The following is a 56,590-nucleotide window of genomic DNA, read 5'->3' as shown; positions in this document are numbered from 1 at the left end:
CTGCGGCGCCCCGCGCGTTTTGTCGACCGCCTGGTAAAGCACCGATTGAACATCCTGGTGGATGGCCCCGGCAGCTGGCCCATCGCGCTGGTCTGTCTGGTATTGGCGGTGACCCTGCCTCTGCTCGAGCCCGTGCCCTTCGCCGCGAGCAGCGCCGGGCTGGCATTGACCTGTTTCGGCCTGGCGATGACCGCCCATGACGGGGTACTGGCGCTGCTGGCTTACAGCATCACTCTCGGCGTCGGTTGGCTGATTGCCAATAGCTTCATGTAATGGGAACTGATACAGGGCTTGGCTACCTAAACCTTAGTATCGAAAACCGCAACGGTTTGCCGCTATATCGATTAAGGGAGACTGCAGGATGACGATAGGTTTGAAGCGCCTGATGTGTTCTATCTGGCTGGTGATACCGTTGACTGCCGGAGCGGAGGAATTTCAGTTCCAGACGGTAATCGACAAGGCCGAGTCATTGGCAGACAGCGCCTGGAAGGCGCCCCCGCAAGTGCCGCGCTTTCTCCAGGAACTGAGTTATCACGATTACCAGAGTATCCGCTTCATGCCCGAGAGCAGCCTGTGGCGAGAAGAAAAGCTCCCCTTCAATCTGATGCTGATTCCGCCGGGGTTGTTCTACCACCATGCGGTGCGCATCAACCTGATCGAGGGCGGCGAGGCGCAGCCGCTGGCCTTCGACAAGACGCAATTCAGCTATCCCAACAGCGAAGTGGAGAAGCTCATGCCAGCCGATCTCGGCTTTGCCGGCTTCAAGCTGACCTTTCCCTTCGATGCGCCGGATATCCAGAATCAGTTCCTGGTGTTTGCCGGTGCCAGTTATTACCGGGCGGTGGGTCGACACAACAACTTTGGCCTGTCGGGCCGGGGTATCGCCGTCAATACCGGCTTGCCCAGCGGCGAGGAGTTTCCTTCCTTTATCGAATTCTGGCTGGAGAAGCCCGCCGCAGACGCCGAGACGCTGACCTTTTACGGGCTGCTGGATGGCAGGAGTCTGACCGGGGCCTATCGCTTCACCGTGACTCCCGGTGACGAAACGGCGCTGCAGGTCGAGTCGGTACTGTTTCCACGCCAGGCCATCGAGCTGGCGGGTGTGGCGCCGCTGACCAGCATGTTCTACTACGGCCAGAACACGCTGCGCCCGGACGGTGAATGGCGGCCAGAGGTGCATGACAGCGATGGGCTGCTGATCCATGACGGCGCCAGTGATGAATGGTTGTGGCGTCCGCTGAACAACCCGGCCACCCTGACCATGGATTACTTCGGCACTCACAACGTGCGCGGTTTCGGACTGTTCCAGCGTGACGCCGATTTCGGCAGCTACATGGACCCGGAAGCGGGCTACGACACGCGGCCCAGTGCCTGGATCGAGCCGCAGGGCGACTGGGGCAAGGGGCATGTGGTGCTGACCCAGCTACCGACGCCGGATGAGACCAATGACAATATAGTGGCGTTCTGGACTCCCGACGGTGGGCTCTCGGCAGAAGGTCCGCACCGGTTCGACTATATCGCCCGCTTCGGCATGGCCGACCTGGTGGACAGCCCCATGGCTCAGGCGGTGGACAGCTTTCTGGGCGACGGCACTCGCATCGGTGGGGGAGATGTCGAGGGCGCGGTGCGGGTGGTTGTCGACTTTGCCGGCGGCCCGTTGTCGGACTATCCCGCCGAGGCTCCGGTAGCCGCTGACGCCACCGCCCTGGAGGATGGTGAGCTGATTGAACAGTTCGTCGAATATGTTCCCGCCCTTGAGCGTTGGCGGTTGTCGATGCTGGTGAAGCCGGCACCGGATCGTCCGCTATCGGTACGCGCCTTCCTGCGCGAAGGTGACCAGACCCTGAGCGAAACATGGACCTATCAGCTCGCACCCGGCAGTGATGTATTGAATGTCATCAAATAACCTGTGGAGACGGCATGCACACAACGGTTGCTGAATTCACCCTGCGCCGGGTACTCGCCTGGCTGCATTGGGCGGGCCGGGAGCCGACGCCGGAGGTGCAGGCGGCAGTCCTGCGGACCATGGCGGATAATCTGACGGTCCCTGCGGACGAATTGTTCGACCTCTGCCTGCAGCCCATGCGGAGCGGGATCGAGCCGCAGCCGATAGCGCCAGCGACTCCACCTCTGCGGCGTGGCAGTATCGGTTACGGGGATTACTGATGATGCCGGCTGCGGTGGAAACCGGCACGGCGGATGCCGTCGCGAGCCGTCGCCGCTGGCGTACAGCGGCCTGGTTGCGGCGCAGCTGTTTATTGGTACTGGTAATCGGGCAAACGCTGCTGGCCAGCTGGTTCATGCTGTCGATCCTGCCCTACAACGGCGGCAACGCCGTGGAAATCGGCATGCTGGGGTTGTTTGCTCTGCTGTTCGCCTGGATTTCCTTTGGCTTCTGGATCGCCGTTGCCGGCTTCGTCCTGCGGCGTCTGGGTGGTGATCGGCAGTCGCTGCTGCAACAACAGGACGCCGCTACCCTGGCCGCCACGCCGCTGGCGCGCACGGCAATTCTGATGCCGATCTATCATGAGCCGATCGAGCGCAGTCTGGGCGGGCTGAGCGCGGTCTACCGCAGTCTCGAACGCACCGGCCAGTTGGAACACTTCGATTTCTTCATCCTGTCCGATAGCCGGGAGCCGGACACCTGGCTGCGAGAGCAGGCGGCCTGGGCGCAGTTGGTGGACAAGCTGGGTGCGGCAGGGCGGCTGTTCTACCGCCGGCGTAAGCTCAACCTGAACTACAAGAGCGGCAACGTCGGCGACTTCCTGCGCCGCTGGGGGCGGGATTACGATTATATGGTGGTGCTGGACGCCGACAGCCTGATGGGCGGTGACGCGCTGGTAACCATGGTGCAGTTGATGCAGCGCCACCGCATGGTCGGCATTTTGCAGACCAGTCCGCAACTGCTCAACGGCCGCTCGTTATTCGCCCGGATTCAGCAGTTCTCCAGTCAGTTATACGGCCCATTGTTCACTACCGGGCTGGCCGCGGTGCAGCTGGGCGAGGCGGCTTTCTGGGGGCATAACGCCATCTTGCGGGTCAACCCCTTCATGGCCCATTGCGGCCTGCGCAAGCTGCCGGGGTGGGGCCTGTTCCGTGGTCCGATCATGAGTCATGACTTTGTCGAGGCGGCTTATCTTGGGCGCGCCGGCCATGAAGTCTGGCTGGAACCGGGATTGCAGGACAGCTGGGAGGAGTCGCCGCCATCACTGGTAGATGAGCTGACCCGCGACCAGCGCTGGGTCAAGGGCAACATGCAGCATCTGTGGCTGATGCTCGGCAGTCGCCGGCTCCGGTTTGCCCATCGCATGGCCTTTCTCAACGGCATCATGTCCTACCTGGCGTCGCCACTGTGGCTGGCCTTTCTGGTACTGACTACCATCGCTACCACCCGCATGGTGTTGTGGCCCATCAACTATTTCCCCGACCCGCACCAGTTGTTTCCGCTGTGGCCACAATGGCAGCCGTTGCGCGCAGCGACGCTGGTAGCCTGCACCCTTGGCCTGCTGTTTCTACCCAAGTTTCTCGGCCTGGCGGATGCGGCATTGACGCAGCGGGTTCGTGCGTTCGGCGGCTTCTTTCGGCTGCTGGGCAGCGTATTGCTGGAGATAGTGGTGTCGGCCATGCTGGCGCCGATCCGCATGCTGTCACATTCGCGGTACGTGACCGCGGCACTGTTCAATATCAAACTGCGCTGGGCCGGGCAGAACCGGACCAGCGAGACCGGCTGGGTCGAGGCCCTGGTCTATCAGGCGCCGGGCTCGATTCTCGGGCTGGCCTGGGCGCTGTTCGCGCTCTGGCTGAAGCCGATGTTCTTTTATTGGTCACTGCCGGTGGCGTTGCCGCTGATCTTCGCCGCGCCGATTTCAGTGATCCTCAGCCGGGTGCAGCTGGGCCAGCGCCTGCGCCGGCGTGGCTGGCTGATGACCGCCGAGGAAGCCTATGGCTCGAAGTTGCTCGAGGAGATGATGCGCAGCCCGCTGGAAGGCATCCAGCAACCCGGTTTCTGCGAATCGGTGATCCATCCCCGGCATAACCGGTTGCAGGTAGCGTTGGCTCGCGCTGCGCCGGCGGGGCCACGGCGTCAGCGGTTGGATGCTTTGGCGCAGCGCTGTCTGGAGCAGGGGCCCGGTGCGCTGGACCGTACCGAACAGAGCCTCCTGGCGCAGGATGCCGAAGCCATGGCCTGGCTGCATCACCAGGTCTGGCGCGTCGCACCCGGCACGGTATGGGGGCGCCTGCTGCGGCGGGAAATTACCCGGCAGCCAGTGCCGCGGCGGACGGTTTCCTGACTGCTATGCTGAGGGTTCCTACCGACGATGCGGACTCGGCAATGGACGTTTTCGATATCATCCTGGTTACCCTGGCCAGCGAGTTCTCCGACCTGACCGATGTGGAGCAAGCGACTCGGGTCGCGTTGCGGCTGCTGGTCGCTGCGCTGTTGGGTGGTTTGCTCGGTTACGAACGGGAAACCCATGGCAAGGCGGCCGGCATCCGCACGCATATGCTGGTGTGCATGGGGGCTGCATTGTTCGTGCTTGGCTCCGAACTGGTCGGTGCCGGTGATGATGCCATGAGCCGGGTGGTGCAGGGGATCGTCGCCGGCATCGGCTTTCTCGGTGTGGGCACCATCATCAAGGGCAGCAGCATGGGTGAGGTCAAGGGCCTGACCACTGCTGCCGGGGTCTGGATGACCGCTGCGGTAGGTGTCTGCGTGGGGCTGGGTCTGGAAGCCACCGCGGTGTTGGCCACTTTGCTGATGCTGTTCATCCTGCATGTCCTGCCGTACTTTCTCGAGGGAGTGGAACGCAAGCCGGATGAGTGACACTGCCTTCGGCGGTGCTGGTAGGGCGAGGCAGGACGTTTTGCGCTACACTGCCGGCCCCCAGAACCAGGATATCCAGCCCCATGGCGCTCCAGTCCGTTCCCTGTAAAGTCCATCTCAATATCACCGATACCGATCGCGGCGTCTATGAAGATCTGCGTATCACGGTGGCCCGGCACCCATCGGAAACCGGCCAGCGCCTGGCCGCGCGTATTCTTGCCTACGCGCTCTGGTATCAGGAGCGGCTGGCTTTCGGGCGCGGCCTGTCCGAGGTCGACGAGCCGGCATTGTGGCACAAGAGCCTGGATGACCGGATCGAGCACTGGATCGAGGTTGGCCAGCCGGATGCGGAACGCCTGACCTGGTGTTCGCGGCGTGCCGAGCGGGTCTCACTGCTGGCCTATGGCAACACGCGGGTGTGGGCGGGCAAAGTGATCCCCGCCGTGGCCAACCTGAAGAATGTGAATATCACCGCGCTCCCCCAGGAGCCGCTGGACGCCCTGGCCAGTGAACTGGGGCGGACCATCGAATGGGGTGTGATGATTGCCGATGGTGTGCTCTACGTCAGCGATGCCGATACCCAGCACGAGTTCGTGCTCGAATGGTTGTTGGGAGAGCGCTGAGCACCATGCGTATCGAGACTCGCGTTGCTCCCGCCGAACTGCCGGACCTGGGAGAACTGCCACCGCTGCTGACCCGCCTGTACGCCGCGCGCGGCGTGCAATCGGCGGCGGAGTTGGACCGCAGCCTGAAAGCGCTGCTGCCCTGGACGCTGTTCAAGGGTATGGAGCAGGCGGTGGCGGTGCTGCGCGAGGCGTTGGAGCAGCGCCAGTCGATATTGATCGTCGGAGATTTCGATTGCGATGGCGCTACCGCCAGCAGCGTTGCGGTACTCGGGCTGCGGGCGCTGGGCGCGGCCCAGGTCGACTATCTGGTGCCCAACCGGTTCGAGTATGGCTACGGCCTGACTCCGGAAATTGTCGAGGTGGCGCTGAGCAGGCAGCCTGACGTGCTGGTGACCGTGGATAACGGCATTTCCAGCATCGATGGCGTGGCGGCCGCCAAGGCGGCTGGTCTCAAGGTGGTCGTCACCGATCATCACCTGCCCGCCGAACAACTGCCCGCGGCCGACGCCATCGTCAACCCCAGCCAGCCCGGCTGTGATTTTCCGAGCAAGGCGATCGCCGGCGTCGGTGTGATCTTCTATGTATTGATGGCTCTGCGCACCGCGCTGCGCGACAGCGGCTGGTTCAATACGCAGCGTCCCGAGCCGAACCTGGCCGAGCTGCTGGACCTGGTTGCCCTGGGCACGGTGGCGGACGTGGTGCCGCTGGATGCCAACAACCGAATCCTGGTGCATCAAGGACTGGCACGTATTCGTGCCGGGCGTTGCCGGGCGGGCATTCGCGCGCTGCTGGAAGTGGCGCGGCGTCCCGCCGAGCGGCTGGTTTCGACCGACCTGGGCTTCATCATCGGGCCACGCCTGAATGCGGCCGGGCGACTGGATGATATGAGCCTGGGTATCGAGTGCCTGCTCACCGACGATGAATCACTGGCGCGCGAGATGGCCAGCGAGCTGGACGGTTTCAACCGTGATCGCAAGAGCATCGAGCAGGACATGCAGAAGCAGGCACTGGCCATGCTGGATGCCACGGACCTGCAGGAAGCGGACCTGCCGTTCGGCCTGTGCCTGTTCGATGCCGAATGGCATCAAGGCGTCATCGGCATTCTCGCCTCGCGACTCAAGGATCGCTATCACCGCCCGGTCATTGCCTTTGCCGATGCTGGGGAGGGTGAGATCAAGGGCTCGGCGAGGTCGGTCGCCGGCCTGCATATCCGCGACGCGCTGGATGCAGTCGCCGCAGCCAATCCGGGCTTGATCAGCAAGTTCGGCGGGCATGCCATGGCGGCGGGCTTGTCCCTGCCAGCCACTCATTTCGAGGATTTTCGCGCGGCTTTCGACCGCGAAGTGCGGCGTCAACTGAGCGCCGAGGATCTGACTGGCCGCCTGCTGAGCGATGGTGAGCTGGCGGTCGATGAGTTCAATCTGCAACTCGCAGCGCACCTGCGCGAGGCTGGGCCTTGGGGGCAGCACTTTCCGGAGCCGGGCTTCCATGGCGAGTTCAATCTGATCCAGCAGCGGCTGGTCGGCGAGCGGCATCTGAAGATGGTGCTGCAGCCTTGTGGCGGTACCGAGGTGCTGGACGCCATCGCTTTCAATATCGATTCCCAGGTATGGCCCGATCCCAACGTGCGCCGGGTGCGGTTGGCCTACAGCCTGGATATCAACGAGTACCGCGGACGGCAGAGCCTGCAGTTGCTGGTACGGCACCTGCAGGCCTGCTGACTCGCGAGGCTCTGTGCCCCGGCGGTCGGGTCGGTTGCTGAACCGAAGCAACCTCCATGCTGATCACTGCACCGGGGCGGGGATTTCCGCTACAATGTCCCCTTTTTCCTGACGGGATTTGTCACCATGGAAATCAATCCGATTCTGAACACCATCAAAGACCTGCGTGGCCGCTCCGAGACCATCAGGGGGTATCTTTGACTACGATCACAAACATGATCGTCTGACCGAAGTAGAACGCGAGCTGGAAGACCCCAGCGTCTGGAACGAGCCCGAGCGGGCGCAGAACCTGGGCCGCGAGCGCGCCTCCCTGGCCGAGATCGTCGGTACGCTGGACGAACTGCAAAGCGGCCTGAGCGACGCATCCGAACTGCTGGAAATGGCCGTCGAAGAAGATGATGAAGGGGCCGTTGCCGACGTGACCAGCGAGCTGGAGCGTTTGCAGAAGCGCCTGGAAGCGCTGGAGTTTCGCCGCATGTTCAGCGGTGAGATGGATGAGAACAACGCCTATCTGGATATCCAGTCGGGCTCCGGCGGCACCGAGGCCCAGGATTGGGCGAACATGCTACTGCGCATGTATCTGCGCTGGGCCGACCAGAATGGTTTCGAAGCGACCATCATGGAGCTGACCGCGGGCGAGGTTGCCGGTATCAAGGGTGCCACCGTTCACATCAAGGGTTCTTACGCTTACGGCTGGCTGCGCACCGAAATCGGCGTACACCGGCTGGTGCGCAAGAGCCCGTATGATTCCGGCAATCGTCGTCACACCTCGTTCACTGCCGTGTTCGTGTCGCCGGAAATCGATGACAACATCGAGATCGAGATCAACCCGTCTGACCTGCGCATCGACACCTACCGCTCCTCGGGCGCTGGTGGTCAGCACGTTAACACCACTGATTCGGCGGTGCGGATCACCCACATCCCGACCAATACCGTGGTCAGTTGCCAGAACGAACGGTCCCAGCACGCCAACAAAGACACCGCGATGAAGATGTTGCGGGCCAAGTTGTATGAGCTGGAGATGCAGAAACGCACCGAGGCGTCCCAGGCACAGGAAGACAGCAAGTCGGATATCGGCTGGGGCCATCAGATCCGCTCCTATGTACTCGACCAGTCGCGGATCAAGGATCTGCGCACCGGCATCGAAGACAGTGATTGCGACGGTGTGCTGGATGGCGATATCAACGAGTTCCTTGAAGCCAGTCTGAAACAGGGCCTGTAACCGGGCCCTGACGACACTGCTGACACCCTGCACCATTACCGAATTGATTTACCCAGGACACCGAAATGAGTGAACAACCGCTGAACGAGCATGCACTGCAAGAGGAAGAAAACAGCCTGATCGCCCTGCGCAAGGATAAACTTGCGGTAGAGCGCGCCAAGGGCAATGTTTTCCCGAATGATTTCCGTCGCGACAGTCTGGCCGGCGATCTGCAGCAGAAGTATGCCGACAGCAGCAAGGAAGAGCTGGCCGACGCCGCCATTGCGGTCAAGGTGGCGGGGCGCATCATGCTCAACCGCGGTGCGTTCATGGTGCTGCAGGACATGAGCGGACGCATCCAGGTCTACGTTGACCGCAAGGGCTTGCCCGCCGAGACCCTGGAAGCGATCAAGACCTGGGACCTGGGCGACATCATCGCCGCCGAAGGCACGCTGGCGCGTTCCGGCAAGGGTGACCTGTATGTGCACATGACGGCGGTCCAGCTGCTGACCAAGTCCCTGCGCCCGCTGCCGGACAAGCACCACGGTCTGACCGATACCGAGCAGCGCTACCGCCAGCGCTACGTTGACCTGATCGTCAATGAAGAAGTGCGCGATACTTTCCGCGTGCGCTCCCAGGTGATTTCCCAGATCCGCCGTTTCCTCAGCGAGCGCGGCTTCCTGGAAGTGGAAACCCCGATGCTGCAGACCATCCCCGGTGGTGCCGCAGCCAAGCCGTTCGAGACGCACCACAACGCGCTGGATCTGCCGATGTACCTGCGTATCGCCCCGGAGCTGTATCTCAAGCGGCTGGTAGTTGGCGGCTTCGAGAAGGTCTTCGAGATCAACCGCAACTTCCGTAACGAAGGTGTTTCGACCCGGCACAACCCCGAGTTCACCATGCTCGAGTTCTACCAGGCCTACGCTGATTACGAAGACAACATGGACCTGACCGAGGAGTTGTTCCGCGAGCTGGCCCAGGCGGTGTTGGGCACCACCGATGTGCCCTACGGCGACAAGGTGTTCCATTTTGGCGAGCCCTTTGCGCGGTTGTCGGTATTTGACTCTATCCTCAAATACAATCCGGAACTGAGCGCGGATGATCTGACCAATATTGACCGGGCCCGGGAGATCGCGAAGAAGGCCGGCGCCAAGGTGCTGGGCCATGAAGGGCTGGGCAAGCTGCAGGTGATGATCTTCGAGGAGCTGGTGGAACATCTGCTGGAGCAGCCGACCTTCATCACCCGCTACCCCTTCGAGGTATCGCCGCTGGCGCGACGTAACGATGAAGACCCCAGCGTGACCGATCGCTTCGAGCTGTTCATCGGTGGCCGCGAGATCGCCAATGCCTATTCGGAGTTGAACGACGCCGAGGACCAGGCCGAGCGCTTTCACGCCCAGGTGGCTGAGAAAGATGCCGGCGACGACGAAGCCATGCACTTCGACGCTGACTTCGTCCGCGCCCTGGAATACGGCATGCCGCCGACCGCTGGCGAAGGCATTGGCATCGACCGCCTGGTGATGCTGCTGACCGACTCGCCGTCGATCCGCGATGTGATCCTGTTCCCGCATATGCGGCCTGAGGTTTAAGTATCGGGTAATTGCCCTTTACCCCGTCATGCTTCGTGAAGGCGGGGGAATCCAGGGTTTGGGTGCTGGCTGTGGCTTTGTGCAAGGAAAGCGAATCAGGTTTGGTTGGGGAGTTGGCGTGATTGGGGGCGGCCTATGTGGGACACGCTGCAAGTACGTCCCTGTAAGCTCGCGGTTGCCATCCCTGGCAACCGACGGTCCCACATAGGCCGCCCCCAACCGCGCTGGTATGGTTGTGCAATGATCCGCTTTCCGGATGGCTGGGTACGCTGGCTGGTTCTGAATTTTTGGTGTGGCGCGGGAGCGCTACACCCCGAAAAACGGACTCGCCGGAAGCATTGATCCACACTGCGGTTTACAAGCCGGGTCAGGTACTGCCCAGCCCGGACCGTCGGTTGCCAGGGATGGCAACCGCGAGCTACATGGATGTACTTGCCGCGTGTCCGGGCTGGGCAGTACCTGATCTGGCCGATCCACAAGCCAGCCAGATCAATATTTCCCTGCACGGCACCGAACCGCCGAGCACTGAACACCGAGCATCGGCGACGAGCAAATGAGCGAGAACATAGGGAGCGCTGCATGGCGGTAAAACAGAGCGAGCAGTACCAACTGGTTATCCGCAGCCTGTCCGACCGTATTGTCGAGGCGCAGGCGCCGATTCGGGTGCTGGATGCTATCAAGTGGGATGACAGCATTCGCGATCAGTTCTTCCGTGATGGCTGCAAGAAGCTCCCGGATGTCGGTCCGGATTATTACAAGCGTCGCCCGATGGCCTTCGACCCGGCCGAGCGTTTGCAGGTGTTTCAGGATATCGAGCGCGATATCACCCGCCAGCTCGGCACCTTCAACCCGGTGGGCCAGATCATGCGGCGCATGTGTCGGGAATACCGCATGGTCATCCGCATGCTCGAAGCGCGCGGGACGCCCGAGATGGGGCGCATTTCCCAGGAGCTGTACGGCTCGGCCTCCGATGCCTTCCATGCCGGCGACCCGACCATCACCGATCTTGGCATCATGCTCAGCGAATCGCTGAGCAATATCGGCAATGATCTGGGCCATGAACCCAAGACCATCGCTGCGCCCGAGGCCGTCGCCATATTGCAGGCGCAGATGGATCAGGTGTTCCCCGATGATCGGGCGGTGCGCGTATTTGAATCCGACGGCATCGTCGCCGATGCTGCCGCTGGCGCCGACTACATCAAGATCCGCAGCGATGCGTTGTTCAACCAGCGCGATCTGAAGATTCTGGCCGTGCATGAGGGCATGGTGCATGTGGCGACCAGTCTGAATGGCCAGCATCAGCCGATCTGTACATTCCTGGCCAAGGGGCCACCGTCGTCCACGGTAACCCAGGAAGGGCTGGCGATCCTGATGGAGATCATTACCTTCGCCTCCTATCCTTCGCGCCTGCGCAAGCTCACCAACCGCACCCAGGCAATCCAGCTGGCCGAGTCCGGTGGCGATTTTCTCGATGTGTTCGGTTTTTATCGGGGTGAAGGCTACAGCGAGGACGACAGCTACAACAATGCCAGCCGGGTATTCCGTGGCTCGAGCAGCGATGGCCTGCCGTTCACCAAGGACCTGGCCTACCTCAAGGGTTTTATCCTGACCTACAACTACATCCAGCTGGCAGTGCGCCAGGGCAAGCTGCAACAGATTCCGCTGCTGTTTTGTGGCAAGACCACCCTGGAAGACATGCGCACCCTCGGGCAACTGGTGGAGGAGGGGCTGGTGGTGCCGCCGCGCTATCTGCCGGAACCCTTTGCCGACCTGAACGCATTGAGTGCCTGGATGTGCTTTTCCGGGTTTCTGACCAATCTCAGCCTCGATCGCATCGAGGCCGATTACGCCAATATTCTGTAGGAGTTTTGCATGAGTGAACAAACGGAAACCAACAAACTGCCTTATATCCTCACCGCCCTGGGCACTTTGTTTCTAACCATGGCCGTATTGCATTTCTACGGGTACCTGAATTTTGCGCGGGAGGAAGAAGGTCTGCTGGTGGCCGAATTCAGTCTGGTGACCATCGGCTCGGATGAGGCGGGGCAGTTGCAGGCCAAGGCCGCCAACCATACGGCCGAATGTGTGGATGGGGTGATGATCCTGCATGACACCCGGCATAACGGCCTGTCCGGCCTGCTGGTCGATAACCGCCAGCGCGTGGTGCGTTGCAATGCTCAATCCGTGCCGCTGGCGCAATGATCATGGGCAGCCGTTCGGTACAGTTGGCCGAGGACTGGAAACAGGCGCTGGGCGACGAGTTCGAACAGCCCTACATGCAGCAATTGCGTGAGTTTCTGCTGGCCGAGAAGGCTGCCGGCAAGGTGGTCTATCCGCCGGGGCCGATGATCTTCAATGCGCTGAATACCACGCCGTTGGATAAGGTGAAGGTGGTCATCATCGGTCAGGACCCGTATCACGGGCCTGGACAGGCGCACGGGTTGAGCTTTTCCGTGCAGCCAGGGGTGCGCCCGCCGCCGTCGCTGAAGAATATCTTCAAGGAGATCCAGCGCGATCTGGGGCATCCGATTCCAACCCAGGGCGACTTGCGGCCTTGGGCCGAGCGGGGTGTGCTGCTACTCAATGCGGTGCTCACCGTCACTCAAGGGCAGGCTGGTGCCCATGCCAATCGCGGGTGGGAGCGCTTCACTTCGCGGATTATCGATATCCTCAATACCCAATGTGAGCATCTGGTGTTCATGCTTTGGGGTAGCTACGCGCAGAAAAAAGGTCAGCAGATCGACCGCTCTCGTCACCTGGTGCTCCAAAGTGTGCATCCATCGCCACTGTCGGCCCACCGCGGGTTCATTGGCAGCGGCCACTTTTCCGCAGCCAACGCCTATCTGATCGAGCAGGGCCGCGAGCCTGTTGACTGGCGATTGCCTGAACCCCGCTAGTGAATCGGGGTCGGCTTGATGCCGGCGCCGGGATGTTCAATGATGAAGGCTCCGACATCTGAAAGGAGTCCGTCATGGAGCATGCTCTGCAGCCCTACACCGCGCTGGTTCCGCGTACCGACAAGCTGGTAGTGCAGAAGGCGGGGCATACCGCCCTGCTGACCATCGACAATCCGCCGGCCAATACCTGGGATACCGATACCCTGCATGGCCTGTACGAGCTTATTGGTCATCTCAGTGACGATCCGGATATCTATGCCTTGGTGATCATCGGTCGTGGCGAGCGGTTCTTTTCCGCTGGCGCCGATTTGCAGATGTTCGCCGAGGGTGACAAGGCCCATGCGCGTCTGGTGGCGCGACTGTTCGGTCAGGCATTCGAGGCGCTGAGGGATTTTTCCGGGGTAACCATCGCTGCCCTCAATGGCTATGCCTTGGGCGGTGGACTGGAGTGTGCGCTGGCCTGTGATATTCGCATCGCCGAGCGCCAGGCGCAGCTGGGGTTGCCGGAGGCCAGCGTTGGCTTGCTGCCTTGCGCCGGTGGCACCCAGGCACTGGCATGGCTGGTCGGTGAGGGCTGGGCCAAGCGGATGATCCTCTGTGGTGAGCGCATCGACGGAGTCAAGGCTGAGCGCATCGGCCTGGTCGAAGAGGTGGTGGAAGAGGGGCAGGCCCTGGCTACGGCGTTGCGCCTGGCGGCCCAGGTCAGCCGGCAGAGTCCGCAGGCGGTAAAGGCCTGCAAGCAATTGATCCAGGGCGCGCGCAGTCAGCCGCTCAATAGCCTGCTGTCGGCCGAGCGCGAACGCTTCGTCGATCTGTTCGATCTGGAGGATACCAGGGAGGGGGTGAGCGCTTTTCTGCAGAAGCGCCCGCCGCAATGGACCAACCGCTGAAGGTCGATTTCAGCCGAGTAGCAGCATCGCGGCTTCCATCTCTGCCGACAGGTCTTCCTGCTCCTGGTCGCCAGTCGGATCGAGGCCGAGGCGGTCGAAGGAGGAGATTTCACTCCAGTCGAGCTGCGCATGGGGGTGATCGCTATCGGCCAGGCTCTGCAGCATGGCGACCTGGACGATATCCGCGTAATCCGCCTGGCCCGGGTTGCGCTGAAAATCCAGGTGCTGGCTAGGCACGTGGCGCAGCGGCTCGGGAAAATCCCAGGCGGCCAGGATACGGTCACCCAGCACCGGATGAATCTGATCGATGATGATACCCAGGCTGATGGAGTCGTTCAGCAACTGGCTGTGCTCTTCGGCATAGCTGAGAATCGGCAGCACGCCGATCTGATGTACCAGTCCGGCGAGAGTGGCCTGATCGGGCTTGAGGCGAGTGTAGTGCTGGCAGAGCACATGGCTGATGCCCGCTACCTCGGTGCTGCGCGCCCAGACCTCGCGCATCTTCCGGTCGATGACATCGGTGGTTGCCTGGAACAGCTGCGCCATCGCCAGACCGGTGGCCAGATTGGCGGTATAGACGATACCCAGGCGGTTGACCGCCATGCTCAGGTCGGTTATTTCCTGGCGTGAGCGCAGCAGGGGGCTGTTGACCACCTTGATCAGGCGTGCGCTAAGGGCGGTATCGGTACTGATCTGCCGGACCAGCTCGCTGATGCCGATATCCGGGTCCTCGGCGGCTTCGCGGATGCGCAGGGCGACCTCGGGCAGCGTTGGCAACACCAGTTGGTCGCGCTCGATCGCCTGAATCAATTCTTCCTGTACGCGCAGGGCCAGATCCGTCATGACATTCTTCCTTGATTATTCGCCGGCAGCCTCGGCGGCCATTTGCTCTTCGTAAGGTAGCGTTGCCAACTCCAATGCTGGCTTGCTGATATCGGAGACGCTCAATGTCGCCAATTGTGCCGCTTCGTTCTGCAGTACCGCAAGCAGTTCGATGCATTCATCGCTGCGGGCCGCCGTCACCACTTCGCCTACGGCCTGGCCGCTGTTGCTGTCGATAATGGGGGTGGCGGGTTCCGGGAGGCTGTCGCCGGCCCAGGTCAGGCGATACATGCGACGCTTGAGCTTGCCCAGATACTGCATCCGCGCGACGATTTCCTGCCCGGTATAACAGCCTTTCTTGAAGCTGACACCGCCCAGCTGCTGCAGGTTGAGCATCTGCGGAATGAAGCTCTCCCGGGTCTGACTGCGCACCTGACCGATGCCGAGGCGAATCAGCTGCAGCTGCCAGGCGTTCAGTGCAGCGGGTTGGGCTTTATCGGTCAGAACATGGATGATTTCCCTGGCGCGATCGGCTGGCACCCAGAGTTCCATGACGTCGTGACTCAAGGCAACCGCTAGTCCGGCATCAGCTTCGCCAGCGTTCTGGCCAAGATCGACGGCGGCCAAGGCATCGGCCGCTTGCGGGCCCCAGAGTCCCAGGCGTACCCATTGCTCGGTGCAATCATTGAGCTGCACCTTGAAGAAAACGGCATATTTCGCCAGATCCGCCTGTTGTGGCTCCAGCAAGGGGGCATCCATCGCCAGCAGATAACGTTCATCCGACAGCTTGAGCAGCCGGAAGCTTGATTGCATCCGGCCCTTGGGGTTGCAGCGGGCCCCCAGGATGCTGCCGCCTGTGGCCAGGGCAGTTACATCGCAGGTGAGCTGGCCCTGAAGAAAGCGGGTCGCATCCACGCCGCTGACGTCAAGAACGCGTTCGTGATCCAGTAACGCCAGCGCGGTATCGGGGCTGGGCGCCGGTGACTGCTGGGGAAACAACGCGGACAGGTCTCTGGTCTCATGCATGATTCTGGCTGACTCCGGTGGACGGGAATGGCGGTGCATCTATTCTGTCACATGATAGGGGGCTGCTTCTGGCTTGTCAGTGCCTTGATCAAGCGCAGCGGGTATAATGCCGACCATGAAGGCGAATCAACCGATTGGAGATGGCAATGACGGCCGAGGTGGAAAAGAAGCGATTGTTCTGGCATAGCCGGCGCGGCATGCTGGAGCTGGACGTGCTGCTGCTACCCTTTCTGGAAGAGGTGTATTCGTCACTGGACGAAGAGGATCAGGCTCGCTACCGGCGACTGCTGGAATGCGAGGATCAGGATATGTTCGTCTGGTTCATGCAGCGTGGGGAGCCGGAAGATCCGGATCTCAAACGCATTGTGAGGATGATATTGGATCGTGTCCAACCCGACTGATTCACTGCTGCTCAAGCGCCAGCCGTCGCGCTGGCTGGGTGGCCTCATCATATTCCTGACCATGCTTGGTTGCATGGCCCTGTACCGCAGCGCGCTGCCGTTGCTGCCGGCCTCGCTGTGTGCCTTGCTGTTGTGGATGTATTGCCTGTGGATCTGGCCCCGGCAGGTCAGCCTGCGCCATGCCCACTCGGTGACAGGACTGCGGTTCGACAGCCAGGGCTGGCACGTGTTGCGCCGCGACGGCTCGGAAATGGGCGCCCGGCTGTTGGCCGATACCTATGTCAGCGCCTTGCTGACGGTGGTGCGTCTGCGCGAGCCGGGGCGGTTGCTGCCGGTATCGGTGATTCTGCCGGCGGACGCCGCCGCGGAGGATTCGCTGCGGCGGTTGCGCCTGCGCTTGAGGTTCAGTCGTCAGCGTTGGGCGGCTGCAGAATAGTATCCCGGGCTTCTGGCAGCAGATCCGGGTAGTCCAGCGTGTAGTGCAACCCGCGACTTTCATGGCGGAGCATGGCCGAGCGGATGATCAGGTCGGCCACGACCGCCAGGTTGCGCAGCTCCAGCAGGTCCCGCGAGACGGTGTAGTTGCTGTAGAACTCGTGGATCTCCGCGAGCAACATATCGACCCGGTGCTTGGCTCGCTGCAGGCGCTTGGTGGTCCGGACGATGCCGACATAGTCCCACATGAAGCGCCGCAGCTCTTCCCAGTTATGCGAGATGATCACGTCCTCGTCCGAGTCGATTACCTGGCTCTCGTCCCAGTGAGGCAGGTCGGTGGGTAGCTGTGAGGTCGGCAGTTTCTGCAGAATGTCGCGGCTGGCGGCGCGGCCATAGACAATGCACTCGAGCAGGGAATTGCTGGCCATGCGGTTGGCGCCATGCAGACCGGTGAAGCTGGTTTCGCCGATGGCGTAGAGATTGTCGACGTCGGTCAGTCCGGTTTGCTCCACCATCACGCCACCGCAGGTGTAGTGCGCCGCCGGTACTACCGGGATGGGCTCGCGGGTGATGTCGATGCCGAAGCTCAGGCAGCGCTCATGCACGGTGGGGAAATGCTGGCGAATGAAATCCGCCGGTTTATGGCTGATATCCAGGTACACGCAATCCAGACCCAGGCGCTTCATTTCATGGTCGATGGCCCGGGCGACGATATCGCGCGGCGCCAGTTCGGCCCGTGGATCGAAGCGTGGCATGAAGCGGCTGCCATCCGGCAGCTTGAGCTCCGCGCCCTCGCCACGCAAGGCCTCGGTGATGAGGAAGCTCTTGGCTTTTGGGTGATAGAGGCAAGTGGGGTGGAACTGGTTGAACTCCATGTTGGCCACCCTGCAACCGGCGCGCCAGGCCATGGCAATGCCATCGCCAGATGCGCTGTCAGGATTGCTGGTATAGAGGTACACCTTGCTGGCGCCACCGGTGGCCAGTACGGTGAAGCGAGCGCCGAAGGTCTCTACATGGCCGCTGCCACGATTGAGGATATAGGCGCCCAGGCAGCGATTGTCCTGCTGGCCGAGTTTGGTGCTGGTGATCAGATCGACCGCGACGTGATCTTCCAGCAGCTCGATATTGCTGTGGGACTGCGCCTGGCGCAGCAGGGTATTGAAGATCGCTGCCCCGGTGGCGTCCGCAGCGTGAATGATGCGCCGGTGGCTGTGACCGCCCTCCCGGGTGAGATGGAAGTCATCGGTTTCGCTGCCATCTTCCCGCCGACCGCGGGTAAAGGGAACGCCCTGGTCCACCAGCCAGCCGATGGCATCCCGGCTGTCGCCGACGATCTGACGAACGGCGTCTTCATGGCAGAGCCCGCCGCCGGCTATCAATGTGTCCTGGACATGGGCATCTACAGTGTCGGCATCATCCAGCACCGCGGCTACACCGCCCTGGGCCCAGAAGGTCGAGCCCTCCGACAGCTGGCCCTTGCTGATCACGGCGATGCGCAGATTGTCCGCCAGATGCAGAGCCAGTGTGAGGCCTGCCGCGCCGCTGCCGATTACCAGTACGTCGTATTGCCGTTGTCGGGTCATTGGGATCTCTTGGTTCGGTTTCCGGTGAGCGAGCTGGCTGGCGGAAGCAGCCAGATACCGCGCTGTGCCGGGGTAGTATATATAAGGTAAGTAATTCACAATACTGCCACATGATGCCGGCGCGCGGTGTGAGTGAATGCCTGGATATCATCAATTGGCCATCGTGCTGCGGAACTTTTCTGTCGCCGCAGGCTCATACAGCTGAACCTGAGTGAGGGGAGAACTTTTGGTTACATCGCGGGTCTATCGCAATAGAATAAATCCGGCAGATAGTTGCGGTGGTGCCGGAAATGACTGAACAAACCGACCAACAACTGGTCGAACGGGTGCAACAGGGGGACAAGCGGGCCTTCGACCTGCTCGTACTTAAATACCAGCACAAGATTCTGGCTCTGGTCACGCGTTTTGTGCATGACTCCCATGAGGCGCAGGATGTGGCCCAGGAAGCGTTCATCAAGGCGTATCGCGCTTTGGCGAATTTCAGAGGGGACAGCGCGTTTTATACCTGGCTGTATCGGATTGCGATCAATACCGCCAAGAATTACCTGGTCGCCAGGGGACGACGTCCGCCCGATTCGGACATCGCCGCCGAGGATGCCGAATATTACGATGGTGACAGTGCACTCAAGGATATCCATTCTCCCGAGCGGGATCTGCTGCGGGACGAAATTGAGCAAGTGGTCAACAGAACACTGCAATTGTTGCCGGAAGACTTACGAATGGCGCTGACATTACGCGAATTCGAAGGTCTCAGTTATGAAGATATTGCAAACGTGATGGAATGCCCGGTGGGGACTGTGCGATCAAGGATCTTCAGAGCACGGGAGGCCATCGATAAAGCCCTGAAACCTCTGCTTGAAGCGTGAGGAAAGGGAAACGGTGACGCCCCAGCGGGGCCTATACAGTAGAGGTAGAGCAATGAGAAGCGAATCCTTGCGGGAGACTCTCTCCGCGCTCATGGATGACGAAGCAGAGCAACTGGAACTGCGCCGCGTCCTTCATGCCGGTGAACAGGATCCGGACGTCCGTCGTAGCTGGGAGCGTTACCAACTGGCACGGTCCGTCATGCACAAGGAGCCTTGGCAGCCGGGTATCGACCTGTCTGCCGGTATCGCTGCGGCCTTGGCTGATGAGCCAGTTCCGGCGGCAGCTCCGACAGTGGCACCAACGCGCTGGAAGATGCAGTTGGGTCGGGTTGCAGTGGCCGCCTCCGTTACCCTCGCGGTACTGGTGGGTGTACGCATGGTGAACCAGGAAGGCATGCCTGACAGCAGTAATACCATGGCGGCCATCGAGCGTACGGCACCTGCTGCTGGCACCTCGCCGGTAACTGCTGTACCTGCGCAAGCCCGTTCAGGCGCGGTGCTGGCTGGCTTCACTTCGCTTGCCGATCAGGCTGAACCGCAACCGCAGGCGTCTGGGCCATCGGCCTGGCAGGAACAGCGCATTGGCAGTTATCTGCGCCGGCATGCAGAGAACAGCGCCCAAGCCGCGCCGAACCTCGTCCCTTACGCCCGCGCAGCGAGCCTGGAAAATAATTAGTGTCACGATTGAAGTATGTGTTGGGGTGGTCGGGATTGGCCGCCCTGTTGCTGGCTCCAGGCCTCTCGGCTGAAGACAGCATCAAGTGGCTGGAGCGTATGGATCAGGCTACCCGTGAGCAGAGTTACCACGGAGCCTATGTCTACGAGCGCTCCGGTATCTTTACCACTCAGAATATCTGGCGCCAGGTTGAAGACGGCAAGGTTCATGAGCGTCTGGTGCAAAGCGCGGGCCGCCATCAGGAGTGGGTGCGCCGCGATGGTCGCCTGGTCTGCGCTACCTCCCTTTCCCAGGGCAGAACGCCGCAAAATATTCCCCAACTGAACAAGAATCCTGCTGGTCTCGCTGACTGGTACGGGTTGCGCGTGCTGGGAGATACGCGGATCGCCTCGCGCCCGGTGACTGTCATTTCCGTGCAGCCACGCGACGCCTTCCGCTACGCCTATGAACTCTATCTGGACCAGGAGACCGGGCTGCTGCTCAAGTCCCTGTTGGTGGATGACGGTCGCGAATTGCTCGAGCGTTTTCAGTTCACCACTATCAGCTTCGATAACCCCTCGAATCAGGATCTGCGGCCCGGCAGCTCGTGCCTGGAACTGGCTGCTGCCGAGGATGTGCCCACGGATGATGTGAATTTCTGGGAGCCGCTCTGGCTGCCGCCGGGATTCACCCTAGGGCATCGGCAGGTGCAGACGCTGAAGGACAGCGATACCCGCATCGCCACTCAGATCTATTCCGATGGCCTGGCCCGCTTTACCCTGTTCATCGAGCCTTTGGGCAAAGACAGCCTGGCCGAGGACCTGCGGGCGCAGCTCGGGCCCACGGTAGCGGTAAGTCGCCGCCTGGTGGCAGCGGATGACCTGTATCTTGCTACGGTGGTCGGCGAGATACCGCCAATAACCGCCGAGCGGATTGCTGAATCTCTCAGCCAGGCCGTGACCGGTGCGCAGCCGTGATCGAGGAGCAGGCTAGGGTGTTGAGCGTGGAGCAGGGTGCGGTCTGGGTCGAAACCATTCGACGCAGCGCCTGTTCCAGTTGCCAGGCCCGGGCCGGATGCGGCCAATCCCTGTTGCAACGCCTGGGTGGCGCGCGTCGGGGCTTGATTAGGGCACTGGATGATCGGGCCTGTCGAGTCGGTGAGGAGGTCGTCATTGGTATTCCCGAAAACGCCATGCTGCGCGGCTCATCTCTGATCTATATGGTGCCGCTGCTGGGGCTGTTCAGCTTCGCATTGCTGGCCCAGGTTTTCGGGGCTGGCGAGCCGTCGATTATTCTTGCCGGGTTTTCCGGCCTTGGTCTGGGATTCGTTGCCATGCGTTGGTATGCCGGTCGCCTTGATGCGGATCCGGATTTCACACCGCAGGTAGTTAGCCGGGTGGGCAAGTTGGATGTTGTCAGCGGTACTCAAGAAAGGAGCAATTACTAATATGACTTCAGTACAGCGATGGTTATTCGGGATAGTCGGTGCCTGGCTAATGACCTGGCAGGCGCTCGCGGTGGCGGCGCAGTTGCCCGACTTTACCCAATTGGTCGAAGAGGCCTCCCCGGCGGTAGTGAATATCAGTACCCGGCAGAATGTTACCCGGCGCGCGTCTGGACCAATGATGCCGGACCTGGAAGGGTTGCCGCCGATCTTCCGGGAATTCTTCGAGCGCAGCTTTCCTGACGGTTCCCAGTCTGCGCCTCAGCGCCAGGCGCAGTCGCTGGGCTCGGGTTTCATTGTCTCCAAGGACGGCTATGTTCTGACCAATAATCATGTGGTTGCGGGTGCGGACGAAATCTTCGTGCGCTTGTCCGACCGCCGAGAAATGGAAGCCGAGCTGATTGGAGCCGATCCCCGTTCGGATCTGGCCTTGCTGAAAATCGAAGCGGGCGCAGACCTGCCGGTCGTGCGGATGGGCAAATCCGCCGATCTGAAGGCCGGCGAATGGGTGCTGGCGATCGGTTCGCCCTTCGGTTTCGAGTACTCGGTGACTGCCGGTATCGTCAGTGCCAAGGGCCGCAGTCTGCCCAACGAAAGCTATGTGCCGTTCATCCAGACCGATGTCGCGATCAACCCGGGGAACTCGGGTGGTCCGCTGTTCAACCTGGACGGCGAAGTGATAGGCATCAATTCGCAGATATTCACCCGTTCCGGCGGCTTCATGGGTCTGTCATTCGCCATCCCGGTGGATGTGGCCATGGATGTGGTCGAACAACTGAAGAGTGACGGCACAGTACGCCGTGGCTGGCTGGGCGTGGTGATTCAGGAGGTCAACAAGGACCTGGCCGAATCCTTCGGCCTGGAACGTCCCGCCGGTGCGCTGGTGGCTCAGGTCATGCCGGGTGGCCCGGGTGATGAGGGTGGGCTGAAGGCCGGTGACGTGATCCTCAAGCTCAACGGCAACGACATCATCATGTCCTCCGATCTGCCTCATGCCGTCGGCCGTCTGCGCCCTGGCAGCAAGGCGACCATGGATATCATCCGTGACCGCAAGCGGCAGAAGCTGGAGTTGGAAATCGGTGCTCTGCCGGATGACGATGCGCTGGCAGCGAGCCCGGGTACGCTGTCGCCCAATGCCCCGGCGGCTACCGACAACCGCCTCGGTATCGCGGTGGTCGAGCTGACCGACGAGCAGAAGAAAAACATGGATGTGTCGACTGGCGTAGCAGTCCGTGAAGTGCGTCCTGGCCCTGGTGCGATGATTGGTTTGCGCCCGGGCGATGTCATTACCAACCTGAACAATCGGGTGGTCGAGTCTGCAGCGGATTTTGCCGAGATCGCCAGTAAGCTGCCGGTCAATCGCTCCATTTCCATGCGGGTGATCCGTCAGGGGCGAGCGAGCTACATCACTTTCCGTCTGGCCGAGTAGGTCGCCTGACGCTGGCCGGGCGGATTGCGACAGGCTCCGCAATCCGCCCGGCACAGATAGCGCGGCGCAGTGTAATCGGGTAGACTTGCGGGCTGTTTTCGGGGTTAACCCCGGTCACCGCCATGTCTGGCAAACCACGTCTGGAAGAACCCTGCAGTGAGCGACCTGAGCCTGATCCGCAATTTTTCAATTATTGCCCATATCGACCACGGCAAGTCGACCCTTGCCGACCGCTTCATTCAGATCTGCGGGGGGCTGACCGAGCGCGAAATGGCCGCCCAGGTACTGGATTCGATGGATCTGGAGCGTGAGCGCGGCATCACCATCAAGGCTCACAGCGTCACGCTGTACTATCCCGCGAAAGACGGTAAGACCTACCAGCTCAACTTCATCGATACCCCCGGTCACGTGGACTTCCATTACGAAGTCAGCCGTTCGCTGGCTGCCTGTGAAGGTGCCCTGCTGGTGGTCGATGCGGCGCAGGGCGTCGAGGCGCAATCGGTGGCGAACTGTTATACCGCCATCGAGCAGGGCCTCGAAGTCATGCCGGTACTGAACAAGATCGACTTGCCCCAGGCCGAGCCCGAGCGAGTCCAGGCCGAGATCGAGAGCGTGATCGGTATCGATGCCACCGACGCGGTGACCTGCAGTGCCAAGAGCGGTCTGGGTGTCGAGGACGTGCTGGAGCGTCTGATCCAGGTGATTCCGCCGCCGCAAGGTGAGATCGAGGCGCCCTTGCAGGCGCTGATCATCGATTCCTGGTTCGACAACTACCTGGGTGTGGTGTCGCTGGTGCGGGTCAAGCAGGGCCGCATCAAGAAGGGTGACAAGGTGCTGGTCAAGTCCACTGGCCGTGTTCATCAAGTGGACAGCGTGGGTGTGTTCAACCCCAAGCACACCGAAACCGTGGACCTCAAGGCCGGTGAAGTGGGCTTCATCATCGCTGGTATCAAGGAGATCCAGGGCGCGCCGGTGGGCGACACCCTGACCCTGTCCAGTACACCGGACGTGGACATGCTGCCGGGCTTCAAGAAGGTCCAGCCGCAGGTCTATGCCGGCCTGTTCCCGGTCAGCTCCGATGACTTCGAGGATTTTCGCGATGCTTTGGAGAAGCTGACGCTGAACGATGCCGCGCTGCAGTACGAGCCGGAAAGCTCGGACGCGCTGGGTTTCGGTTTCCGGATCGGCTTCCTCGGCATGCTGCACATGGAGATCATCCAGGAGCGGCTAGAGCGCGAGTACGATCTGGATCTGATCACCACCGCACCCACCGTGGTGTTCGAGGTGTTGAAGAAGGACGGCGAGGTGATCTATGTGGACAACCCGTCCCGCCTGCCCGATCCCTCGCTGATCGACGAAATGCGTGAACCCATCGTGCGGGCCAATATTCTCGTGCCTCAGGACCATCTGGGCAGCGTTATTACCCTGTGTATCGAAAAGCGCGGCGTACAGCAGGACATGATCTTCCTCGGCACTCAGGTCCAGGTCATCTACGACCTGCCGATGAACGAGGTGGTACTGGACTTCTTCGACCGCCTGAAATCGGTCAGCCGCGGCTATGCATCCCTCGATTACGCCTTCGACCGTTTCCAGGCCGCCAAGCTGGTGCGGCTCGATGTGCTGATCAACAACGAGAAGGTCGATGCCCTGGCGTTGATCGTGCACCGTGACAACGCAGCGTTCCGCGGACGGCAGCTGGTCGAGAAGATGAAGGAATTGATTCCGCGGCAGATGTTCGACGTGGCCATCCAGGCCGCCATGGGCGGGCAGATCGTGGCGCGGTCGACCGTCAAGGCGCTGCGCAAGAACGTTCTGGCCAAGTGTTATGGTGGCGATGCCAGCCGTAAGAAGAAGCTGCTGGAAAAGCAGAAGGCCGGTAAGAAGCGGATGAAGCAGGTAGGTAATGTGGAGATCCCGCAGGAAGCTTTCCTGGCTGTCCTGAAAGTGGATAACTAGGATTGCTGATGCTGGTTCGTTATTGCAGCGGCGCGCTCATCAACCGACCCCAGGGGTAACGCAAGACCGATTATGCATATCAACTTTCCGCTGTTGCTGGTGATTGCCGTGGCTGTCACCGGCCTGTTGGCTCTGCTGGACTACCTCTGGCTGGCACCCCGGCGCCGCCGCGCGATGGCGGCCTATGAAGCCCAGGTGACGACTGTCGATCCCGTTACTCTGGGACGGCTGAACAAGGAGCCGTTGCTGGTCGAGTACGGCAAGTCCTTCTTCCCGGTGTTGGCGGTGGTGTTGGTGCTGCGTTCCTTCCTGGTTGAGCCGTTCCAGATTCCCTCGGGATCGATGAAACCGACCCTGGAAATTGGCGATTTCATCCTGGTCAACAAGTTCTCCTACGGTATTCGCCTGCCGGTGCTGGAAACCAAGATCATTCCGGTAGATGATCCGCAGCGGGGTGATGTCATGGTGTTCCGCTACCCGAACGACCCGCGGATCAACTACATCAAGCGCGTGGTGGGCCTGCCCGGTGACCATATCCGTTACGCCGACAAGCGATTGTTCGTCAACGGCGAGCCGGTGGAACGTGAGTTGCTGCATACCGTGGAAGATGATGAAGTGCCGGTTGGCCATCCGTTACAGGCAATGGCCAAGGTCGATCTGTACCAGGAACAACTGGGCGAGACCGCCCACCAGGCACGTTACAAGCGTCTGTCACAGACGCCGCCGGAGCGGGAATGGACCGTGCCCGAGGGGCATTACTTCATGGTTGGTGACAACCGTGACAATTCCAATGACAGTCGCTACTGGTCCTCTCCCGATATGCCGCGGGAGTTGTGGGGCATGGTTCCGGACAATTATATTGTCGGCAAGGCCTTCGCTGTATGGATGCACTGGCCAGAACCCAAACTGAGCAATCTGCCAAGCTTTTCCAGAGTCGGGCTGATCAACTAGGTACCGCGGCGTCACGCGATACCTAGCGGTGATCCTTCTGCCACGGAGACGGCAGTACATCAATAACATCAACAACGGACGTACGAGGTTATCCATGCGCGACTCTCAGAAAGGCATGTCTTTTTTCGGCTGGCTGGCGGTATTGGCCCTGCTGGTATTCGGGGCGGTCACTGCGATGAAGCTGGTACCGATCTACCTGGATCATTTTGCACTGCGCAAGATCGTCACCGCGGCGAATGAAGACCCTTCGGTCAAGATCAATTCCCTGCGCGACCTGCACTCGCATATCAACAAAGGGATGCAGATCAATGGTATTCGTGATCTCAAGGCGGAAGACGCGATCACCGTGACCGGCAGCGGAACCAATACCTATACTGTCGTTATCAAGTATGAGGTGCGTGCACCCATGCTGCGAACCGTGGACCTGTTGGTCCATTTCGATGAAACCCATATTGTCAGACCTCTAAAGTGAGCAATAAGCTAGACCGACTGGAAAGAAAGATAGGGTACAGTTTCAAGGACCAGGACCTGCTGGTGCTGGCGCTGACCCACCGCAGCCTGGGTGGGCGCAATAACGAACGCCTGGAGTTCCTTGGCGATTCAATTCTCAACTTCGTCGCTGCCGAAGCGCTCTTCGAGCGCTTTCCGCAAGCGCGGGAAGGCCAGCTGTCGCGCCTGCGGGCGCGCCTGGTCAAGGGTGTGACCCTGGCCGAGCTGGCCAAGGGTTTCGAACTGGGTGAATATCTGCGACTGGGATCGGGCGAGTTGAAAAGCGGTGGCTTCCGTCGTGAATCCATCCTTGCCGACACCACCGAAGCCATCATTGGTGCCATCTACCTGGACAGTGGTATGGAGGCGGCTCGCGAGCGTATTCTGCTGTGGTTGACCGCGCATATCGAAACCCTGACCCTGGTGGATAACAACAAGGATCCCAAGACCCGCCTGCAGGAGTATCTGCAGGGGCAGCACAGCGAGCTGCCGCAATACGAAGTCATCGATGTCAGCGGCGAGGCCCATTGTCGGGTATTCCGCGTTGAATGCCGGGTGGCATTGATGACTGGACAGACATTTGGCGTCGGCAGCAGCCGGCGTCTGGCCGAGCAGGAAGCCGCAAGAAAAGCCCTGGTCGCCATGGGCGTGGAGAAAGTCAATGAGTGATACCGCACCGCGCTGTGGCTACGTTGCCATCGTCGGCCGACCGAATGTGGGCAAGTCGACTCTGCTCAATCATATCCTCGGGCAGAAGCTGGCGATCACCTCGCGCAAGCCGCAGACCACCCGGCACACACTGCTCGGTATCAAGACCGACGGCGATGTGCAGGCCATCTATGTGGATACCCCCGGCCTGCACAAGGAAAACGACAAGGCGCTGAACCGCTTCATGAACAAGAGCGCCTCGCAGACCCTGCGCGATGTGGACGTGGTGCTGTTCGTGGTCGATCGCATGCGCTGGACCGACGAGGACGAATTGGTCTGGAACAAGGTGCGTCACCTGGAACGCCCGGTCATCCTGGTGGTGAACAAGGTCGACCGGCTGGATGACAAGAAGGACATGCTGCCGCATCTGGAATGGTTGACCCAGCAGCTGCCCAACGCCGAGGTGGTACCGGTTTCCGCGCTGCATGGGCGCAACATCGATCACCTGCAGACGGTAATCGCCGGGCTGCTGCCCGAGGGCGAGCATTTCTATCCCGAAGATCAGTTGACCGACCGCAGTTCGCGCTTTCTTGCCGCCGAACTGGTGCGCGAGAAGGTCATGCGTCAGCTCGGTGCCGAGATTCCCTATCAGGTCGCGGTCGAGATCGAACAGTTCAAGCAGGAAGGCAAGGTGCTGCATATCCATGCCCTGATCCTGGTAGAGCGTGAAGGTCAGAAGAAGATCATCATCGGTGACGGTGGCGAGCGCATGAAGAAGATCGGCCAGGAAGCCCGTCTCGACATGCAGAAGCTGTTCGGCAGCAAGATCATGCTCAATCTGTGGGTCAAGGTACGCCGGGGCTGGTCCGATGACGAGCGCGCGCTGAATTCGCTGGGTTATCGATTCGACTGAGTCATGCAAGACTCCCTGAGTCCGGCCTACGTCCTGCATAGTCGCCCGTACCGGGACAGCAGTGCGCTGGTCGATCTGCTCACCCTGCACCATGGTCTGCAGCGCGTGGTCTGGCGTGGTGCGCGGGGCCAGCGGCGCAAGCTGGCCCCGCAACCCTTCATGCCGCTGCTGGTGGGCATGGTTGGCCGCAGCGACCTGAAGACCCTGACCCAGGCCGAAGTCGCTGGAGGCTTCGCCCAGTTGCAGGGCCAGGTACTGTTCAGCGGCCTCTATCTCAATGAACTGCTGGTGCGCCTGCTGCGCACTGGCGATGCTCAGCCACTGTTGTTCGCCGCCTACCAGGGTGCCCTGGAGCAATTGGCGCAGGGCGACCGCGTGGAACCCATATTGCGCCGCTTCGAATGGCAACTGCTGGCCATTCTGGGCTATGGTTTCAGCCTGACTGAGGATGCCAATGGCCAGCCAGTCAGTGCGCAGCAGCGGTATGTCTGGCACGCCAGCGATGGATTGCTGCCGATTCATGATCCGCTGCTGGCTGACGCCGGCCTGTCCGGTGCGACGCTATTGGCGATGGCTGCCGATGACTGGAGCGCCATGGCTACCCTGCGGGTTGCCAAACAGCTGATGCGCCAGGCACTCGGCGTGCATCTCGGCGATCGACCTTTGGTCAGCCGTCAACTTTTTGCCCGGCAACCTTCACCCCGTAAAGGAGATGAACAGTGACTCAACCGCAACGCGTACTGCTTGGTGTCAACATCGATCACGTGGCGACCTTGCGCCAGGCCCGTGGTACCCGTTACCCGGACCCGATCCAGGCGGCCATCGAGGCGGAGCAGGCAGGGGCGGATGGCATCACCGTGCATCTGCGCGAGGACCGTCGGCATATCCAGGAACGTGACGTGCGTCTGCTGGCCGAGGTGCTGCAGACGCGGATGAATCTGGAAATGGCGGTGACCGAGGAGATGCTCGCCTTCGCCGACGAGATTCGACCGGCCCACGTTTGCCTGGTACCCGAGCGGCGTGAGGAGCTGACTACCGAGGGCGGTCTGGATGTGGCCGGCAACGCTGCGCGCATTCACCAGGCAGCGGAACGGCTGGCCGGCTACGGCTGCGAAGTGTCCCTGTTCATCGATCCCGATCCGCGGCAGATCGAGGCGGCGCGGGATGCCGGGGCGCCGGTCGTCGAACTGCATACCGGGCATTATGCCGAGACCTCCGGCAGCGAGCAGGAACAGGCGCTGCGGCGTATCCGTGAGGGGGTGGCATATGCGCGCAAACTGGGGCTGGTGGTCAATGCCGGCCACGGTCTGCATTACCACAACGTCGAGCCCATCGCGGCGATTCCCGGCATCAACGAACTGAACATCGGTCATGCCATTATCGCCCGTGCGCTGTTTTCCGGTCTGGCGGGCGCGGTGGGCGAGATGCGGGCGCTGATCATGGCGGCAGAAGCGTCACAGTGATCATTGGTATTGGCACCGACCTGGTGCTGGTCAGCCGCATCGAGGCGGTACTGGGGCGGCAAGGGGAGCGCTTCGCCGAGCGCATTCTGACGGCAGCGGAACTGCAGCGGTTTCGCGCCCATTCCCAACCCGCTCGTTATCTGGCCAAGCGCTACGCAGCCAAGGAAGCCATACTCAAGGCGCTGGGTACCGGCCTCGCCAAGGGTATGTCATGGCAGCACATGCAGATCGACAACGATGATCTGGGTGCGCCCTGCGTAGTGCTTAGTGGTGTCGCTCTGCAGCGCCTGCAGCAAGGCGGTGGTGGGCGCATGCTGTTGTCGATCAGCGACGAGCGCGAGCAGGCCCTGGCGTTCGCCCTGTGGTCAGTTGGGAACGCCTAGTTGGGGACGCCTAGTCGGGGACGCCTAGTCCGCTGCCGTCTCGAGCAGCCGATCGATGGCCGCCAGCAGGGCAATGATCGCACTGCGACTGTCCTGGCCTTTCTTCAACAGCGTTTCCGCTTCCTGGCAGCACTCCCGCAATTCCGGCACGCCGCAATAGCGGCTGGCGCCGTGTAGCTTATGCACGCGATCAAGCAGTGCATCCTGCTGCTCCTGATCCAGCGCCTGACGGATGGCCTGGTGATCCTCGGGCAGGCCTTGCAGCAGCATCTGCAGCAGGTCATCGGCCAGATCGGCTTTGCCGGCGGCCAGTCGCAGACCTTCTTCCGGATCGATCGCTGCCAATAGCTGCTGCTGCGGCTCGGCGGCGGTCGTCGTCTCGTCAATGCCGGCAACATCAGTGGGGGGGAATGCCGGTGCCGGCAGCTGCGCCGTCGGGGCCATGCCGGTCCACTTGTTCAGGCTATGGCGCAGTTGTTCGGTGGTGATCGGCTTGCTCAGATAGTCATTCATGCCGCATTGCAGCAACTGGCGGCGTTCACTGTTCAGCGCATGGGCGGTCAGTGCCACTATGGGTACTGGATCGAAGCCGGCAATATCCTCGCGCACACGCAGCTCGCTGGTGGTCTGGCGACCGTCCATGCCGGGCATCTGCACATCCATGAAGATCAGGTCGACCATCTGCTCAGTCAGCAGCTCCAGGGCTTCCTCGCCGCTGGTCGCCGACAGGGTTTCCACGCCCAGGTCCGCGAGGAAGGCCTCCAGGAGCTTGAGATTGGCCAGATTGTCATCCACGCACAGTACCCGCAGTGCATGGGGCCGCTGGCGTGGCAACGGAACTGTGGTCATGGGGTCGTCGCCCAGCAGATGCATCACGGCGCGGTACAGTTTACGGGTGCAGACCGGTTTGGAGACTGTCTGGCACATGGAGCGCGGCAGTTGGTCGAGCAGCGGGTAGTGCTCGGTGGTATCGGTCAGCACTATCGATTTGCAGATGCTGAATTCGGCCCACTGGCGCGCCATTTCCAGGGTGTCGCCCGGCGCGGTGGTGGTATGGCGCACGCTGACCAGCGCCAGCTGCAGGGAGTCGTCCCGGTTGGTGCGCGAAGTGAGGGCTTCGTGCAGCTCCTGGGGATTGTCGAACACCCGCACCGACAGGCCGAGGTCCTCCAGGCTGTGCAACAGCATCTGGCGGCTCAGCAACTGAGGTTCAACCAGCGCGGCGCGCATGCCCAGCAGGGGCTTTTCCGGTAATTCATCCTCGCCGTGGGCGGACCGGGTCAGCCGCAGGGTCAGCCAGAACTCGGAGCCTTCGCCCGGCTGGCTGCGCAGGCCGATCTCGCCGTGCATCTGCTCGACCAGACGTTTGGAAATGACCAGCCCCAGACCGGTGCCGCCGGTCTGCCGGGAAATGGAGTTGTCGGCCTGGCTGAAAGCCTTGAACAGGGATTTCTGCTGGGTCGGCGACAAGCCGATGCCGGTGTCGTTGACGCTGATGCGCAGCAGCACCTGGTCGGCGTCCTGGTGTTCGGCCATCACTCGCACGCTGACCGAGCCCTCATGGGTGAACTTGATGGCATTGCTGATGAGGTTGGCGAGAATCTGCTTGAGCCGCATGGGGTCGCCGCTCAGGCCCAACGGTGTATCACGGTAGATGATGCTGACCAGTTCCAGGCCCTTGTCGTGCGCGCTGGGCGCGAGCATGGTCAGGGTATCGTCGATCAGGTCGCGCAGATTGAACGACAGGTTCTCCAGGATCAGCTTGCCGGCCTCGATCTTGGAAAAGTCCAGAATCTCGTTGATGATCGCCAGCAGGTTGTCGGCGGATTTCTCGATGGTTGACAGGTACTCCTGCTGGCGACCGCTCATCTCAGTGCGTTGTAGCAGGCTGCTGAAACCGAGGATGCCATTCAGTGGCGTGCGCAGCTCATGGCTCATGTTGGCGAGGAATTCGGATTTGATGCGACTGGCCTCCTGGGCAGTCTTGCGCGCCAGATCCAGTTCGATGTTCTGGATTTCGATGGTTTCCAGGGTCTGGCGCAGGTCTTCGGTGGCCTGATCGATGTTCTGTTGGAGTTCGCCCTGGGCGCTCTGCATGGTCTGCGCCATGGTGCTCACGCCCAGCGCCAGGTCATCTAGTTCGCGGCTGCCTTGTTCGCCCAGGCGAATATCGAAATGCCCCTGGCTGATCTGTCGAATGGCGGCGTTGATCCGCGCCATCGGGTCGGTGATGCGCCGCCCCATGACGGTGACTACCAGGCCGGTGAGCGCGAGACCGAGGATGATGGTCACCAGGGTCGCCAACAGGCTCTGGTAGCGGCGCAGCAGCATATTGCCGTGGCTCAGTTCCACCTCCAGCCAGCCCAGCAGGCTGTCGGCGGCAATCTCCGGGTGGGCCTGGCGGTTGGTCAGTTCCGGGCCGGCCAGCAGCGGCATGAGAAAGCGGCTGCTTTGCTTGCTACGCTGGATCTGCAGGCCGGTACCGGCGGTAATGTCGATGCCGGTGAGTGGATCGCCGGCTGGATACATCAGCGGGCCGCGATGCTGCAGTGGTCGCATGTCGGCATCATGCAGGCTCAGCGAACGGACATCGGTATGGTTGAGGCCGGTATTGAGCAGCCTGCCGAAGCGGTCTATGTCGCCTTCCAGCAGGGCCTCGGCGGCGGGTCGCTGCAGGTACTCGATGGTCATCAGGCCACGATGCAGCAGTTGCTCTTCCACTTCACGCATCTGCTGCCAGGTAAAGTAGCCGCCCAGCGCCAGAGCTATCAGTCCGGTCGGGATGAGTGTCATCAGCAACAGCCTGGCCTTGAGGCCCAGGTTGCGGCGTGATCGTGCGGAAAGTTCGGCGGGCCCTGGCTTGTTCAATGTGTATATCCCTTTCCCTGTTGCCGGTATCATAGAGCAAAAAGCACCGCCGGACAGCGCATCCGGATTTCGCTCTAGTTTCGCTCTACCTGAAGGATGAATGATGAATAGCGAGTTTCCAACCATTGCCGACTGCATAGGCAATACGCCCCTGGTTCGGCTGCAGCGCATGGCGGGCGAGACCGGCAATACCATTCTGCTGAAACTGGAAGGCAACAATCCTGCCGGTTCGGTCAAGGACCGTCCCGCCCTGTCAATGATTCAGCTGGCTGAGCAGCGCGGTGACATCCAGCCCGGCGATACGCTGATCGAGGCGACCTCCGGCAATACCGGCATCGCCCTGGCGATGGCGGCGGCGGTCATGGGCTACCGGATGATCCTGATCATGCCGGAAAATTCCAGCGACGAACGCAAGTGGGCAATGTCGGCTTATGGCGCCGAGCTGATCCTGGTCAGCAAGGAACAGGGCATGGAAGGCGCCCGTGACCTGGCCGAGACCATGCAGCGCGAAGGCAAGGGCAAGCTGCTGGATCAGTTTGGCAACCTGGACAACCCCGAAGCGCATTATCGTAGTACTGGCCCGGAAATCTGGCGGGACACCGACGGTCGCATCACCCACTTCGTCAGTTCCATGGGTACCACCGGGACCATCATGGGCGTGTCTCGCTATCTCAAGGAGCAGAACCCGGCGATCCAGATTATTGGTCTGCAGCCCACCGAAGGCGCGGCGATACCCGGTATCCGTCGCTGGCCGCAAGCCTATCTGCCGAGCATCTTCGACGCCCAGCGGGTGGATCAGGTGGTGGACATGAGCCAGCAGGAGGCCGAAGAGACCATGCGCCGGCTGGCGCGGGAAGAAGGCATCTTCTGCGGGGTGTCTTCCGGCGGTGCCGTCGCTGCGGCGCTGCGGCTCAATGCCGAGGTGCGTGATGCGATCATTGTGGTGATCATCTGCGATCGCGGTGATCGCTATCTGTCCACCGGGGTATTCGACGACCGCTCATGAACAGATCCCGGGGCAAACCGCGGCGGGCGCCCGATGCGCCTGCCGCCGTAGGACAGCGAATCGAACTCACGCTGGAGCGTCTGACCCACGACGGTCGCGGTATCGGCCGTTGGCAGGGACGCACAGTCTTCGCCGAGGGCGGACTGCCCGGCGAAAAGGTCGACACGCGGGTAGTGCGGGCGCGCAGCAAGTTGATCGAGACCCGAGTCATCAAGGTGCTTGAGGCCAGCCCGGAGCGGCAAGAGCCCGCTTGTCCGCACATTGCCCTGTGTGGCGGTTGCAGTCTGCAGCACATGCCCCGTCAAACTCAGCTGGACATAAAACAGCAGGCACTGGCCCAGCAATTGCAACACTTTGCCGGCCTGCAACCGGAGCGCTGGATGCCGGCCTTGACGGCCGCAGACTACGGCTATCGCCAGCGGACCCGCCTGTCCATGCGCTGGGATCGACAGGCGCAGCGGTTGGTGGTGGGGTATCGTCAGCGCGCCAGCAGCGAATTGGTGGAGCTGACGGAGTGCCCGGTATTGGTGCCCGTGCTGGACGGCGTGCTCCGCGAACTGCCGGCGTTGCTGCAGCAGCTCGACGCCCGTGCCGGGCTCGGTCACATCGAGCTGATCGCTGGCGAGCATCCGAGCATGGTGGTGCGCCATATGCAGCCACTGTCGGCGGCCGATATCGACCGGCTGCATGGGTTGGCAACAGCCCACGGCCTGGTCTGTCGCCTGCAACCGGAGGCCGCGGGCCCAGCGCAGGCACTGCAGCCAGATGCGCCGGAGCCGGCCTACCGGCTGGCCGATCAGCAATTGGTGTTTCGCTTCGCGGCGGGTGACTTCACCCAGGTCAATGCCGAGGTGAATCAACAGATGGTCAACCAGGCGCTGGACTGGCTGGCCTTGCAGCCTGGCGAGCGGGTGCTGGATCTGTTCTGCGGTGTGGGCAACTTCGCTTTGCCCATGGCGCGCGCGGGTGCGCTGGTGACCGGCGTGGAAGGCAGTGCGGAGATGGTCGAGCGCGCCGGCAGCAACGCGCAACTCAATGGCCTGACCGAGGTGCACTTTTTCCAGGCGGACTTGTCGAAGCCGGATGCACTCACGTGGAAAGATGATTATCAGGCAGCCCTGCTGGATCCGCCGAGGGATGGGGCTGCCGAACTCGTTGCCGTGCTGGCACAAAGGAAATTGCAGCGCATACTCTATGTTTCCTGCAACCCGGCCACGCTGGCGCGCGACGCGGGCATTCTGGCGGAAGCAGGTTACCGACTGGCGCAGGCGGGGGTGATGGATATGTTCCCCCAGACTGCCCATGTGGAAGCCATGGCACTGTTTGTGTCAGGCAAGGACTGAACGTAATGGTACAAGTCAGAGCAGATCATCCGATCAATCAGGATGGGACTGTCAATCTCGATGCCTGGATCGAGCGGATCCAGGAGCGTGTGCCGCTGCCCGAGCCCCAGATACTCAGGCAGGCCTGTGAATGGGCCGGTGAGCTGGAGGAGGCGGCCGCCCGTACCGAGCACCGTTGGGCCAACGGTGCCAGCAGTTATCGTACCGGCCTGGAAATGGCCGAGATCCTGGCCGACCTCAAGCTGGACCAGGATTCGCTGGTAGCGGCGGTCATCTATCGAGCGGTGCGCGAGCGCAAGACCGAGCTGGCGGAAGTCGAGCGTTGCCTCGGCCCCAACGTCGCGGCATTGGTCGACGGCGTGCAGCGCATGGCGGCGATCAGCGTGTCGCAGAACCCGCCCAAGGCCAATACCTTCAATACCCAATCCCAGGTGGAAAACCTGCGCAAGATGTTGGTCACCATGATCGACGACGTACGCGTCGCCCTGATCAAGCTGGCCGAACGTACCTGCGCCATCCGCGCGGTCAAGGATGCCGACGACGCGAAGCGCTACCGGGTGGCGCGGGAGGTGTTCGACATCTATGCGCCGCTGGCCCATCGCCTGGGCATCGGTCACATCAAATGGGAGCTGGAGGATCTGTCCTTCCGCTACCTGGAGCCGCACAAATACAAGCAGATAGCCCAACTGCTGGACGAGCGGCGGCTGGATCGCCAGGAATACATCGAATCGGTCATGGCCCAGCTGCGTAGCGAGCTGGAAGACGCGGGCATCGAGGGTGATATCTCCGGGCGGGTCAAGCATATCTATTCGATCTGGCGGAAGATGCAGAAGAAGGGCATTGATTTCAGCCAGGTCTATGACGTGCGGGCGGTGCGGGTGCTGGTCCCGCAGGTGCGTGACTGCTATACCGCGCTGGGCATAGTGCACAGTCTGTGGCGCCATATTCCCAATGAGTTCGACGACTATATCGCCAACCCCAAGGAGAACGGCTACCGTTCGCTGCATACCGCTGTAATCGGCCCCGGCGGCAAGGCGCTGGAAGTACAGATCCGTACCCATGCCATGCATGAGGAGGCGGAGCTGGGCGTCTGTGCGCACTGGCGTTACAAGGGCACCGATGTGGACAGCAACTCCACAGCCTACGAAGACAAGATCGCCTGGCTGCGGCAGGTGCTGGAATGGCACGAGGAAATGGGCGATATCGGTGGTCTGGCCGAGCAGTTGCGCGTCGACTTCGAGCCGGATCGCATCTATCTGTTCACCCCGGATGGCCACGTACTGGATGTGCCCAAGGGCGCGACGCCGTTGGACTTTGCCTACCGCGTGCATACCGAAGTCGGCCACCACTGCCGGGGTGCCAAGGTCAACGGCCGCATCGTGCCTTTGACCTATGTGCTGCAGACCGGTGAGCAGGTCGAGATCATCACCGGCAAAACCGGCGGGCCGAGTCGTGACTGGTTGAACGCCAACCTGGGTTATGTGCACACCTCACGGGCGCGGGCCAAGATCCAGCACTGGTTCAAGCAGCAGGATCGCGAGCAGAACGTGCAGGCCGGCAAGATCATGCTGGAGCGCGAGCTGACCCGCATGGCGCTCAACGGCGCCGACTATGCCAAGCTGATCGAGCGCCTGGGCATCCGCAGCCAGGAAGATCTGTTCGCCGCGGTCGGCTCGGGTGACATCCGCATGGCCCATGTGGTCAACGTTGCCCACCAACTGGTCGAGCCGGACCGCCACAGTGAGCAGTTGGATCTCATCCCGCGCCGCCCGAGCAAGCCTGGGCGGCGCGGCGACGTGCATATCCAGGGCGTGGGCAATCTCCTGACGCAGTTGGCCGGCTGCTGCCAGCCGGTGCCGGGTGACCCCATCATCGGCTATATCACCGTTGGCCGCGGTGTGACCGTGCACCGCGCCGACTGCGCCACCGCCATGCAATTGCAGGACCGTGAATCCGAGCGGCTGATCGAAGTCAGCTGGGGCGGCGAGCCGGTGCAGACCTACCCGGTGGAAATCTTCATCAAGGCCTATGATCGCTCCGGCCTGCTGCGTGATGTGTCCCAACTGCTGGCCAACGAGAAGCTCAACGTGTTGGAAGTCAGCACGCACACCAACAAGGATGACAATTACGCCAGCATGCTGTTGACCATCGAGATTCCCAACCTGCACCTGCTGGGTCGCCTGCTGGCGCGGATTGGCCAGTTGCCGAACGTCTTCGAAGTGCGGCGTAACCGCCAGGAGCGGCGTGCATGAGTTATCAACTGGATGATCTGCTGTATCTGATGGAGCGCCTGCGTGACCCCCAGCACGGCTGCCCCTGGGACCTCAAGCAATCCTTCGCCAGTATCGCGCCGCATACCCTGGAAGAGGCCTATGAAGTGGCTGATGCCATTGCCGAGGAAGATTTCGGCCAACTGGCCGGGGAAGTCGGCGATCTGCTGTTTCAGGTCGTGTACTACGCGCAACTGGGCCGCGAAGCCGGGCATTTCGACTGGAATGACGTGGTGGACGGCATTACCCGCAAGTTGGTGCGACGCCATCCCCATGTGTTCCCGGATGGCAATCTGCGCACCCCGCCGGGCACGTTGCGTCTGGAAGAGCAACAGATCAAGGAACGCTGGGAGCAGATCAAGGCCGAGGAGCGGGCCGAGAAGAGCGGCGCGCCGGAGCATCTATCGTTGCTGGAGGACGTGCCGCGTGCCTTGCCGGCGCTGACTCGGGCGCAGAAACTGCAGAAGCGCGCCGCAGCTGCGGGTTTCGACTGGCCTCAGGTGACTCCAGTGATCGACAAGATTGCCGAGGAACTGGATGAGGTGCGGGAGGCCATCGGCCGGCGCGAACACGACGCCGTCGAAGAGGAGCTGGGCGATCTGTTGTTCGCCATGGTCAATCTGGCTCGGCACTTGAAGGTCGATGCGGAAACCGCCTTGCGTGGCGGCAACGAGAAGTTCGAGCGGCGTCTGCGCTACATCGAACAGCAGCTCACCGCCGCTGGCGAGCGCTTTGCCGATACCCCACTGGAGCGGCTGGATGCACTCTGGGACGATGCCAAGGATGAGGGATTATAAGGTACAGATCTGCGCTTATCCCGCCGCGACATGATGTCGCGGCGGCCATCGAAACCTGAGCTTGCGTCAGGCCGGGCCAGCGCTACAGAGAATGGCGGCGCGCCATTGACAAAGCGCAACCGGCTTGTGCATAACCAGCTCTGCGTGTATGTTGAACCCCCTTTTCGTTTTGCGAAACGGTATCGCATTCTCTGTTTCCACCACTCGGTGGAGCATGCCAGCCTCCGATTGCAATCGTGGGCGGCCCCGGTTTCAGTCAGATTGAGGAGTTCAACATGCGCGTCATCCTTTTGGGTGCCCCAGGCGCGGGCAAGGGCACACAGGCCCAGTTCATTTGTCAGCGGTTCGGTATTCCGCAGATTTCCACCGGCGACATGCTGCGTGCGGCAGTCAAGGCGGGCACCGAGTTGGGCCTGCAGGTCAAGGAAGTCATGGACAGTGGTGGGCTGGTATCGGATGACCTGATCATCGGCCTGATCAACGAGCGCATCACCCATGGCGATTGTGCCAATGGTTTCCTGTTCGATGGTTTCCCACGCACCATTCCCCAGGCTGAAGCCCTGGTCGAGGCGGGTATCGACATCGACCACGTATTGGAAATCGCCGTGGACGACGAGGAAATCGTTGGCCGCATCTCCGGTCGCCGCGTGCATCCCGGCTCCGGCCGCGTCTACCACCTCGAGCACAATCCGCCGCGCGAAACCGGCAAGGATGACGTCACCGGTGAAGCGCTGATCCAGCGTGAAGACGACCAGGAAGAGACCGTGCGCAAGCGTCTGCAGGTGTATCACACCCAGACCCAGCCGCTGGTCCAGTTCTACCGCGGTCTGTCCGAAGCCAAGGGCACGCCCAAGTGCTCCCGCGTGGAAGGCGTCGGCACAGTCGAGGAAATCACCAGCCGGGTTCTTGCTGCCCTGAGCTGATTGCCTCGCACTGCATACCAGGCCCGTGTTGGCTTTTGCCGCACGGGCCTTGTCGTTTGTTACAATCGCCTTTTTGCTCCCACCGTGAAGATCCGATGACTGCCACTCTGCTTGCCCTGGATACCGCCACCGAAGCCTGTTCCGCCGCCTTGTTGCATGAAGGGCGCCTGTTCCATCGTGTCGAGGTGGCGCCGCGCATGCATGCTCAGTTATTGCTGCCGATGATCGACGAGCTGTTGGCCGAGGCGGGTATTGCGCTGGCGCAGGTCGATGCGCTGGTGTTCGGCCGCGGCCCCGGTGCCTTCACCGGCGTACGTATCGCCACCGGCATGGTGCAGGGGCTGGCCTTTGCCATTGGCAAACCGGTGATCGGCATTTCCAACCTGGCAGCGCTGGCCCAGCGGGCCTGGCGCGAACAGGGTGCCGAGCAGGTCTGTGCCGCTATCGATGCGCGCATGGATGAGGTCTACTGGGGCTGCTATCACCTGGTCGATGGGGTCATGACGCTGGCCGGTGCTGAGCGGGTATGCGCGCCGGAACAGGTTGATCTGGCGCCCGAGTTGACCACCCCGGTGGGTGCCGGCACCGGCTGGCAGTATGCCGAGCGCCTGGCGGTGCCGGTGCAGCGCAGCTGGCCGCAGATGTTGCCCGATGCCACTGACCTGATCAGCCTGGCGTTGCCCGCCTGGCGCGCCGGACAGGTACTGGACGCCGCGGATGCCCAGCCGGTTTATCTGCGGGACAAGGTTGCCACACCGAAGGTCGGGTGATTTTGCCTTTTGGGATAACCAGGATTAACCTTGGTCTTCTGTATTACCTGTGGAGTTGATCATCCATCATGCGTCTGGACGGTTACAATCCAGCTTCTGCGCTGCCGGTAAAGCCGTCGCGTCCTGCTGCGCCTGCGGCGGACAACATGGTGCCCAGTGCTCAGCCGGCGACTGCGCCACCGCCGGTCAAGGTCCGTGCGCCAGTGGTGCAGCAGCCCGGCGCCACAGGTGAGTATATTCCCGCCCGCCAGGGCGCGACGCAGCCGGTGCATGGCCATGCCAATCAGGCACTGGCCAGTTATCAGGCCATGGCCAGCCTGCCGGATGCCGAAGCCGATGGCTTCTTTGGTGTCGATCTGTTTGTCTGAAGTCCGTATTCATGTCTGATATCGCTCCCCGCTTGATTCTTGGTTGCCCGTTATGGGCCGAACCGGCCTGGCGAGGTGCGCTGTATTCCAGCGGCGCCGATGCCGACCAGCGGCTATACGAGTATTCCCGGGTGTTTTCCGCTGTCGAGGGCAATACCACCTTCTATGCCATGCCCGCGCCCGAGGTTGTGGCGCGTTGGGCTGAGCTGCTGCCGGCGGATTTCCATTTCTGTGCCAAGTTACCCCGGGAGGTCAGTCATGGTGATCAACTGGACCCACGGAATATCGATCTGCTGCAGTTCTTCCAGCGTATGGCGCCTCTGGAGCAGCGGCTGGGGCCGATCTGGCTGCAACTGCCGGCGCGTGTCGGGCCGCAGCAGCTGGAACAACTGATCCGCTTTCTCGATGCGCTGCCGACGCACTATCGCTACGCCGTCGAGGTTCGCCATCCGGATTTCTTTCGCAAGGATGACAACGAGCGGCAGCTCAACCGCCTGCTGCATGAACGGGGCATCGAGCGGGTCATGTTCGATAGTCGCGGCCTGTTCGCCAGCACCGCCACGGATGCAGCAACCCTGGATGCCCAGCGCCGCAAACCACGGCTACCGGTTCACGCCGTTGCCCTGGCCCAGACGCCGACGGTGCGTTTCATCGGCGGCATGGATAATCAACAGAGTCTGCGCTGGCTGGAGCCCTGGCTTGCCAAGTGCGCGCAATGGCTGAATGAAGGCCGCAGCCCGATCCTATTCATGCACACCCCGGATAATTGCCTGGCGCCCGAGCTGGCACGGCTATTTCATGCGCGCTTGCAGGAACAGCTGCCTGAGCTGCCGCCCATGCCCGCCTGGCCGGGCGAGCAGCAATTGCTGGAATCGCCGCAGCAGGGCGGACTGTTCTGATCCGCCGCCGGGGTTGCGGTAAACTACCCGGCCATTTTGCCGTTCAGGAATTCGGACTCTATCCATGACTGACTCACCTTGCCGCGTGGCGGTTTGCTGGCTGTCGCCGGAACTGGAGCAGCCAGCGCAGGCATTGGCGATGCACCTGCAATTGCCGGTGCTGCCAGCCGGCAGCAGCCAGGCAGAATTGCTCTTGCAGGTCGGCAGCGATGGCCTCAGCTTGCTGGCCACCGCTGCCGATGCCCCGGGCGCGGTGCGGGTGGACTTTGTCGAGGGCGCTCTGGCCCATCGTCGGCTATTTGGTGGCGGGGCAGGGCAGATGGTCGCCAAGGCGGTGGGGCTGCGTGGCGCGGTGCGGCCGACAGTGCTGGATGCCACCGCTGGCCTGGGGCGTGATGCCTTTGTGCTGGCCGCGTTGGGGTGTGAAGTGACGCTGATTGAACGCCAGCCGATCATTGCCGCGCTGCTCGAGGACGGCCTGCAGCGTGCCCGTCAGGCGGGAGGTGAGGTGGCTGAGATCGCCGCGCGCATGCAATTGCTGCAGGCTGACGCCATCGAGGCCATGGCTAACTGGTCAGCAGCAGTGCCCCAGGTCATTCACTTGGACCCGATGTTTCCGCACCGGGACAAGTCGGCATTGGTGAAAAAGGAGATGCGCCTGTTCCGCCCGCTGGCTGGCGACGACCTCGATGCCCCGGCACTACTGGCCGCTGCGCTGCAACTGGCCAGCCACCGCGTCGCCGTCAAACGCCCGCGCAAGGCACCGGCCATCGATGGCCCGCCCCCCAGTGCCCAATTGAGCGGCCAATCGAGCCGCTATGATATCTACGGCAAGAAGAAACTGGAGTAAGCGGTTTCTGTAGATGACGGTATGGGGCAGCGCACACGGGGGGCTACCCTGCGCTGCGGGCCACTTGGCGGATGGACAGGCGGATTTCGGCACTGAGGACGCGTTTGGCGGTGCTCTCGGCGATATCTTCCAGCTCCGGTTGGTAATGCAACCGACCTTCGTTGTCGGTGCTCAGTACCTCGAAGGTCTGCAACCGTTGGATGAATTGGCGGAACAGGGTCTTGTCGAAGAACTCCGGGGCGTTGAGTCCATGCAGGATCGACAGGCGCTGGGCCATGACGGTGCACAGCCCCTCCAGCTGCTCGGCGGTGAGGCTGCCGTTGGGGTTGTTCAGCAGCAGCGCCGCAGCCATGTAGAAGCGTTCCAGCATCTGGATGATGCTGCGAGCCAGCAGGGTGAGCAGCACGAACTCGCCGGAGGCGGTATCCGGACGGTGGATCTGCTCGTTCTCCTCGCGCAGCAGGCCACGCCCGACCAGGCCGTCCACGTAGCGGCTGATGATCTCCGGCAACTCCTCTTCACGCCAGTGCAGAAACAGCTCGCCTTGCAGATAGGGATAGAGCGCGCTGACCAGCCGCTCGATCTGCTCACGACTCATGCGTGCGTTGTTGAGGAACAGGCAGGCGATCAGCGCTGGTAACGCCACCAGGTGCAGAATGTTATTGCGATACCAGGTCATCAGCACCGCTTGGGGTTCGTCGAGAAACAGGATCTCACCCAGCGCATCGGACTGGCGACCTATCATGCCCATGGCTTCCACATGGCTGATCTGCTCGGCGCCAGCGAGCGTCGGCAAGGTGACATTGGCGCTGTAGGGCACATCACCCAGCAGGCCGGTGAAGGTGTCCAGAGTGCGGGACAGCGTCGCCTCATCCAATGCCAGACGCCGGGTCGAGAGCATGGCCAGCGCCACCAGGTTGACCGGGTTGGCATCCGCCGCCGCGTTGATCGCCCCGCCGAGGGTCCGTGCCAACTGGTTGGTCACATCCGGTAGCCAGTCTGGTTTGTATTCGGGGGCGTTGTGCTGATCACGCCAATCGGGCTGGCGCTGATCGAGAAAATCATTCAGCGCCACTGGGCTGCCGAAGTTGAGTGCCACTTCGCCGAAGCGCAGCTTGAGAGCGGACAGTACCCGGAACAGATCGAAGAAGGACTCCTTCTTCTTTTCCTTGCCGCGCAGCTCGCCCAGGTAGGTACGACCTTCCAGCACTCGCTCGTAACCGATGTACACCGGCATGAACACGATGGGCCGGCGGGATGAACGCAGGTAGCTGCGCAAGGTGATCGCCAGCATGCCGGTCTTGGGGTCGAGCAGGCGGCCGGTGCGCGAGCGCCCGCCCTCGATGAAGTACTCGACCGGGAACCCACGGCTGAACAGGGTATGCAGGTACTCATTGAATACCGCGGTGTACAGCTGGTTGCCGCGAAAGCTGCGACGCATGAAGAAGGCACCGCCACGGCGCAGAATGCTGCCGATCACCGGCATGTTGAGATTGATGCCGGCAGCGATGTGCGGCGGGGTCAGACTGCTGCGGACCAGCAGGTAGGACAGCAGCAGATAGTCGATATGGCTGCGATGACAGGGCACATAGATGATTTCATTGCCGCGGGCGATGTCCTGCACGTTTTCCAGATTGTTGACCTTGATGCCGTCATACAGCTTGTTCCAGAACCAGGACAGGACGATTTCCAGAAAGCGGATGATGCTGTAGGTGAAGTCCGAGGCGATCTCGTCGGCATAGCGGGCGGCACGCTGGCGGGCGCGCTCTTCGCTGATGTTCTGCTCGACCGCCTCGCGGGCGATGGCCGCGCGTACCAGTGGCCCGTGCATCAGTCCTTTCAGTAGCGTGCGACGGTGGGACAGGTCGGGGCCGACCACAGCGCCGCGCTGGTGCTTGAAGTGCACGCGCAACAGGCGGCTGACCTTGCGCAGGTTGCGGTTGTGGCCAAGGTTTTCATCGGCCAGTTCCCGCAGCGACAGCGGCTCGCCGAAGCTGACGCGGATCTTGCGGCCATGTACCAGGATCGCCAGTAATTTGCGCAGTTTGCCGCCCACCCCCCAGTTATGTGCGAACAGCAGCTTCAACGGCGATGATTCAGCATCCGGCGACAGGCCCCAGAATACGCTGACCGGGACTATCTTCACCTCGGGAGTGACCCGCAATTCCACCGCGGTGAGGGCGCGCAGCAACCGCGGCGAACGCTTGCGCGGGTCGGGGCGCCCGCTCCAGGCCAGTTCGCTGGTGAGATGGAAGTAGGCGGACTCTTCCTCCAGCGCACCGCTCGGCGGCATGACCGGCCGCGGCAGGCCGGCCCGTCGGCATTCCTGATCCAATACCAGCAGATCGGAATAGGATCGCCCGGGCAGCACATAGAGAATCGGCTCGCCACTGGCCGGAGCGATCTTCGCCAGCGGATTGCCGATGCTCTCCGAGCGGGCCCACAGGTACAACAGGCGGCGCATCAGGCCGAAACGCAGGCGGCTGAACAGGGAGGGTTGGGCTGATGGCATGGGCAATCTCTGAAATGACAGGCAACGAGCGGCGATTCTACCGTTTTTCAATACTTTGTTACATTCGCCGCTGTATAGCCGGGTCTTGAAACGCCGCAGGGATATGCCCATATCAGTAAACGGCAGGATAATTTGCTCGCCACAGGAACACCTATTGGCTCTGGTGATGGACCGGTATCTGCGGAACCAGTGCAGGCCTGAAATGTCCTTTTCCCGTGCGCTGGTAATCAATGTATCCTTGCGCTTTGCGGCACGCGCCTGATTGCGACGCGCCAGTATTCCGGGGGGAAATGGAAGAGGCCATGATAAAGATAAACAGCCTGACCAAACGCTTTGGCGACCACGTCGCCGTGGACAATCTGTCCTTTGAGGTAAAACCGGGGGAAGTCCTGGGCTTTCTCGGCCCGAACGGTGCCGGCAAGTCCACCACCATGAAGATGCTCACCGGCTTTCTCACGCCGGACGGTGGCAGTGCCTCCATCTGCGGGTTCGATATCCGTACCCAGATTCTTCAGGCCCAGCAGCAGATGGGCTATCTGCCCGAAGGCGCACCCTGTTATGGCGACATGCGGGTGAAAGGCTTTCTCGAATTCATTGCCGAGGTCCGCGGATTGCGCGGCGCTGACAAGCAGCGCCATGTCGCGCGCGCGGTCGAGCAGGTGGAATTGCAGGGGGTACTCGGGCAGAGCATCGATACCCTGTCCAAGGGTTTCAAGCGCCGGGTCGGTCTGGCCCAGGCGATTCTGCATGACCCAAAGGTGCTGATTCTCGATGAGCCCACCGACGGGCTCGACCCCAACCAGAAACACCAGGTGCGGCAACTGATCCAGCAGCTGGCCAGCGACAGCAACAAGATCGTGGTGATCTCCACGCACATCCTCGAAGAAGTCAGTGCCGTATGCAGCCGCGCGGTGGTGATTGCCCGTGGCCGGTTGCTGGCCGACGGGACGCCCGACGAGCTGGAAGCCCGCTCGAAGTACCATCAGGCGGTGACCGTGCTGTTGCAGCAGCCAGTGGACAGCCAGCCATTGCTGGCGCTGCCGGGGGTGAAAGAGGTCGAAGTCGAACATGGTGGGCACCAGCTGACAGTGATTGCCGAGCCGGATGCGGTGATTTTTCCGGCGGTGGGCGAATATGCGCGTCAGCAACAGTGGCAGGTCAAGGAACTGTCGGTGGAGCGGGGACGTCTGGACGATGTCTTCCGCCGCCTGACCGCGGAGGAGGCCGCATGAGTAGTCTTGGTGTGATTTTCAAGCGTGAGCTGGGTAGCTATTTCGCCACCCCGCTGGCCTATATCTTCATCGTCATCTTTCTGGTGCTGTCGGCGGTCTTCACCTTCTATCTGGGTGGCTTCTACGAAGGCGGCCAGGCGGATCTGATCCCCTTCTTCAATTTCCATCCCTGGTTGTACCTGTTTCTGGTGCCGGCGGTGGCCATGCGGCTGTGGGCCGAGGAGCGCAAGTCCGGCACCATCGAATTGCTGATGACCTTGCCGGTATCGCGTACCGACATGGTGCTGGGCAAGTTCCTGGCCGCCTGGGTGTTCGTCGGTATCGCCCTGGTACTGACATTTCCGATCATCATCACGGTCAACTACCTGGGCTCGCCGGATAACGGCGCCATCTTCACCGGCTACCTGGGCAGCTGGCTGCTGGCTGGCGGCTACCTGGCCATCGGATCGTGCATGTCGGCATTGACCAAGAACCAGGTGATCGCCTTCATTCTCAGCGTGGTGGCCTGTTTCGTGTTTATCGTCAGCGGCTTTCCGCTGGTGCTGGACTTGTTCAGCGGCTGGGCTCCCCAGTGGCTGCTGGACGCCATTGCCTCACTCAGTTTCCTGATTCGCTTCGATGCCATCAGCAAGGGCGTGCTGGATCTGCGTGACCTGCTGTATTTCATATCGCTGATGGCGGCCTGGCTGCTGGCCACCGCGATCGTCATCGACCTGAAAAAGGCCGATTGAGGCAAGGGAGAACAACAATGAAACGACTGATGTATTCAGGTACCGGGCTGCTGGTACTGCTGCTGGCCTTCATCGCCTTCAACATGGCTACTGGGGTATTGCTGCCCGGGGCCCGACTCGATCTGACCGAACAGAAACTATTCACCATCTCCGATGGTACGCGGGAGATTCTGGAAGAGCTGGATGAGCCGATCACGCTGTACTTCTTCTTCTCCGACCGTGCCAGCAAGGACATGGTGGTGCTGCGCAACTATGCCCGCCGGGTCGAGGAAATGCTCCGCGAATACGAGCGTGTGGCTGGCGGTAAACTGAAACTGCAGATCATCGATCCGCAGCCCTTCTCCGAGGCCGAGGACCGTGCCGCCGAATTTGGCCTGCAGGCCGTGCCGCTGACCCAGAGTGGCGATCAGCTGTACTTTGGTCTGGCCGGCACCAACGAACTGGCCCAGCGGGAAATCATCCCGTTCTTCGCCCTGGAGCAGGAAGGACTGTTGGAATATGAACTGAGCCGGCTGATCAACAGCCTGGCGCAACCGGAAAAGCCGCAGATCGGGCTGATTTCCGGTTTGCCCATGGCCGGCGGCATGAATCCGATGAGCGGCCAGCCCGGCGCGCCCTGGGTCGCTTTCGAGCAGATGCAGCAGATGTTCAGCTTGCAGGAGCTGGAGGCCGACATCGATACCGTGCCGGAGGAGATCGAGGTCCTGTTGCTGGTGCATCCCAAGACCCTGAGCGAGGCGGCATTGTTGGCCGTCGATCAGTTCGTGCTGCGCGGCGGCAAACTGCTGGCCTTCATCGATCCGCTGGCCGAAGCGGACCAGAGCATGGAAGCCATGATGGATGGCATGGCCGACGGTAAATCATCTGATCTTGGCCCGCTGCTGAAGGCCTGGGGCGTGGGTTACAACCCGGAACAGGTGGTGCTCGATGCCCGCCTGGGCATGTCGGTCAGTCGCGGTCAGGGACAATTGCCGGCGCGGCATATTGGTTGGCTGGAGGTTGAGCCGCAGTTCATGAGCCGCGACGACACCGTCACCGCGCCGTTGCAACTGCTGACTATTGCTACCGCCGGCGCGCTGCAGCCGCTGGAAGGGGCGAGCACGCAGTTCCTGCCGCTGCTGTCGAGCAGTGCCAACAGTGCGCTGGTACCCAGCAGCCGCTTCAGCCGCATGCAGGACCCGGAAGTGCTGCTTAACGGCTTCCAGGCGGATGATCAGGTCTATCATTTCGCGGCTCGGTTGCAGGGCCCGGCCAGCACGGCCTTTCCGGATGGCCTGGAAGGTCGTGACGTGGAACTGACCGAAGCGGACAACATCAACGTGCTGCTGATTGCCGACACCGACCTGCTCACCGACCGCATGTGGGTGCAGGTGCAGGACTTCTTCGGCCAGCGTGTTCCTCAGCCCTGGGCTGACAATGGCGGCCTGCTGATCAACGCGCTGGATAACCTGTCCGGTTCCGAGGCGCTGATCAGCGTGCGCTCGCGGGGCGATTTCAGCCGGCCGTTCACCGTGGTGGAGGATCTGCAGCGCAAGGCCGAGCGCCGCTACCGCGCCAGCGAGCAGCGCCTGCAACAGCAGCTGGAACAGACCGAGCAGCGCCTGCGTGAGCTGCAGCAGGGTCAAGACCCATCGCAGTTGACCGAGCTGAGTGCTGAGCAGGAGCAGGCGATCCAGGGTTTTCTCGATGAGAAGCTGGCGATCCGCAAGCAGCTGCGCGACGTGCGCTATGAGTTGAACGCAGATATCGAACGCCTGGGCAATCAGCTCAAGATGATCAATGTCGCCTTGGTACCGGCTCTGCTGACTCTTGGTGTGCTGCTGTGGTGGCTGGTTGGCCGCGCGCGCCGTCGCGCGGTCTGAGGAGGATAGTCATGCGTAACAAACCTTTGATCTTCACGGTGGTACTCACAGCGATACTGGTGGCGCTGGCGCTGAATATGCGCGGTCAGGACCGGGTCGCCGACCTGTCCAGCCGCGATCTGCTGTCGCCGATGCAGGAGAAGCAGTTGCCCGCGCTGGAGCGTATCAGCCTGACGCGGGGCGAAGGGCGGGTCGAGCTGGCACGGCATGATGACACCTGGGGTGTCGTCAGCCACGCCGGCTTCCCGGTCCAGCAAGAACGCCTGGCGGCGTTGCTGCACGCTCTGCGCGGCGCCCGGGTAGTCGAGGAAAAGACCAGCAATCCCGAGCATCACGCGCGTCTGGGGCTGGAGGTGGCTGCGGACAGCGAAGCGCTGCAGGTCGACCTGCACACCCCGGAGCTGGATTTCGGAGTGATCTATGGCGACCGGGTGGGCAACGGGCAACTGGTGCGTTTCATTGACAATGATCAGGTGCTGCTGCTCAACCGGCCGCTGAGCATCTCGGTCAGCCCGCTCGATTGGCTGGCGCTGAAGGTCGTCGATATTCCCATGCAGCAGGTCGCGACGGCCCGCTGGACTCATGCCGACGGCGAAACCCTGGAGCTCGACAAGCGCGCTGAGGGGGATTACAACCTGCGCATGGTCGGCCTGGAAGCTGATCAGCAGAGCGGCAACGAGCGCTGGATCAACAGTATGGTATTGGCGCTGATCAACCTGACGGCGCAAAACGTGGCGCTGCGTGAAGATATCGCCTTGGCCGAGCCCATGCTGCGGATGCAGGTAACCACCTGGGCCGGCGCCGAGCTGATGGCTTCGCTGCATGACATCGAGGGGCGCTACTGGCTGGTGATCGACAACTACACTGCAGCCGAGGCTGAGGAAGACCCATTGCAGGTTAATGCCGATTCGCGCTGGGCCTATCAGATCGGTATCGGTCAGGTGGAGAACCTCAACAAGCGGCAGGCCGATATCGTACGTTCCCCGTAGCACAATCTCCCTTGCAGGTCGGTCATGTTTGGCTAGAATCGAGTCACGGCCTCTATAAACAGTATTCCAAACTGGGGCGCGTCCGGTTGTACGGCGAGTCCCTTCATGGGAGCGACGCCGCGTCAGGTTCGCACCAGCTACCGAATCAAGGTTGAACGGAGTGTCGTTATCGCCACTCCGGACTTCCCGGGTGGTGGGTCATTGGTGATGTGGAGATTGTGGGAATGTCTGATCGGCAAACCGGTACGGTTAAGTGGTTCAACGATGCCAAGGGTTTTGGCTTCATTCAGCGTGACTCGGGGCCGGATGTGTTTGTGCACTTCCGTGCCATTCGCGGCGAAGGGCACCGCACTCTGGTCGAAGGCCAGAAGGTGGAGTTCGATGTCACTCAGGGGCAGAAGGGCTTGCAGGCAGAGGATGTAGCCGCCCTTTGAACGTCGCCGAGGCGAGATCGTCCTGGTATTGTCTGGCGCTGGGCGACGGCCTGTTGGCTACTGTCCCGCTGAGCGATATCGAAGACGCCTTCCGGCAGCTGCATCCGGCCGAAGCTCCACCGGGTGCAGCTGTTTTCAGCCGTCACCGTCTCGATGGCCTGCAGTGTCAGGTCACAGTCTATTTTTCCCCGGCGCTGGCTGGGCTGGCGCGCAGCTTCAATGCCCATCCCTGTGGCGTGCCCGAAGGCCATGACCTGGAATTACTGGTGGGCTCAGCCCAGGCTCTCACTCGCTGATTCCGCGTAATCAGGCGCTTGGCAGATTGCCATCCAGCCAGCGCTGAAAATCCGACGGCGGCAGCGCGCCATTGAGGCGGGCCACTTCCTTGCCACGGTGCATGATCAGCAATGTCGGGATGCTGCGAATAGCGAAGCGTGCCGCCAGCTCCTGGGCAGCTTCGGTGTCGACCTTGGCCAGGCGGGCGCGGGGTTCGATATTGCCTGCGGCCTGGGCGAACACCGGTGCGAATTGCTGGCAGGGCCCACACCAACTGGCCCAGAAGTCCACTACCAGGGGCAGATCGGCATTGGCATGGGCATTGAAATTGGCGCCACCCAGATCTACCGGGGCGCCGCTGAACAGCGCTTCCTTGCAGGCTCCGCAGCGGGGCGCCTGATCAAGCCGTTCGGCAGGCAGACGGTTGCGGCGATGGCAATGTGGGCAGGCCAGGGTCATGGGTTCGCTCATGGGCGGGCTCCTCTGCAATTGATCTGGGCAGACGCTGCGCTCAGGGCTTGAGCGCCCAGGTGAATTCCTCTTCACCAGCGACGGTTACCTTGTACCAGCGGTCGGCATCCGCTTCGCCATGTTGCTCTTCCCAGCCGCCGATGGAGCAACGTACTTCCCGGTTGAGCCCGTGAGCTATGGCGCGGGCGCACTCGAGGTCGGTGGCCCAGGGAGTGCGATCGCTCTCGAACCAGATGCTCGCCCATTTGCCGGCCGCCTTGCGCACTATCATCAGTGGAATCGCAGCGTCGCCATGCAGGGTGCCACGGCGAGTGGTGCCGGACCAGGGGCCCAGGTCGAGGCGGCCGACCTGCTGCTCCAGCCAGGTGCCCAGCTCCTCCAGAAACTCTTCCTTCAGATAGATCTCGATATCCGGTTGGCGCACGCAAATTCCTCTCAGTGACGTTGCAACATGACCATGCGCATGGCGACTTCCAATCCGGCAACGCCACTGTCGCGCAATGCCTGCTGGCGATCAGGGCGGCTGCGAAAGCCGTGGGGCGTCATGCCGATCAGGTTATCCAGAGCGGTGGGGTCCAGATCCAGAGCATAGCGCAGGACCTGGTCATTGACGATCTCCAGCCCCTCGGGCAAGACCTTGATCAGCTCCGGGGTGGGGTGAATGCTGTCGTACAGCTTTTCACGCAGGGCCAGCAGATGATCGGCATGGGGGCCGACCAACAGGAGGTGGCCGCCGGGCCGTAGCACCCGCAGGCATTCATCCCAGGACCAGGGGCTGAATACACACAGCGCGGCATCCAGGCTGGCGTCGGCCACCGGCAGACGGGCGCTGGAGCCCACCAGCCACTGGATGTCGCGATTGCGTCGACAGGCCTTGATCACCGCGTCCTTGCTGATATCCAGCCCGGCGCAGCCGGCCTGCGGCAGGGCGCGGGCCAGACGATCGGTGTAATAACCTTCGCCGCAACCCATATCCAGCACGGCGGCAGGTGCCTGCTCACTGAACAGCCGGTTGATCTCGTCGCTGACCGGCTGGTAATGACCGCCGTCGAGGAAGGCTTGGCGGCAACCGAGCATGGCCGGGGTGTCACCGGGTTGACGGCTGTTCTTGTGCTGCACCAGCAACAGATTGAGATAACCCTGGCGGGCCTGGTCGTAACTGTGACCATTACCGCAGGCCCAGGTGCGATCCGTAACCTGCAGCGCCTCGTGGCAGTGGGGGCAGATGAGTTGCAGCATCAGCTGAGCAGCTCTTGCAGGGTGGCCTGGTAGATATCGGTAAGCGTTTCCAGATCAGCCGCGTTGATATGTTCGTTCAACTGGTGAATGGTCGCATTCACCGGCCCGAGTTCGACCACCTGGGTACCCATGGTGGCAATGAAGCGCCCATCGGACGTTCCGCCAGAGGTGGATGGCTGGGTTTCACGGCCGGTGATCTGGCGGATTGCCGCAGCCACACCATCCAGCAATTCGCCGGGTTCGGTAAGAAAGGGCTGGCCGGACAGGGTCCATTCCAGCTCGTGGTCCAGGCCGTGGCGGTCGAGAATGTCGACGACCCGTTGCTGCAGCCCGGCTACCGTGGACTCGGTGGAGAAGCGGAAGTTGATCAGCGCTTCCAGCTCGCCCGGTACCACATTGGTGGCACCCGTGCCGGAGTGGATATTGGAAATCTGGAAACTGGTAGGCGGAAAGAAGGCGTTGCCCTGATCCCAGGTCTCGGCTGCGAGCTCTGCCAAAGCCGGTGCGGCCAGGTGGATGGGGTTGCGTGCCAGATGTGGATAGGCGACATGGCCCTGTTTGCCCTTGATCAACAGGCGGGCGTTCAACGAGCCACGGCGGCCATTCTTGACCACGTCACCCACCTGCTCAGTGCTGGAAGGCTCGCCGACGATGCACCAGTCCACCTTTTCGTCCCGGTCGACCAGAGTCTGTACCACCTTGACGGTGCCCTCGGTCGCTGGGCCTTCTTCATCGCTGGTGATCAGGAAGGCAATCGAGCCGCGGTGGTCGGGGTGGGCGGCGACAAAGCGTTCCACAGCCACCACCATCGCCGCCAGGCTGCCTTTCATATCCGCTGCGCCACGCCCATACAGCATGCCATCGCGGATGATTGGCTCGAAGGGCGGATTATCCCATTGCTCCAGCGGGCCGCTGGGTACCACATCGGTATGGCCGGCGAAGCAGAGCACTGGCGATTGGCTGCCGCGGCGTGCCCAGAGATTGTCTACCTCACCGAAACGCAGGGACTCCAGGGTGAAACCACAGGCGGCCAGACGATCGCCCATCAGTTGCTGGCAACCGGCATCGTCCGGGGTGGTGGAATCGCGGGCAATCAGCTCGCAGGCGAGGGCAAGGGTAGGGGAGAGCGTGGTGGTCATGGTCGCTGGCCGGGTCTGAAATCGGCCGTCATGATAGCAGAGTTGAGTAGCACCACGCTCTCGTGTCAGTCGCGGACCCGGGCTACGGCTTGGCCGGATGGGTTTCGTGGCCCATCGGTGTGCTGTCCGGCAGGGCGGTCTGGCTGCGGAAGTCCGGGCTGTGGGTTTCCGAATCCAGGGGCATGTGACTGTAGCGCTGGATATTGGCCGAATCGTGCTTGTTCTCGTCCAGTATGCGCTTGAGTTCGCAGTGGCCAGTGGCGCCACGGAAAATGGCCATACCGCCCAGGGCCATCTGCAGCACGCCACTCAGGCCGCCGGTGCGCAAGCCATTGCCCAGCAGCGCGAGGCCACCGATGATCGAGGCGGCGCGCTCTGCGCCTTCTACATTCTTGGGTGTGGTCAGGTGAAGCATGGTAGGAGTCCTCTGATTGAAGAGCAGGGCAGCTCGCGTCGGTCAATTACCGAACGCGGCCCCCGATGGATGTCAACGCGCGGGCACTTGTTGCGCGTCATGGGAAATGGTGACTTCAACCCGGCGGTTCATCGCCCGGGAAGCCGGCGTGTTGTTGTCCGATACCGGGTGAGCCTCACCCAGCCCCACGGTCTGGATACGGCTGGCATCGACGCCCTCCTGCACCAGTGCGCGGCGTACCGAGTCTGCTCTGGCCTGGGACAATGTCAGGTTGTAGGCATCGGGGCCGGTGCTGTCAGTGAAGCCTTCGATCAGCACCTTGCGTTGCTCGTTTTCCTGCAGGAATTGCGCGAGCTTGCGCACACTGGAGTTGGCTGCCGGTTTCAACTCGGACTTGTCCAGATCGAACAAGACGTTGCTGAAGGTCACCACCGAACCACGGTCGGTCTGTTTGGCGTTCAGCTCTTCCTGCAACTTGCGGATCTGCGCATCGCGCGCCTCCAGGCGGGTGCGGGCCCGTTTCTCGGATACTCCTTCGAGTTCTTGTTCGGCTGAACGCAACGCTATGGTCTGGCGTGCCAGCTCGACCCGCCGCTCGGTCAGGTAGGCCAGGTGGTCGATTTCGTGGGGCTCGGCACCTTCCTTCTGGGCGAGCTCGGCGCGGCCGAGTGCGTCGCGCGCATCTTCGGTTTCGACGGCGGCGAGCTGCCGTGACTGTGGATGATTCTGCAGCTCGGTCACGTCCAGTCTTGCCTGTTCCAGATTGGGGTTGAGTTCATTGGAAGCACAGGCCGTCAACAGCAGCCCCATAGCCAGGCAGGCAGGGATGGTCAGTTGAGTACGCATGGGATCTTCTCCTTGCAATTGGATAGGGTGGCCGCAATCACTGCAGGCCGCGCAGGGTTTCTTCGCGCAGTTCCTGGGTGCCCCGTTCGGCTTCTCCCACGACCTTCAACGCCTTTTCCGCGCGGGCCTTGCGTTCAGCAACGCGGGCATCCCATTCGGCTTGTTCGGCAAGATAGCGAGCGCGCTCATACTCTTCGGCCACATTGGCCTGTTCGGCCTGGAGCATCTTTTCCCGTGCCTTGCGCAACTCCACCGGGGCGTAGCGGGCGCTTTCCGCGGTATCGGCGGCATTGAGCGCCTGCTGCGCGGTGGCAAGCTGGCTGGTTGGCGGTGGGGTGCTGGCACAACCAACCAGCGCTGCTGCAGCGCCGATGGTCGCGATGGCAATCAGATGTTTGGGGACGTGTAACAGAGCGTGATTTGACATGGTTCCGACTCCAGATTGAATGCATTGCGTCAACAATGGTTGCGGAAAACGAACTGTGCTTTCTTACTGGCTGGACCGGTCCGGGCCATGAGCATTGCGCTGCCAATGCGCTGTAATCGACCAGTGTGAGGCTGTTGCAATCACAGTGTGTACAGAGATTCTGACCGCCGGGGGTGGGGGCTGTTCAACAAAAACGTGCGGCTTGGCTGCGGTGGAAAGCTCAGATGACGGTGGATTCAGCCCAGCGGGCTTTGCGCCAGGCGCGTCGCTGTTTCTTATCGAGGAAGGTCCAGGCGAGCAATCGGCTGTGTTTTTGCCCTTGCGCCATGGGGATGACGCGAACGTTCGTGGTAGGTAAAGCGGCGAGCTGCTGCTGCAGCGCCGGCAGGTTGGCAGCCTTGGAAACCAGGCTGGTGAACCAGAACACCTGACCGGCCAGGGCGGCACTTTCATCGATCATGCGAGCCAGGAACCCGGCCTCGCCACCGTCGCACATCAACTCGTTGGCCTGGCCGCCGAAATTCAGTGCCGGCTGCCTGCCGGAGCGGTCCTTGCCGAGGTTGCGCCATTTGCGTTGGCTACTGGCACTGGCCTCGGCCTGACTGCCATGGAAGGGCGGATTGCACAGGGTAAAGTCAAACTGCTCATCGGCGCCGACCAGCCCGGTGAATATCCGGGATGGCACGGTCTGGCGGCGCAACTGGATACCCGCCGCCAGCCCTGGATTGGCTGCCAGAATATGCGCCGCATTATCGAGTGCCTGGGGATCGATATCAGCGCCGACGAAGCGCCAGCGGTATTCCACCCGGCCGAGCAGTGGATAGATCAGATTGGCGCCGGTACCGATGTCCAGGCCCATGAGTCGCTCGCCTGTGGGTATGTTGCCGTCATGACTTTCACCCAGCAAGTCCGCCAGGGCGTGAATATAGTCGGCGCGGCCGGGCACGGGCGGGCAGAGATAGCCATCGGGAATAGTCCAGTCGCGAACGCCGTACTGATGCAGCAGCAAGGCGCTGTTCAATACCGTCACTGCTCGGGTATCGGCGAAGTCCACCGTGGATGAACCATCCGCAGCCCTGATGATATGGGGCTTCAGCGCCGGGCAGGTACGGACCAGCGCATCCAGATCGTAATGGCCCTGGTGGCGATTACGCGGATGCAGGCCGGTTTTCTGCGGGCGACGCTGGTTTGGTCTGGTTGACATGGCTGGGTCTCTCGGGCAAGCGGATGATTGTCCCACAGCGGCGCGGGAGGATCATCCAGCTTGTGCACAATTAGCGTGGATGAATCTGTGGATAACCCTGTGATAGAAGGAGCGAGGCCGCATTCACGATGGTCTTGCGGGAACTGGTGATTTATTGACCAGCTGCGGATATCCACTATGGCCATGCGTTATACTGCGCGGTCTCATTTGTGCGAGGTGTACATGGCGATTGATGATCCCCGTTTCGGCGGTATAGCGCGGCTGTATGGTACCGAGGCGTTGGCTCGCCTGCAGGCCAGCCATGTGGCGGTGGTCGGCATCGGTGGTGTCGGCAGTTGGGCCGCCGAAGCGCTGGCGCGTACCGGGCTGGGCCGCATCACGTTGATCGATATGGATGACATCTGCGTCACCAACACCAATCGCCAGCTGCCCGCCATGAAAGGCAATATCGGCCGGTTGAAGGTCGAGGTGATGGCGGAGCGTTTGCAGGCCATCAACCCGGCCTGCGAGGTGCGCCCGATCATGGGCTTTGTGACGCCGGATACCCTTGCTGAATACATTACCGATGACATCGATTGCGTAGTGGATTGCATCGACAGTGTGGCGTCCAAGGTCGCGCTGATCGCCTGGTGCCGGCGGCGCAAGATCGGCATCGTTACCACCGGCGGCGCTGGTGGCCAGATCGATCCGACCATGATCAAGGTCGCGGACCTGTCGAAAACCGTGAATGATCCACTGGCAGCCAAGGCCCGCTCGCTGCTGCGGCGCGATCACAACTTCCCCCGGGCCGACAGCAAGCGCAGCTTCGGCGTGCCCTGCGTCTATTCCACCGAACAACTGCGCTACCCCAAGCCGGACGGCTCGGTATGCCAGCAGAAGACCTTTGTCGGGGAGGGCGTGAAGCTGGATTGTTCCGGCGGCTTCGGTTCCGTGACCATGGTCACCGCGACCTTTGGCATGGTGGCCTCCTCGAAGGCGGTGGAGAGGTTGCTGCGTTAGGCTGGCCTGAATATCCGGCCAGCCTGGTTTACCGTAGCCACCCAATAGCTGCGTAGCGCTGGTTTTTGACTGCGCGAAGAGATTTTCCGATAGCTTGCCAGTATTTTGCCAACTGACTCACAACCCTGTTTCCCAAGGGCGGCCTTGACGGCTGCGGTCTGATATAACGGCGACTTTGTTCGTCAGACAAGGGAATACAGGATGTTCGCCCCGGCCAATACCGCGCACTTCAGCCTCGCCATTCCGCGCCTGGAACATGACTTCAAGGTGCTGGCCTTCCAGGGCACCGAAGCCATCAGCCAGCCTTATTGCTTCGAACTGGACCTGGTCAGCGAACGGCCGGACCTGGATATCGAAGGGTTATTACATCAGCCGGCATTTCTCAGTTACGCCGGGCCGGACCAGGGCGTGCACGGCCTGATCCACAGCGTCGCCCAGGGCGAATCCGGCAAACGCCTGACCCGCTATCGCATCACCCTGGTCCCCCGGCTGGCCTATCTGCAGCAC

The 56,590-nt window shown here is 61.8% G+C and carries 58 protein-coding genes (1 of these 58 cut by a window edge); 45 read left to right on the top strand and 13 right to left on the bottom strand.

What is annotated here, in order from left to right; all coding sequences use genetic code 11:
- From DHB74_RS12530 to DHB74_RS12470, 13 genes are all read left to right on the top strand, one after another.
- A protein-coding gene (locus DHB74_RS12530; protein WP_499161617.1) for an exopolysaccharide biosynthesis protein crosses the window boundary here: on the top strand, window positions 1-273 show its 3' end. The gene continues 312 nt to the left of window position 1, outside the view; only the last 273 of its 585 coding nucleotides appear in the window; its start codon lies beyond the left edge, outside the window; it ends in the stop codon at window positions 271-273.
- Between the two features lie 88 nt (window positions 274-361).
- Entirely contained in the window at window positions 362-1,906 is a 1,545-nt protein-coding gene (locus DHB74_RS12525) for a glucan biosynthesis protein G (RefSeq protein WP_499161616.1), read from the top strand.
- 14 nt (window positions 1,907-1,920) lie between these two features.
- The gene (locus tag DHB74_RS12520; protein ID WP_036990987.1) at window positions 1,921-2,166 is read left to right on the top strand and encodes a hypothetical protein; all 246 of its coding nucleotides are present in this window, start codon (window positions 1,921-1,923) and stop codon (window positions 2,164-2,166) included.
- Window positions 2,166-4,292 carry a glucans biosynthesis glucosyltransferase MdoH gene (gene mdoH / locus DHB74_RS12515; protein WP_499161615.1) on the top strand — a complete coding sequence of 709 codons (2,127 nt, stop codon included), beginning with the start codon at window positions 2,166-2,168 and terminating at the stop codon, window positions 4,290-4,292. Before DHB74_RS12520 ends, mdoH begins: the two co-directional genes overlap by 1 nt.
- 41 nt (window positions 4,293-4,333) lie before the next feature.
- Complete coding sequence (locus tag DHB74_RS12510) at window positions 4,334-4,825, top strand: MgtC/SapB family protein (RefSeq protein WP_036991254.1); 492 nt, start codon at window positions 4,334-4,336, stop codon at window positions 4,823-4,825.
- A gap of 83 nt (window positions 4,826-4,908) precedes the next feature.
- Window positions 4,909-5,448, top strand: coding sequence for a YaeQ family protein (locus DHB74_RS12505; protein WP_499161614.1), 540 nt, complete (start codon window positions 4,909-4,911; stop codon window positions 5,446-5,448).
- Window positions 5,449-5,453: 5 nt separating this feature from the next.
- Window positions 5,454-7,172, top strand: coding sequence for a single-stranded-DNA-specific exonuclease RecJ (recJ, locus tag DHB74_RS12500; RefSeq protein WP_499161613.1), 1,719 nt, complete (start codon window positions 5,454-5,456; stop codon window positions 7,170-7,172).
- A gap of 126 nt (window positions 7,173-7,298) precedes the next feature.
- Window positions 7,299-8,394 (top strand): peptide chain release factor 2 gene (gene prfB, locus DHB74_RS12495; RefSeq protein ID WP_136869109.1). Its coding sequence is split into 2 segments (ribosomal slippage): window positions 7,299-7,370 and window positions 7,372-8,394, totalling 1,095 coding nucleotides; the frame shifts between segments, so codons are not numbered across the junction.
- Between the two features lie 65 nt (window positions 8,395-8,459).
- Window positions 8,460-9,962: a lysine--tRNA ligase gene (lysS, locus tag DHB74_RS12490; RefSeq protein WP_136869110.1), complete on the top strand. Its 1,503-nt coding sequence runs from the start codon at window positions 8,460-8,462 to the stop codon at window positions 9,960-9,962.
- Between the two features lie 579 nt (window positions 9,963-10,541).
- Window positions 10,542-11,825, top strand: a complete 1,284-nt coding sequence (locus DHB74_RS12485; protein ID WP_074780980.1) for a flavohemoglobin expression-modulating QEGLA motif protein — start codon at window positions 10,542-10,544, stop codon at window positions 11,823-11,825.
- 9 nt (window positions 11,826-11,834) lie between these two features.
- Window positions 11,835-12,164, top strand: coding sequence for a PA3694 family proteiin (locus DHB74_RS12480; RefSeq protein ID WP_074780977.1), 330 nt, complete (start codon window positions 11,835-11,837; stop codon window positions 12,162-12,164).
- A 2-nt stretch (window positions 12,165-12,166) separates the two neighbouring features.
- Window positions 12,167-12,859, top strand: coding sequence for a uracil-DNA glycosylase (ung, locus tag DHB74_RS12475; protein WP_143063081.1), 693 nt, complete (start codon window positions 12,167-12,169; stop codon window positions 12,857-12,859).
- Between the two features lie 74 nt (window positions 12,860-12,933).
- Window positions 12,934-13,749 carry an enoyl-CoA hydratase gene (locus DHB74_RS12470; RefSeq protein WP_036990975.1) on the top strand — a complete coding sequence of 272 codons (816 nt, stop codon included), beginning with the start codon at window positions 12,934-12,936 and terminating at the stop codon, window positions 13,747-13,749.
- Window positions 13,750-13,758: 9 nt separating this feature from the next.
- Here the strand turns inward: DHB74_RS12470 and DHB74_RS12465 are convergent, their stop codons facing one another.
- Complete coding sequence (locus tag DHB74_RS12465; RefSeq protein ID WP_036990974.1) at window positions 13,759-14,592, bottom strand: HDOD domain-containing protein; 834 nt, start codon at window positions 14,590-14,592, stop codon at window positions 13,759-13,761.
- Between the two features lie 15 nt (window positions 14,593-14,607).
- Window positions 14,608-15,597, bottom strand: coding sequence for a CAF17-like 4Fe-4S cluster assembly/insertion protein YgfZ (ygfZ, locus tag DHB74_RS12460; RefSeq protein ID WP_499161612.1), 990 nt, complete (start codon window positions 15,595-15,597; stop codon window positions 14,608-14,610).
- 146 nt (window positions 15,598-15,743) lie between these two features.
- Between ygfZ and DHB74_RS12455 the strand changes: the two genes are divergently transcribed.
- Both DHB74_RS12455 and DHB74_RS12450 read left to right on the top strand, forming a co-directional pair.
- Window positions 15,744-15,998, top strand: coding sequence for an FAD assembly factor SdhE (locus DHB74_RS12455; protein ID WP_036990971.1), 255 nt, complete (start codon window positions 15,744-15,746; stop codon window positions 15,996-15,998).
- The gene (locus DHB74_RS12450) at window positions 15,982-16,434 is read left to right on the top strand and encodes a hypothetical protein (protein ID WP_051611091.1); all 453 of its coding nucleotides are present in this window, start codon (window positions 15,982-15,984) and stop codon (window positions 16,432-16,434) included. The genes DHB74_RS12455 and DHB74_RS12450 overlap by 17 nt, the downstream gene beginning before the upstream one ends.
- Here the strand turns inward: DHB74_RS12450 and nadB are convergent.
- Complete coding sequence (gene nadB, locus DHB74_RS12445) at window positions 16,403-18,016, bottom strand: L-aspartate oxidase (RefSeq protein ID WP_499161611.1); 1,614 nt, start codon at window positions 18,014-18,016, stop codon at window positions 16,403-16,405. The two genes, DHB74_RS12450 and nadB, sit on opposite strands and share 32 nt — an antisense overlap.
- Window positions 18,017-18,306: 290 nt before the next feature.
- On the opposite strand from nadB, the gene rpoE reads away from it, so the two are divergent.
- From rpoE to acpS, 13 genes are all read left to right on the top strand, one after another.
- Window positions 18,307-18,882, top strand: coding sequence for an RNA polymerase sigma factor RpoE (gene rpoE / locus DHB74_RS12440; RefSeq protein ID WP_036990964.1), 576 nt, complete (start codon window positions 18,307-18,309; stop codon window positions 18,880-18,882).
- A 52-nt stretch (window positions 18,883-18,934) separates the two neighbouring features.
- Complete coding sequence (locus DHB74_RS12435; RefSeq protein ID WP_036990962.1) at window positions 18,935-19,558, top strand: sigma-E factor negative regulatory protein; 624 nt, start codon at window positions 18,935-18,937, stop codon at window positions 19,556-19,558.
- Window positions 19,558-20,514, top strand: a complete 957-nt coding sequence (locus tag DHB74_RS12430) for a MucB/RseB C-terminal domain-containing protein (protein WP_499161610.1) — start codon at window positions 19,558-19,560, stop codon at window positions 20,512-20,514. Before DHB74_RS12435 ends, DHB74_RS12430 begins: the two co-directional genes overlap by 1 nt.
- Window positions 20,511-20,984 carry a SoxR reducing system RseC family protein gene (locus DHB74_RS12425; RefSeq protein ID WP_051611090.1) on the top strand — a complete coding sequence of 158 codons (474 nt, stop codon included), beginning with the start codon at window positions 20,511-20,513 and terminating at the stop codon, window positions 20,982-20,984. The genes DHB74_RS12430 and DHB74_RS12425 overlap by 4 nt, the downstream gene beginning before the upstream one ends.
- A gap of 1 nt (window position 20,985) precedes the next feature.
- Complete coding sequence (locus DHB74_RS12420) at window positions 20,986-22,410, top strand: DegQ family serine endoprotease (protein WP_051611088.1); 1,425 nt, start codon at window positions 20,986-20,988, stop codon at window positions 22,408-22,410.
- 156 nt (window positions 22,411-22,566) lie between these two features.
- Window positions 22,567-24,366 carry a translation elongation factor 4 gene (gene lepA / locus DHB74_RS12415; protein WP_499161609.1) on the top strand — a complete coding sequence of 600 codons (1,800 nt, stop codon included), beginning with the start codon at window positions 22,567-22,569 and terminating at the stop codon, window positions 24,364-24,366.
- A gap of 72 nt (window positions 24,367-24,438) precedes the next feature.
- Entirely contained in the window at window positions 24,439-25,317 is an 879-nt protein-coding gene (gene lepB / locus DHB74_RS12410) for a signal peptidase I (RefSeq protein WP_074780965.1), read from the top strand.
- Window positions 25,318-25,411: 94 nt separating this feature from the next.
- On the top strand, window positions 25,412-25,789 hold the full coding sequence (locus tag DHB74_RS12405) for a DUF4845 domain-containing protein (protein ID WP_036990953.1): 378 nt from the start codon (window positions 25,412-25,414) through the stop codon (window positions 25,787-25,789).
- A complete protein-coding gene (rnc, locus tag DHB74_RS12400; RefSeq protein WP_036990952.1) occupies window positions 25,786-26,475 on the top strand; it encodes a ribonuclease III in 690 nt (229 codons plus the stop codon). Before DHB74_RS12405 ends, rnc begins: the two co-directional genes overlap by 4 nt.
- Window positions 26,468-27,367, top strand: coding sequence for a GTPase Era (gene era / locus DHB74_RS12395; protein WP_036990950.1), 900 nt, complete (start codon window positions 26,468-26,470; stop codon window positions 27,365-27,367). Before rnc ends, era begins: the two co-directional genes overlap by 8 nt.
- A 3-nt stretch (window positions 27,368-27,370) precedes the next feature.
- Window positions 27,371-28,090: a DNA repair protein RecO gene (gene recO / locus DHB74_RS12390; RefSeq protein WP_499161608.1), complete on the top strand. Its 720-nt coding sequence runs from the start codon at window positions 27,371-27,373 to the stop codon at window positions 28,088-28,090.
- On the top strand, window positions 28,087-28,830 hold the full coding sequence (gene pdxJ / locus DHB74_RS12385) for a pyridoxine 5'-phosphate synthase (RefSeq protein ID WP_499161607.1): 744 nt from the start codon (window positions 28,087-28,089) through the stop codon (window positions 28,828-28,830). Before recO ends, pdxJ begins: the two co-directional genes overlap by 4 nt.
- Window positions 28,827-29,213, top strand: coding sequence for a holo-ACP synthase (gene acpS / locus DHB74_RS12380; RefSeq protein WP_499161606.1), 387 nt, complete (start codon window positions 28,827-28,829; stop codon window positions 29,211-29,213). Before pdxJ ends, acpS begins: the two co-directional genes overlap by 4 nt.
- A 24-nt stretch (window positions 29,214-29,237) precedes the next feature.
- On the opposite strand, the gene DHB74_RS12375 is transcribed toward acpS, so the two are convergent.
- Window positions 29,238-32,006, bottom strand: coding sequence for a response regulator (locus DHB74_RS12375; protein ID WP_499161605.1), 2,769 nt, complete (start codon window positions 32,004-32,006; stop codon window positions 29,238-29,240).
- A 178-nt stretch (window positions 32,007-32,184) separates the two neighbouring features.
- On the opposite strand from DHB74_RS12375, the gene cysM reads away from it, so the two are divergent.
- From cysM to DHB74_RS12330, 9 genes are all read left to right on the top strand, one after another.
- Window positions 32,185-33,087: a cysteine synthase CysM gene (cysM, locus tag DHB74_RS12370; RefSeq protein WP_036991242.1), complete on the top strand. Its 903-nt coding sequence runs from the start codon at window positions 32,185-32,187 to the stop codon at window positions 33,085-33,087.
- Window positions 33,084-34,430, top strand: a complete 1,347-nt coding sequence (rlmD, locus tag DHB74_RS12365) for a 23S rRNA (uracil(1939)-C(5))-methyltransferase RlmD (RefSeq protein WP_280165280.1) — start codon at window positions 33,084-33,086, stop codon at window positions 34,428-34,430. Before cysM ends, rlmD begins: the two co-directional genes overlap by 4 nt.
- A 5-nt stretch (window positions 34,431-34,435) precedes the next feature.
- The gene (gene relA / locus DHB74_RS12360; protein WP_136869120.1) at window positions 34,436-36,682 is read left to right on the top strand and encodes a GTP diphosphokinase; all 2,247 of its coding nucleotides are present in this window, start codon (window positions 34,436-34,438) and stop codon (window positions 36,680-36,682) included.
- A complete protein-coding gene (mazG, locus tag DHB74_RS12355) occupies window positions 36,679-37,497 on the top strand; it encodes a nucleoside triphosphate pyrophosphohydrolase (RefSeq protein WP_074780950.1) in 819 nt (272 codons plus the stop codon). Before relA ends, mazG begins: the two co-directional genes overlap by 4 nt.
- A 275-nt stretch (window positions 37,498-37,772) precedes the next feature.
- Entirely contained in the window at window positions 37,773-38,420 is a 648-nt protein-coding gene (gene adk / locus DHB74_RS12350) for an adenylate kinase (protein WP_036991240.1), read from the top strand.
- A 95-nt stretch (window positions 38,421-38,515) separates the two neighbouring features.
- Window positions 38,516-39,190: a tRNA (adenosine(37)-N6)-threonylcarbamoyltransferase complex dimerization subunit type 1 TsaB gene (gene tsaB, locus DHB74_RS12345; protein WP_036990937.1), complete on the top strand. Its 675-nt coding sequence runs from the start codon at window positions 38,516-38,518 to the stop codon at window positions 39,188-39,190.
- 68 nt (window positions 39,191-39,258) lie between these two features.
- Window positions 39,259-39,558, top strand: coding sequence for a hypothetical protein (locus DHB74_RS12340; RefSeq protein ID WP_036990935.1), 300 nt, complete (start codon window positions 39,259-39,261; stop codon window positions 39,556-39,558).
- A gap of 11 nt (window positions 39,559-39,569) precedes the next feature.
- Window positions 39,570-40,457: a DUF72 domain-containing protein gene (locus tag DHB74_RS12335; RefSeq protein WP_499161604.1), complete on the top strand. Its 888-nt coding sequence runs from the start codon at window positions 39,570-39,572 to the stop codon at window positions 40,455-40,457.
- Between the two features lie 64 nt (window positions 40,458-40,521).
- Window positions 40,522-41,307, top strand: coding sequence for a class I SAM-dependent methyltransferase (locus DHB74_RS12330; RefSeq protein ID WP_499161603.1), 786 nt, complete (start codon window positions 40,522-40,524; stop codon window positions 41,305-41,307).
- Between the two features lie 43 nt (window positions 41,308-41,350).
- Here DHB74_RS12330 and plsB read toward each other — a convergent pair whose 3' ends face one another.
- A complete protein-coding gene (gene plsB, locus DHB74_RS12325; RefSeq protein ID WP_036990931.1) occupies window positions 41,351-43,819 on the bottom strand; it encodes a glycerol-3-phosphate 1-O-acyltransferase PlsB in 2,469 nt (822 codons plus the stop codon).
- Between the two features lie 302 nt (window positions 43,820-44,121).
- Here plsB and DHB74_RS12320 point away from each other — a divergent pair, with 302 nt between their 5' ends.
- From DHB74_RS12320 to DHB74_RS12295, 6 genes are all read left to right on the top strand, one after another.
- The gene (locus DHB74_RS12320; protein ID WP_036990929.1) at window positions 44,122-45,051 is read left to right on the top strand and encodes an ABC transporter ATP-binding protein; all 930 of its coding nucleotides are present in this window, start codon (window positions 44,122-44,124) and stop codon (window positions 45,049-45,051) included.
- Entirely contained in the window at window positions 45,048-45,782 is a 735-nt protein-coding gene (locus tag DHB74_RS12315) for an ABC transporter permease subunit (protein ID WP_036990926.1), read from the top strand. Before DHB74_RS12320 ends, DHB74_RS12315 begins: the two co-directional genes overlap by 4 nt.
- Window positions 45,783-45,799: 17 nt before the next feature.
- The gene (locus DHB74_RS12310; protein ID WP_280165284.1) at window positions 45,800-47,644 is read left to right on the top strand and encodes a GldG family protein; all 1,845 of its coding nucleotides are present in this window, start codon (window positions 45,800-45,802) and stop codon (window positions 47,642-47,644) included.
- Window positions 47,645-47,655: 11 nt separating this feature from the next.
- Window positions 47,656-48,633 carry a DUF4340 domain-containing protein gene (locus tag DHB74_RS12305; protein WP_036990919.1) on the top strand — a complete coding sequence of 326 codons (978 nt, stop codon included), beginning with the start codon at window positions 47,656-47,658 and terminating at the stop codon, window positions 48,631-48,633.
- Between the two features lie 224 nt (window positions 48,634-48,857).
- Window positions 48,858-49,067: a cold-shock protein gene (locus DHB74_RS12300; RefSeq protein WP_036990917.1), complete on the top strand. Its 210-nt coding sequence runs from the start codon at window positions 48,858-48,860 to the stop codon at window positions 49,065-49,067.
- Window positions 49,064-49,363 (top strand): hypothetical protein, encoded by a 300-nt coding sequence (locus tag DHB74_RS12295; RefSeq protein WP_036990916.1) that lies wholly within the window; start codon window positions 49,064-49,066, stop codon window positions 49,361-49,363. Before DHB74_RS12300 ends, DHB74_RS12295 begins: the two co-directional genes overlap by 4 nt.
- Before the next feature lie 10 nt (window positions 49,364-49,373).
- Here DHB74_RS12295 and trxC read toward each other — a convergent pair whose 3' ends face one another.
- The 8 genes from trxC to rlmF form a co-directional block, all read right to left on the bottom strand.
- On the bottom strand, window positions 49,374-49,814 hold the full coding sequence (gene trxC / locus DHB74_RS12290; RefSeq protein WP_177173407.1) for a thioredoxin TrxC: 441 nt from the start codon (window positions 49,812-49,814) through the stop codon (window positions 49,374-49,376).
- 40 nt (window positions 49,815-49,854) lie between these two features.
- Window positions 49,855-50,238 (bottom strand): hypothetical protein, encoded by a 384-nt coding sequence (locus DHB74_RS12285; RefSeq protein ID WP_036990914.1) that lies wholly within the window; start codon window positions 50,236-50,238, stop codon window positions 49,855-49,857.
- Window positions 50,239-50,249: 11 nt separating this feature from the next.
- Window positions 50,250-51,053, bottom strand: coding sequence for a putative RNA methyltransferase (locus DHB74_RS12280; RefSeq protein WP_499161602.1), 804 nt, complete (start codon window positions 51,051-51,053; stop codon window positions 50,250-50,252).
- Window positions 51,053-52,192: a succinyl-diaminopimelate desuccinylase gene (gene dapE, locus DHB74_RS12275; RefSeq protein ID WP_499161601.1), complete on the bottom strand. Its 1,140-nt coding sequence runs from the start codon at window positions 52,190-52,192 to the stop codon at window positions 51,053-51,055. The genes DHB74_RS12280 and dapE overlap by 1 nt, the downstream gene beginning before the upstream one ends.
- An 82-nt stretch (window positions 52,193-52,274) precedes the next feature.
- The gene (locus DHB74_RS12270; protein ID WP_136869135.1) at window positions 52,275-52,607 is read right to left on the bottom strand and encodes a YgaP-like transmembrane domain; all 333 of its coding nucleotides are present in this window, start codon (window positions 52,605-52,607) and stop codon (window positions 52,275-52,277) included.
- Between the two features lie 72 nt (window positions 52,608-52,679).
- Window positions 52,680-53,453, bottom strand: coding sequence for an OmpA family protein (locus DHB74_RS12265; RefSeq protein ID WP_036990911.1), 774 nt, complete (start codon window positions 53,451-53,453; stop codon window positions 52,680-52,682).
- Window positions 53,454-53,490: 37 nt separating this feature from the next.
- Window positions 53,491-53,880 (bottom strand): DUF4398 domain-containing protein, encoded by a 390-nt coding sequence (locus DHB74_RS12260; protein ID WP_051611082.1) that lies wholly within the window; start codon window positions 53,878-53,880, stop codon window positions 53,491-53,493.
- 220 nt (window positions 53,881-54,100) lie between these two features.
- On the bottom strand, window positions 54,101-55,084 hold the full coding sequence (rlmF, locus tag DHB74_RS12255; RefSeq protein ID WP_499161600.1) for a 23S rRNA (adenine(1618)-N(6))-methyltransferase RlmF: 984 nt from the start codon (window positions 55,082-55,084) through the stop codon (window positions 54,101-54,103).
- A 222-nt stretch (window positions 55,085-55,306) separates the two neighbouring features.
- Here rlmF and tcdA point away from each other — a divergent pair, with 222 nt between their 5' ends.
- Window positions 55,307-56,083, top strand: coding sequence for a tRNA cyclic N6-threonylcarbamoyladenosine(37) synthase TcdA (tcdA, locus tag DHB74_RS12250; protein ID WP_499161599.1), 777 nt, complete (start codon window positions 55,307-55,309; stop codon window positions 56,081-56,083).
- A gap of 201 nt (window positions 56,084-56,284) precedes the next feature.
- A partial coding sequence (locus DHB74_RS12245; protein ID WP_499161598.1) for a contractile injection system protein, VgrG/Pvc8 family occupies window positions 56,285-56,590 on the top strand: 306 nt, incomplete at its 3' end.

The organism is Pseudomonas sp. G11-1 (assembly GCF_024031555.1).
Lineage (GTDB): Bacteria > Pseudomonadota > Gammaproteobacteria > Pseudomonadales > Pseudomonadaceae > Halopseudomonas > Halopseudomonas bauzanensis.
This window is presented reverse-complemented; position numbering and strand designations above follow the sequence as displayed.

Excerpts from the sequence above, each read along its gene's own strand:
- DHB74_RS12520 (WP_036990987.1), top strand. The coding sequence starts at position 1,921 with ATGCACACAACGGTTGCTGAATTCACCCTGCGCCGGGTACTCGCCTGG.
- DHB74_RS12480 (WP_074780977.1), top strand. The coding sequence starts at position 11,835 with ATGAGTGAACAAACGGAAACCAACAAACTGCCTTATATCCTCACCGCC.
- DHB74_RS12330 (WP_499161603.1), top strand. The coding sequence starts at position 40,522 with ATGACTGACTCACCTTGCCGCGTGGCGGTTTGCTGGCTGTCGCCGGAA.
- DHB74_RS12375 (WP_499161605.1), bottom strand. The coding sequence starts at position 32,006 with ATGACACTCATCCCGACCGGACTGATAGCTCTGGCGCTGGGCGGCTAC.
- DHB74_RS12455 (WP_036990971.1), top strand. The coding sequence starts at position 15,744 with ATGACGGCCGAGGTGGAAAAGAAGCGATTGTTCTGGCATAGCCGGCGC.
- DHB74_RS12525 (WP_499161616.1), top strand. The coding sequence starts at position 362 with ATGACGATAGGTTTGAAGCGCCTGATGTGTTCTATCTGGCTGGTGATA.
- DHB74_RS12280 (WP_499161602.1), bottom strand. The coding sequence starts at position 51,053 with ATGCTGCAACTCATCTGCCCCCACTGCCACGAGGCGCTGCAGGTTACG.
- DHB74_RS12405 (WP_036990953.1), top strand. The coding sequence starts at position 25,412 with ATGCGCGACTCTCAGAAAGGCATGTCTTTTTTCGGCTGGCTGGCGGTA.
- DHB74_RS12335 (WP_499161604.1), top strand. The coding sequence starts at position 39,570 with ATGTCTGATATCGCTCCCCGCTTGATTCTTGGTTGCCCGTTATGGGCC.
- DHB74_RS12340 (WP_036990935.1), top strand. The coding sequence starts at position 39,259 with ATGCGTCTGGACGGTTACAATCCAGCTTCTGCGCTGCCGGTAAAGCCG.
- mazG (WP_074780950.1), top strand. The coding sequence starts at position 36,679 with ATGAGTTATCAACTGGATGATCTGCTGTATCTGATGGAGCGCCTGCGT.
- DHB74_RS12465 (WP_036990974.1), bottom strand. The coding sequence starts at position 14,592 with ATGACGGATCTGGCCCTGCGCGTACAGGAAGAATTGATTCAGGCGATC.
- dapE (WP_499161601.1), bottom strand. The coding sequence starts at position 52,192 with ATGACCACCACGCTCTCCCCTACCCTTGCCCTCGCCTGCGAGCTGATT.
- tsaB (WP_036990937.1), top strand. The coding sequence starts at position 38,516 with ATGACTGCCACTCTGCTTGCCCTGGATACCGCCACCGAAGCCTGTTCC.
- rlmD (WP_280165280.1), top strand. The coding sequence starts at position 33,084 with ATGAACAGATCCCGGGGCAAACCGCGGCGGGCGCCCGATGCGCCTGCC.
- DHB74_RS12485 (WP_074780980.1), top strand. The coding sequence starts at position 10,542 with ATGGCGGTAAAACAGAGCGAGCAGTACCAACTGGTTATCCGCAGCCTG.
- tcdA (WP_499161599.1), top strand. The coding sequence starts at position 55,307 with ATGGCGATTGATGATCCCCGTTTCGGCGGTATAGCGCGGCTGTATGGT.
- era (WP_036990950.1), top strand. The coding sequence starts at position 26,468 with ATGAGTGATACCGCACCGCGCTGTGGCTACGTTGCCATCGTCGGCCGA.
- rpoE (WP_036990964.1), top strand. The coding sequence starts at position 18,307 with ATGACTGAACAAACCGACCAACAACTGGTCGAACGGGTGCAACAGGGG.
- rlmF (WP_499161600.1), bottom strand. The coding sequence starts at position 55,084 with ATGTCAACCAGACCAAACCAGCGTCGCCCGCAGAAAACCGGCCTGCAT.
- mdoH (WP_499161615.1), top strand. The coding sequence starts at position 2,166 with ATGATGCCGGCTGCGGTGGAAACCGGCACGGCGGATGCCGTCGCGAGC.
- nadB (WP_499161611.1), bottom strand. The coding sequence starts at position 18,016 with ATGACCCGACAACGGCAATACGACGTACTGGTAATCGGCAGCGGCGCG.
- trxC (WP_177173407.1), bottom strand. The coding sequence starts at position 49,814 with ATGAGCGAACCCATGACCCTGGCCTGCCCACATTGCCATCGCCGCAAC.
- cysM (WP_036991242.1), top strand. The coding sequence starts at position 32,185 with ATGAATAGCGAGTTTCCAACCATTGCCGACTGCATAGGCAATACGCCC.
- DHB74_RS12435 (WP_036990962.1), top strand. The coding sequence starts at position 18,935 with ATGAGAAGCGAATCCTTGCGGGAGACTCTCTCCGCGCTCATGGATGAC.
- DHB74_RS12505 (WP_499161614.1), top strand. The coding sequence starts at position 4,909 with ATGGCGCTCCAGTCCGTTCCCTGTAAAGTCCATCTCAATATCACCGAT.
- recJ (WP_499161613.1), top strand. The coding sequence starts at position 5,454 with ATGCGTATCGAGACTCGCGTTGCTCCCGCCGAACTGCCGGACCTGGGA.
- DHB74_RS12270 (WP_136869135.1), bottom strand. The coding sequence starts at position 52,607 with ATGCTTCACCTGACCACACCCAAGAATGTAGAAGGCGCAGAGCGCGCC.
- DHB74_RS12315 (WP_036990926.1), top strand. The coding sequence starts at position 45,048 with ATGAGTAGTCTTGGTGTGATTTTCAAGCGTGAGCTGGGTAGCTATTTC.
- DHB74_RS12260 (WP_051611082.1), bottom strand. The coding sequence starts at position 53,880 with ATGTCAAATCACGCTCTGTTACACGTCCCCAAACATCTGATTGCCATC.
- plsB (WP_036990931.1), bottom strand. The coding sequence starts at position 43,819 with ATGCCATCAGCCCAACCCTCCCTGTTCAGCCGCCTGCGTTTCGGCCTG.
- DHB74_RS12305 (WP_036990919.1), top strand. The coding sequence starts at position 47,656 with ATGCGTAACAAACCTTTGATCTTCACGGTGGTACTCACAGCGATACTG.
- DHB74_RS12420 (WP_051611088.1), top strand. The coding sequence starts at position 20,986 with ATGACTTCAGTACAGCGATGGTTATTCGGGATAGTCGGTGCCTGGCTA.
- DHB74_RS12470 (WP_036990975.1), top strand. The coding sequence starts at position 12,934 with ATGGAGCATGCTCTGCAGCCCTACACCGCGCTGGTTCCGCGTACCGAC.
- lysS (WP_136869110.1), top strand. The coding sequence starts at position 8,460 with ATGAGTGAACAACCGCTGAACGAGCATGCACTGCAAGAGGAAGAAAAC.
- adk (WP_036991240.1), top strand. The coding sequence starts at position 37,773 with ATGCGCGTCATCCTTTTGGGTGCCCCAGGCGCGGGCAAGGGCACACAG.
- DHB74_RS12320 (WP_036990929.1), top strand. The coding sequence starts at position 44,122 with ATGATAAAGATAAACAGCCTGACCAAACGCTTTGGCGACCACGTCGCC.
- lepB (WP_074780965.1), top strand. The coding sequence starts at position 24,439 with ATGCATATCAACTTTCCGCTGTTGCTGGTGATTGCCGTGGCTGTCACC.
- relA (WP_136869120.1), top strand. The coding sequence starts at position 34,436 with ATGGTACAAGTCAGAGCAGATCATCCGATCAATCAGGATGGGACTGTC.
- DHB74_RS12510 (WP_036991254.1), top strand. The coding sequence starts at position 4,334 with ATGGACGTTTTCGATATCATCCTGGTTACCCTGGCCAGCGAGTTCTCC.
- DHB74_RS12265 (WP_036990911.1), bottom strand. The coding sequence starts at position 53,453 with ATGCGTACTCAACTGACCATCCCTGCCTGCCTGGCTATGGGGCTGCTG.
- DHB74_RS12300 (WP_036990917.1), top strand. The coding sequence starts at position 48,858 with ATGTCTGATCGGCAAACCGGTACGGTTAAGTGGTTCAACGATGCCAAG.
- ung (WP_143063081.1), top strand. The coding sequence starts at position 12,167 with ATGGGCAGCCGTTCGGTACAGTTGGCCGAGGACTGGAAACAGGCGCTG.
- DHB74_RS12310 (WP_280165284.1), top strand. The coding sequence starts at position 45,800 with ATGAAACGACTGATGTATTCAGGTACCGGGCTGCTGGTACTGCTGCTG.
- recO (WP_499161608.1), top strand. The coding sequence starts at position 27,371 with ATGCAAGACTCCCTGAGTCCGGCCTACGTCCTGCATAGTCGCCCGTAC.
- ygfZ (WP_499161612.1), bottom strand. The coding sequence starts at position 15,597 with ATGCATGAGACCAGAGACCTGTCCGCGTTGTTTCCCCAGCAGTCACCG.